This window comes from Bacillus sp. CH140a_4T, from assembly GCF_008923725.1.
In the GTDB taxonomy this organism is placed as follows: domain Bacteria; phylum Bacillota; class Bacilli; order Bacillales; family Bacillaceae_G; genus Bacillus_A.
On the sequence record NZ_WBPF01000013.1, the window covers coordinates 1008529 to 1065108 of the forward strand.

Annotated in this window: 68 protein-coding genes, 1 pseudogene, 1 riboswitch and 1 other annotated feature; of the genes and pseudogenes, 32 read left to right on the plus strand and 37 right to left on the minus strand. The window is 36.3% G+C overall.

Annotation, left to right across the window (positions count from 1 at the left end; translation table 11 throughout):
- On the minus strand, positions 1–724 hold a 724-nt coding region (locus tag F8162_RS14060; protein WP_413226575.1), incomplete at its 3' end, for a hypothetical protein.
- A 161-nt stretch (positions 725–885) separates the two neighbouring features.
- On the opposite strand from F8162_RS14060, the gene F8162_RS14065 reads away from it, so the two are divergent.
- Entirely contained in the window at positions 886–1314 is a 429-nt protein-coding gene (locus F8162_RS14065) for a GNAT family N-acetyltransferase (protein WP_151631626.1), read from the plus strand.
- Positions 1315–1341: 27 nt separating this feature from the next.
- Here F8162_RS14065 and leuS read toward each other — a convergent pair whose 3' ends face one another.
- From leuS to F8162_RS14120, 10 genes are all read right to left on the minus strand, one after another.
- Entirely contained in the window at positions 1342–3750 is a 2409-nt protein-coding gene (gene leuS, locus F8162_RS14070; protein WP_151631627.1) for a leucine--tRNA ligase, read from the minus strand.
- A gap of 65 nt (positions 3751–3815) precedes the next feature.
- Positions 3816–4035: a binding site (T-box leader), on the minus strand.
- A gap of 188 nt (positions 4036–4223) precedes the next feature.
- Complete coding sequence (locus F8162_RS14075) at positions 4224–5417, minus strand: MDR family MFS transporter (RefSeq protein ID WP_151631628.1); 1194 nt, start codon at positions 5415–5417, stop codon at positions 4224–4226.
- Between the two features lie 297 nt (positions 5418–5714).
- Entirely contained in the window at positions 5715–6938 is a 1224-nt protein-coding gene (locus tag F8162_RS14080) for a cation:proton antiporter (RefSeq protein ID WP_151631629.1), read from the minus strand.
- A 3-nt stretch (positions 6939–6941) separates the two neighbouring features.
- Positions 6942–7439 carry a cation:proton antiporter regulatory subunit gene (locus tag F8162_RS14085; RefSeq protein ID WP_048540799.1) on the minus strand — a complete coding sequence of 166 codons (498 nt, stop codon included), beginning with the start codon at positions 7437–7439 and terminating at the stop codon, positions 6942–6944.
- Between the two features lie 33 nt (positions 7440–7472).
- Positions 7473–8039 (minus strand): tyrosine-type recombinase/integrase, encoded by a 567-nt coding sequence (locus F8162_RS14090; RefSeq protein WP_151631630.1) that lies wholly within the window; start codon positions 8037–8039, stop codon positions 7473–7475.
- 345 nt (positions 8040–8384) lie between these two features.
- Positions 8385–10244 (minus strand): FtsX-like permease family protein, encoded by a 1860-nt coding sequence (locus F8162_RS14100; protein WP_151631632.1) that lies wholly within the window; start codon positions 10242–10244, stop codon positions 8385–8387.
- Between the two features lie 16 nt (positions 10245–10260).
- Positions 10261–11022 carry an ABC transporter ATP-binding protein gene (locus F8162_RS14105; protein WP_151631633.1) on the minus strand — a complete coding sequence of 254 codons (762 nt, stop codon included), beginning with the start codon at positions 11020–11022 and terminating at the stop codon, positions 10261–10263.
- Positions 11023–11305: 283 nt separating this feature from the next.
- On the minus strand, positions 11306–12328 hold the full coding sequence (locus F8162_RS14110; RefSeq protein ID WP_151631634.1) for a DUF418 domain-containing protein: 1023 nt from the start codon (positions 12326–12328) through the stop codon (positions 11306–11308).
- 136 nt (positions 12329–12464) lie between these two features.
- Complete coding sequence (locus F8162_RS14115; protein WP_001129345.1) at positions 12465–12614, minus strand: hypothetical protein; 150 nt, start codon at positions 12612–12614, stop codon at positions 12465–12467.
- Between the two features lie 15 nt (positions 12615–12629).
- A complete protein-coding gene (locus F8162_RS14120; RefSeq protein WP_000840870.1) occupies positions 12630–12893 on the minus strand; it encodes a YtzC family protein in 264 nt (87 codons plus the stop codon).
- A gap of 111 nt (positions 12894–13004) precedes the next feature.
- Between F8162_RS14120 and F8162_RS14125 the strand changes: the two genes are divergently transcribed.
- The 6 genes from F8162_RS14125 to F8162_RS14150 all read left to right on the plus strand — a co-directional run bounded on the left by F8162_RS14125 (position 13005) and on the right by F8162_RS14150 (position 18401).
- On the plus strand, positions 13005–13964 hold the full coding sequence (locus F8162_RS14125; protein WP_151631635.1) for a TIGR01212 family radical SAM protein: 960 nt from the start codon (positions 13005–13007) through the stop codon (positions 13962–13964).
- Entirely contained in the window at positions 13961–14533 is a 573-nt protein-coding gene (locus tag F8162_RS14130) for a class I SAM-dependent methyltransferase (protein ID WP_151631636.1), read from the plus strand. The genes F8162_RS14125 and F8162_RS14130 overlap by 4 nt, the downstream gene beginning before the upstream one ends.
- 177 nt (positions 14534–14710) lie before the next feature.
- On the plus strand, positions 14711–15544 hold the full coding sequence (locus F8162_RS14135) for an ABC transporter ATP-binding protein (RefSeq protein ID WP_151631637.1): 834 nt from the start codon (positions 14711–14713) through the stop codon (positions 15542–15544).
- 18 nt (positions 15545–15562) lie between these two features.
- Positions 15563–16243 (plus strand): ABC transporter permease, encoded by a 681-nt coding sequence (locus F8162_RS14140; protein WP_151631638.1) that lies wholly within the window; start codon positions 15563–15565, stop codon positions 16241–16243.
- A 24-nt stretch (positions 16244–16267) separates the two neighbouring features.
- Positions 16268–16942 (plus strand): aspartate/glutamate racemase family protein, encoded by a 675-nt coding sequence (locus tag F8162_RS14145; protein ID WP_151631639.1) that lies wholly within the window; start codon positions 16268–16270, stop codon positions 16940–16942.
- A 157-nt stretch (positions 16943–17099) separates the two neighbouring features.
- A complete protein-coding gene (locus tag F8162_RS14150; protein WP_151631640.1) occupies positions 17100–18401 on the plus strand; it encodes a PepSY-associated TM helix domain-containing protein in 1302 nt (433 codons plus the stop codon).
- Positions 18402–18436: 35 nt separating this feature from the next.
- Here the strand turns inward: F8162_RS14150 and F8162_RS14155 are convergent, their stop codons facing one another.
- The 3 genes from F8162_RS14155 to F8162_RS14165 are packed head-to-tail and all read right to left on the minus strand — an operon-like array spanning position 18437 to position 20618.
- Complete coding sequence (locus F8162_RS14155; protein ID WP_151631641.1) at positions 18437–18652, minus strand: hypothetical protein; 216 nt, start codon at positions 18650–18652, stop codon at positions 18437–18439.
- Positions 18653–18712: 60 nt separating this feature from the next.
- On the minus strand, positions 18713–19777 hold the full coding sequence (locus tag F8162_RS14160) for a tetraprenyl-beta-curcumene synthase family protein (protein WP_001102483.1): 1065 nt from the start codon (positions 19775–19777) through the stop codon (positions 18713–18715).
- 37 nt (positions 19778–19814) lie between these two features.
- On the minus strand, positions 19815–20618 hold the full coding sequence (locus F8162_RS14165; protein WP_151631642.1) for an alpha/beta hydrolase: 804 nt from the start codon (positions 20616–20618) through the stop codon (positions 19815–19817).
- Positions 20619–20692: 74 nt separating this feature from the next.
- Between F8162_RS14165 and F8162_RS14170 the strand changes: the two genes are divergently transcribed.
- The 3 genes from F8162_RS14170 to F8162_RS14180 all read left to right on the plus strand — a co-directional run bounded on the left by F8162_RS14170 (position 20693) and on the right by F8162_RS14180 (position 23038).
- The gene (locus tag F8162_RS14170; protein WP_151631643.1) at positions 20693–21205 is read left to right on the plus strand and encodes a gamma carbonic anhydrase family protein; all 513 of its coding nucleotides are present in this window, start codon (positions 20693–20695) and stop codon (positions 21203–21205) included.
- A gap of 144 nt (positions 21206–21349) precedes the next feature.
- The gene (locus F8162_RS14175) at positions 21350–21883 is read left to right on the plus strand and encodes a phosphatase PAP2 family protein (RefSeq protein WP_098110781.1); all 534 of its coding nucleotides are present in this window, start codon (positions 21350–21352) and stop codon (positions 21881–21883) included.
- Between the two features lie 12 nt (positions 21884–21895).
- Positions 21896–23038, plus strand: a complete 1143-nt coding sequence (locus tag F8162_RS14180; RefSeq protein ID WP_151631644.1) for a glycosyltransferase family 4 protein — start codon at positions 21896–21898, stop codon at positions 23036–23038.
- 283 nt (positions 23039–23321) lie between these two features.
- Here the strand turns inward: F8162_RS14180 and F8162_RS14185 are convergent, their stop codons facing one another.
- The gene (locus F8162_RS14185) at positions 23322–23924 is read right to left on the minus strand and encodes a molybdenum cofactor guanylyltransferase (RefSeq protein ID WP_151631645.1); all 603 of its coding nucleotides are present in this window, start codon (positions 23922–23924) and stop codon (positions 23322–23324) included.
- The gene (locus F8162_RS14190) at positions 23921–24430 is read right to left on the minus strand and encodes a molybdenum cofactor biosynthesis protein B (RefSeq protein ID WP_029440205.1); all 510 of its coding nucleotides are present in this window, start codon (positions 24428–24430) and stop codon (positions 23921–23923) included. Before F8162_RS14190 ends, F8162_RS14185 begins: the two co-directional genes overlap by 4 nt.
- A 100-nt stretch (positions 24431–24530) precedes the next feature.
- Here F8162_RS14190 and F8162_RS14195 point away from each other — a divergent pair, with 100 nt between their 5' ends.
- Genes F8162_RS14195 through F8162_RS14205 form a run of 3 tightly spaced genes read left to right on the plus strand, consistent with a single transcriptional unit; the run spans position 24531 to position 25127 of the window.
- The gene (locus F8162_RS14195; protein ID WP_151631646.1) at positions 24531–24746 is read left to right on the plus strand and encodes a hypothetical protein; all 216 of its coding nucleotides are present in this window, start codon (positions 24531–24533) and stop codon (positions 24744–24746) included.
- Positions 24747–24761: 15 nt separating this feature from the next.
- Positions 24762–24941 carry a hypothetical protein gene (locus tag F8162_RS14200; protein WP_000424805.1) on the plus strand — a complete coding sequence of 60 codons (180 nt, stop codon included), beginning with the start codon at positions 24762–24764 and terminating at the stop codon, positions 24939–24941.
- Positions 24942–24947: 6 nt separating this feature from the next.
- The gene (locus tag F8162_RS14205; protein ID WP_151631647.1) at positions 24948–25127 is read left to right on the plus strand and encodes a hypothetical protein; all 180 of its coding nucleotides are present in this window, start codon (positions 24948–24950) and stop codon (positions 25125–25127) included.
- A gap of 41 nt (positions 25128–25168) precedes the next feature.
- Here the strand turns inward: F8162_RS14205 and metK are convergent, their stop codons facing one another.
- Positions 25169–26368: a methionine adenosyltransferase gene (gene metK, locus F8162_RS14210; protein ID WP_000163113.1), complete on the minus strand. Its 1200-nt coding sequence runs from the start codon at positions 26366–26368 to the stop codon at positions 25169–25171.
- Positions 26369–26537: 169 nt separating this feature from the next.
- Positions 26538–26659, minus strand: a riboswitch (SAM riboswitch).
- A gap of 228 nt (positions 26660–26887) precedes the next feature.
- Between metK and pckA the strand changes: the two genes are divergently transcribed.
- Positions 26888–28474: a phosphoenolpyruvate carboxykinase (ATP) gene (gene pckA, locus F8162_RS14215; RefSeq protein WP_151631648.1), complete on the plus strand. Its 1587-nt coding sequence runs from the start codon at positions 26888–26890 to the stop codon at positions 28472–28474.
- A 274-nt stretch (positions 28475–28748) separates the two neighbouring features.
- Positions 28749–28946 carry a hypothetical protein gene (locus F8162_RS14220; protein WP_151631649.1) on the plus strand — a complete coding sequence of 66 codons (198 nt, stop codon included), beginning with the start codon at positions 28749–28751 and terminating at the stop codon, positions 28944–28946.
- Between the two features lie 257 nt (positions 28947–29203).
- Here the strand turns inward: F8162_RS14220 and F8162_RS14230 are convergent, their stop codons facing one another.
- On the minus strand, positions 29204–29587 hold the full coding sequence (locus F8162_RS14230) for an ATP synthase subunit I (protein ID WP_151631650.1): 384 nt from the start codon (positions 29585–29587) through the stop codon (positions 29204–29206).
- A 280-nt stretch (positions 29588–29867) separates the two neighbouring features.
- On the opposite strand from F8162_RS14230, the gene F8162_RS14235 reads away from it, so the two are divergent.
- Positions 29868–30089: a hypothetical protein gene (locus F8162_RS14235; RefSeq protein WP_000639043.1), complete on the plus strand. Its 222-nt coding sequence runs from the start codon at positions 29868–29870 to the stop codon at positions 30087–30089.
- Between the two features lie 28 nt (positions 30090–30117).
- On the opposite strand, the gene F8162_RS14240 is transcribed toward F8162_RS14235, so the two are convergent.
- Both F8162_RS14240 and F8162_RS14245 read right to left on the minus strand, forming a co-directional pair.
- Positions 30118–31023 carry a DMT family transporter gene (locus F8162_RS14240; RefSeq protein ID WP_151631651.1) on the minus strand — a complete coding sequence of 302 codons (906 nt, stop codon included), beginning with the start codon at positions 31021–31023 and terminating at the stop codon, positions 30118–30120.
- A gap of 264 nt (positions 31024–31287) precedes the next feature.
- The gene (locus tag F8162_RS14245; protein ID WP_151631652.1) at positions 31288–31611 is read right to left on the minus strand and encodes an iron-sulfur cluster biosynthesis family protein; all 324 of its coding nucleotides are present in this window, start codon (positions 31609–31611) and stop codon (positions 31288–31290) included.
- A gap of 123 nt (positions 31612–31734) precedes the next feature.
- Here F8162_RS14245 and F8162_RS28730 point away from each other — a divergent pair, with 123 nt between their 5' ends.
- Both F8162_RS28730 and F8162_RS14250 read left to right on the plus strand, forming a co-directional pair.
- On the plus strand, positions 31735–31908 hold the full coding sequence (locus F8162_RS28730; RefSeq protein WP_192797621.1) for a hypothetical protein: 174 nt from the start codon (positions 31735–31737) through the stop codon (positions 31906–31908).
- Between the two features lie 29 nt (positions 31909–31937).
- A pseudogene (locus tag F8162_RS14250) lies at positions 31938–32222 on the plus strand (hypothetical protein); the annotation flags it as partial.
- Between the two features lie 77 nt (positions 32223–32299).
- On the opposite strand, the gene F8162_RS14255 reads toward F8162_RS14250, so the two are convergent.
- Positions 32300–33520, minus strand: a complete 1221-nt coding sequence (locus F8162_RS14255) for an ATP-binding protein (RefSeq protein WP_151631653.1) — start codon at positions 33518–33520, stop codon at positions 32300–32302.
- Positions 33517–34773 carry an ATP-binding protein gene (locus F8162_RS14260; RefSeq protein ID WP_151631654.1) on the minus strand — a complete coding sequence of 419 codons (1257 nt, stop codon included), beginning with the start codon at positions 34771–34773 and terminating at the stop codon, positions 33517–33519. Before F8162_RS14260 ends, F8162_RS14255 begins: the two co-directional genes overlap by 4 nt.
- Before the next feature lie 184 nt (positions 34774–34957).
- On the opposite strand from F8162_RS14260, the gene F8162_RS14265 reads away from it, so the two are divergent.
- Positions 34958–36988 (plus strand): catalase, encoded by a 2031-nt coding sequence (locus F8162_RS14265; RefSeq protein ID WP_151631655.1) that lies wholly within the window; start codon positions 34958–34960, stop codon positions 36986–36988.
- Between the two features lie 21 nt (positions 36989–37009).
- Complete coding sequence (locus F8162_RS14270) at positions 37010–37819, plus strand: alpha/beta fold hydrolase (RefSeq protein ID WP_151631656.1); 810 nt, start codon at positions 37010–37012, stop codon at positions 37817–37819.
- A gap of 205 nt (positions 37820–38024) precedes the next feature.
- Here F8162_RS14270 and F8162_RS14275 read toward each other — a convergent pair whose 3' ends face one another.
- The 3 genes from F8162_RS14275 to F8162_RS14285 all read right to left on the minus strand — a co-directional run bounded on the left by F8162_RS14275 (position 38025) and on the right by F8162_RS14285 (position 40942).
- Positions 38025–40169: an LTA synthase family protein gene (locus tag F8162_RS14275; RefSeq protein ID WP_151631796.1), complete on the minus strand. Its 2145-nt coding sequence runs from the start codon at positions 40167–40169 to the stop codon at positions 38025–38027.
- Positions 40170–40403: 234 nt separating this feature from the next.
- Positions 40404–40634 carry a hypothetical protein gene (locus F8162_RS14280; protein ID WP_151631657.1) on the minus strand — a complete coding sequence of 77 codons (231 nt, stop codon included), beginning with the start codon at positions 40632–40634 and terminating at the stop codon, positions 40404–40406.
- A gap of 11 nt (positions 40635–40645) precedes the next feature.
- Positions 40646–40942 carry a DUF3986 family protein gene (locus tag F8162_RS14285; protein WP_151631658.1) on the minus strand — a complete coding sequence of 99 codons (297 nt, stop codon included), beginning with the start codon at positions 40940–40942 and terminating at the stop codon, positions 40646–40648.
- Between the two features lie 120 nt (positions 40943–41062).
- On the opposite strand from F8162_RS14285, the gene F8162_RS14290 reads away from it, so the two are divergent.
- From F8162_RS14290 to F8162_RS14300, 3 genes are read left to right on the plus strand one after another with little or no spacing between them, the layout of a single operon-like run.
- Positions 41063–42070, plus strand: coding sequence for an ABC transporter substrate-binding protein (locus F8162_RS14290; RefSeq protein ID WP_151631659.1), 1008 nt, complete (start codon positions 41063–41065; stop codon positions 42068–42070).
- Between the two features lie 11 nt (positions 42071–42081).
- Complete coding sequence (locus F8162_RS14295) at positions 42082–42846, plus strand: ABC transporter ATP-binding protein (protein ID WP_151631660.1); 765 nt, start codon at positions 42082–42084, stop codon at positions 42844–42846.
- Positions 42839–43645 (plus strand): ABC transporter permease, encoded by an 807-nt coding sequence (locus F8162_RS14300; protein WP_151631661.1) that lies wholly within the window; start codon positions 42839–42841, stop codon positions 43643–43645. Before F8162_RS14295 ends, F8162_RS14300 begins: the two co-directional genes overlap by 8 nt.
- Positions 43646–43678: 33 nt before the next feature.
- Here F8162_RS14300 and F8162_RS14305 read toward each other — a convergent pair whose 3' ends face one another.
- Positions 43679–43906, minus strand: coding sequence for a hypothetical protein (locus F8162_RS14305; protein ID WP_000849118.1), 228 nt, complete (start codon positions 43904–43906; stop codon positions 43679–43681).
- A 213-nt stretch (positions 43907–44119) separates the two neighbouring features.
- The gene (locus F8162_RS14310; protein WP_151631662.1) at positions 44120–45232 is read right to left on the minus strand and encodes a recombinase family protein; all 1113 of its coding nucleotides are present in this window, start codon (positions 45230–45232) and stop codon (positions 44120–44122) included.
- A 93-nt stretch (positions 45233–45325) separates the two neighbouring features.
- On the opposite strand from F8162_RS14310, the gene F8162_RS14315 reads away from it, so the two are divergent.
- Complete coding sequence (locus F8162_RS14315; RefSeq protein WP_151631663.1) at positions 45326–46006, plus strand: HAD family hydrolase; 681 nt, start codon at positions 45326–45328, stop codon at positions 46004–46006.
- Between the two features lie 90 nt (positions 46007–46096).
- Here F8162_RS14315 and F8162_RS14320 read toward each other — a convergent pair whose 3' ends face one another.
- From F8162_RS14320 to F8162_RS14330, 3 genes are all read right to left on the minus strand, one after another.
- Complete coding sequence (locus F8162_RS14320) at positions 46097–46636, minus strand: DUF3267 domain-containing protein (RefSeq protein ID WP_151631664.1); 540 nt, start codon at positions 46634–46636, stop codon at positions 46097–46099.
- 112 nt (positions 46637–46748) lie between these two features.
- Positions 46749–47228, minus strand: a complete 480-nt coding sequence (mutTA, locus tag F8162_RS14325; RefSeq protein ID WP_000276386.1) for an antimutator 8-oxo-(dGTP/GTP)ase — start codon at positions 47226–47228, stop codon at positions 46749–46751.
- Between the two features lie 84 nt (positions 47229–47312).
- On the minus strand, positions 47313–47630 hold the full coding sequence (locus tag F8162_RS14330) for a hydrolase (RefSeq protein ID WP_151631665.1): 318 nt from the start codon (positions 47628–47630) through the stop codon (positions 47313–47315).
- Between the two features lie 83 nt (positions 47631–47713).
- Between F8162_RS14330 and ytzI the strand changes: the two genes are divergently transcribed.
- The 5 genes from ytzI (at position 47714) to F8162_RS14360 (ending at position 49328) form a co-directional block, all read left to right on the plus strand.
- Positions 47714–47863 carry a YtzI protein gene (ytzI, locus tag F8162_RS14335; protein WP_151631666.1) on the plus strand — a complete coding sequence of 50 codons (150 nt, stop codon included), beginning with the start codon at positions 47714–47716 and terminating at the stop codon, positions 47861–47863.
- A gap of 1 nt (position 47864) precedes the next feature.
- On the plus strand, positions 47865–48095 hold the full coding sequence (locus F8162_RS14340) for a DUF3953 domain-containing protein (protein WP_151631667.1): 231 nt from the start codon (positions 47865–47867) through the stop codon (positions 48093–48095).
- A gap of 167 nt (positions 48096–48262) precedes the next feature.
- A complete protein-coding gene (locus F8162_RS14345; protein ID WP_151631668.1) occupies positions 48263–48496 on the plus strand; it encodes a YczI family protein in 234 nt (77 codons plus the stop codon).
- A 347-nt stretch (positions 48497–48843) separates the two neighbouring features.
- Positions 48844–49083, plus strand: a complete 240-nt coding sequence (locus tag F8162_RS29325) for a hypothetical protein (protein ID WP_151631798.1) — start codon at positions 48844–48846, stop codon at positions 49081–49083.
- A gap of 11 nt (positions 49084–49094) precedes the next feature.
- Positions 49095–49328: a YczI family protein gene (locus F8162_RS14360; RefSeq protein ID WP_151631670.1), complete on the plus strand. Its 234-nt coding sequence runs from the start codon at positions 49095–49097 to the stop codon at positions 49326–49328.
- A 27-nt stretch (positions 49329–49355) separates the two neighbouring features.
- Here the strand turns inward: F8162_RS14360 and F8162_RS14365 are convergent, their stop codons facing one another.
- The 4 genes from F8162_RS14365 to luxS form a co-directional block, all read right to left on the minus strand.
- Positions 49356–49670, minus strand: a complete 315-nt coding sequence (locus F8162_RS14365; protein WP_151631671.1) for a DMT family transporter — start codon at positions 49668–49670, stop codon at positions 49356–49358.
- A 1-nt stretch (position 49671) separates the two neighbouring features.
- A complete protein-coding gene (locus F8162_RS29330; RefSeq protein WP_151631672.1) occupies positions 49672–50367 on the minus strand; it encodes a DMT family transporter in 696 nt (231 codons plus the stop codon).
- Positions 50364–51128 carry a MerR family transcriptional regulator gene (locus F8162_RS14375; protein WP_151631673.1) on the minus strand — a complete coding sequence of 255 codons (765 nt, stop codon included), beginning with the start codon at positions 51126–51128 and terminating at the stop codon, positions 50364–50366. Before F8162_RS14375 ends, F8162_RS29330 begins: the two co-directional genes overlap by 4 nt.
- Positions 51129–51250: 122 nt before the next feature.
- Positions 51251–51724, minus strand: coding sequence for an S-ribosylhomocysteine lyase LuxS (gene luxS, locus F8162_RS14380; protein ID WP_001141371.1), 474 nt, complete (start codon positions 51722–51724; stop codon positions 51251–51253).
- A 128-nt stretch (positions 51725–51852) separates the two neighbouring features.
- Between luxS and yidD the strand changes: the two genes are divergently transcribed.
- Positions 51853–52089: a membrane protein insertion efficiency factor YidD gene (gene yidD / locus F8162_RS14385; protein WP_151631674.1), complete on the plus strand. Its 237-nt coding sequence runs from the start codon at positions 51853–51855 to the stop codon at positions 52087–52089.
- Here yidD and F8162_RS14390 read toward each other — a convergent pair.
- Complete coding sequence (locus F8162_RS14390) at positions 52086–52649, minus strand: beta-class carbonic anhydrase (protein ID WP_151631675.1); 564 nt, start codon at positions 52647–52649, stop codon at positions 52086–52088. The genes yidD and F8162_RS14390 overlap by 4 nt on opposite strands.
- A 224-nt stretch (positions 52650–52873) precedes the next feature.
- Here F8162_RS14390 and cydA point away from each other — a divergent pair, with 224 nt between their 5' ends.
- Both cydA and cydB read left to right on the plus strand, forming a co-directional pair.
- Positions 52874–54223: a cytochrome ubiquinol oxidase subunit I gene (cydA, locus tag F8162_RS14395; protein ID WP_151631676.1), complete on the plus strand. Its 1350-nt coding sequence runs from the start codon at positions 52874–52876 to the stop codon at positions 54221–54223.
- The gene (gene cydB / locus F8162_RS14400) at positions 54213–55241 is read left to right on the plus strand and encodes a cytochrome d ubiquinol oxidase subunit II (protein WP_151631677.1); all 1029 of its coding nucleotides are present in this window, start codon (positions 54213–54215) and stop codon (positions 55239–55241) included. The genes cydA and cydB overlap by 11 nt, the downstream gene beginning before the upstream one ends.
- Positions 55242–55407: 166 nt before the next feature.
- On the opposite strand, the gene F8162_RS14405 is transcribed toward cydB, so the two are convergent.
- Together F8162_RS14405 and F8162_RS14410 are read right to left on the minus strand one after the other, a co-directional pair.
- Positions 55408–55641: a spore germination protein gene (locus F8162_RS14405; protein WP_151631678.1), complete on the minus strand. Its 234-nt coding sequence runs from the start codon at positions 55639–55641 to the stop codon at positions 55408–55410.
- Positions 55642–55723: 82 nt separating this feature from the next.
- Positions 55724–56560, minus strand: a complete 837-nt coding sequence (locus F8162_RS14410; RefSeq protein ID WP_151631679.1) for an S-layer homology domain-containing protein — start codon at positions 56558–56560, stop codon at positions 55724–55726.
- Positions 56561–56580 lie beyond the last annotated feature (20 nt).

Below are 56580 nucleotides of genomic sequence, written 5' to 3' on the forward strand. Positions count from 1 at the left end.
GCTGACCTTGATGACCGTGCTGACCGTGTTGGCCGTGCTGACCTTGATGACCGTGCTGACCGTGTTGGCCTTGGTGACCGTGTTGGCCTTGGTGATGGTGATGGCCTTGGTGCGTTTGATAAAGAACAGCTTGCGGATGAATGTGATGGTGTCCATGGTGATGTACTTGTTGGTGATGACCATGATGGCCGTGTTGACCTTGGTGATGGTGATGACCATGATGGCCGTGTTGGCCTTGGTGATGGTGATGACCATGATGGCCGTGTTGGCCTTGGTGATGGTGATGACCATGATGGCCGTGTTGGCCTTGGTGATGGTGATGACCATGATGGCCGTGTTGACCTTGATGATGATGTCCATGATGGCCATGAAGACCATCAATAACTTGCGGATACCCTCCTATTCCCCCAGCTACAACACCTACTCCCGGTACCGGAAATCCTGTCTGCACTCCTCCAACAAAAGAAGGAAATGTAGTTGGTGCTCCTACTGGAATTCCTGTCTGTACGCCAGCTACTGATGTCGGAAACCCTCCCATTAATGCGGGCATTCCAGTTTGCATGCCAGCTACCGATGTTGGAAATCCTCCTGTTGCTCCCCCCATCCAGCTCGGAATTCCACCGTATCCTTGTTGGCCAGCTCCTCCCATTAACATCATTTGTTCATAACTACCCGATCCACCTCCGAAGAAGCCATGTGGTGCATTATTGTCCATCCCTTTCATTCCTTTCACCTCTTCTACTCAATTTAACCTACCTTTTTTATCATATTTCCTAGTCAAGAATAGGTGTTTGTCTGTATAAGAATTCCTTATCTTTTTCCTTATCCATGGTAGAATTGATGCACTGATTATTCTTTCTTCAATATTAAATAGGAGGTATTTCATTGAAAAATGTTACGAAAGCTTTAATCGATGATTTAGATGCAATCATACATATAGATATCGATGTAATCGGAGACGATAGTAGAAGAAGTTATATCCAGCACACTATCAATGAGGGCAGATGCGTCATTGTAAAAGAAGACAATTCTATCTCTGGTTTTCTAACATACGATACAAATTTCTTTGGTTGTACTTTCCTCTCATTAATCATTGTTTCGCCAACTAAAAGAAGGCGAGGCTATGCAAGTTCGTTAATCTCATATATGTTAAGTCATTCTCCTACTCAAAAAATATTTTCTTCAACGAACGAATCGAATGAAAGTATGCAGAAAGTATTTAACGCGAACGGTTTTATACGCAGTGGAATGATTGAAAACTTAGATGAAGGTGATCCAGAGATGATTTTCTACACAAAAAAGCTCAGAGTATAAATACTCTGAGCTTTTATTTAGAATGAATTAGTTTGCAACAACGTTAACAAGTTTTCCAGGAACAACAATTACTTTACGAACTGTTTTCCCTTCAATTTGGTCTTGAATTGCTTCAAGTGCAAGTTGTTCCATTTCTTCTTTTGATGCGTCTTTACTCATTGTTAGTTTCGCGCGAACTTTGCCCATAATTTGAACAACGATTTCAACTTCATCTTCTACAAGTTTAGACTCATCAAATGTTGGCCAGCTTGCATATGTGATTGTTTCATTGTATCCAAGCTTGCTCCATAGCTCTTCCCCGATATGAGGTGCAACTGGTGCAATCATTTTTACGAAACCTTCTACATATTCTTTCGGAAGTGTTTCAGCTTTGTATGCATCGTTGATGAATACCATCATTTGAGAAATCGCTGTGTTGAAGCGAAGCTCTGCATAGTCTTCTGTTACTTTCTTCACTGTTTGGTGGTAAGCTTTTTCAAGCTCTTTATTTGGTGCATCAGTAATTTTCTCACTTAATTCACCGTTCTCTTGAACGAATAGGCGCCATACACGGTCTAAGAAACGACGAGCTCCGTCAAGACCATTTTCAGACCAAGCGATGGAAGCATCTAACGGTCCCATGAACATTTCGTATAGACGAAGTGTATCTGCACCGTGGCTTGCTACGATATCATCAGGGTTTACAACGTTACCTTTTGATTTACTCATTTTCTCGTTGTTTTCACCTAGAATCATACCTTGGTTGAATAATTGTTGGAACGGCTCTTTCGTTGGAACTACACCGATATCATATAATACTTTATGCCAGAAACGAGCATATAGTAAGTGAAGTACAGCGTGCTCTGCTCCGCCAATATAAATATCAACTGGAAGCCATTGTTTTACTTTTTCAGGATCTACAAGTGCTTCGCTATTGTTTGGATCGATGTAACGTAGGTAATACCAGCAGCTACCAGCCCATTGTGGCATTGTATTCGTTTCACGACGACCTTTTTTACCAGTTTCAGGATCAACAACGTTTACCCACTCGTCAATGTTAGCAAGTGGTGATTCACCTGTACCTGAAGGACGAATGTTTTCTGTTTTCGGAAGAACTAATGGTAATTCTTCTTCTTTCACAGCTGTCATTGTGCCATCTTCCCAGTGAATTACTGGAATTGGCTCACCCCAGTAACGTTGACGGCTGAATAACCAATCACGTAGACGGTACGTTACTTTTTGATTTCCTGCGCTCGTTACTTCAAGCCATTCAATCATTTTTGCAATTGCTTCTTCTTTATTTAAACCATCAAGGAATGCTGAGTTTACGTGCGCACCATCACCTGTGTATGCTTCTTTCGTAATGTCTCCACCTTTTACAACTTCCTTCATTGGAAGATTGAATGTTGATGCGAATTCATAGTCACGCTCATCGTGAGCTGGGACTGCCATTACAGCACCTGTTCCGTAAGTTGCAAGAACGTAGTCAGCAATCCAGATTGGTAATTTCTCACCATTTACTGGGTTAACCGCGTAAGCACCAGTGAATACACCAGTTTTCTCTTTCGCAAGTTCTGTACGCTCTAGGTCACTCTTCATTTTAACAGAGTTAATGTAAGCTTCTACAGCTTCTTTTTGCTCTGCTGTTGTAATGTCAGCAACAAGCGCATGCTCTGGAGCAAGTACACAGTAGCTCGCACCAAATAGTGTATCAGGACGCGTTGTGAAAACTGTGAATTTCTCGTCTGTACCATCAATATTGAAGTGTACTTCTGCACCCTCAGAACGACCGATCCAGTTACGTTGCATATCTTTTAAGCTTTCTGGCCAATCAAGCTCATCTAAATCTTCTAATAGACGATCTCCGTAAGCTGTAATTTTTAACATCCACTGTCTCATCGGACGACGCTCAACTGGATGTCCACCGCGCTCACTCTTACCGTCAATGATTTCTTCGTTCGCAAGTACTGTACCAAGTGCTGGGCACCAGTTTACAGGTACTTCATCAACGTAAGCTAAACCTTTTTCAAATAGTTTTAGGAAGATCCATTGTGTCCACTTGTAGTAGTTTGGATCTGTTGTATTTACTTCACGATCCCAATCGTAAGAGAAGCCTAATGCTTTAATTTGATTACGGAACGTATTAATATTAAGCTCTGTAAATTCTGCTGGGCTGTTTCCAGTATCAAGTGCATATTGCTCTGCTGGAAGACCGAATGCATCCCATCCCATTGGATGAAGAACGTTATATCCTTGCATACGCTTCATACGAGATAAAATATCTGTCGCTGTATAACCTTCTGGATGTCCTACGTGTAGGCCTGCACCTGATGGATATGGGAACATATCTAGTGCATAAAATTTTGGTTTTTCTGTCTCATCTGGCGTACGGAATGTTTTATTCTCTTCCCAGTACCCTTGCCACTTCTTCTCAATATTTTGATGATTAAAGCTCATGAGATACCCTCCTTGAAATTCTATTTATTTTCACCGCCCAAAATACAAAAAACCTCTCATCCCTAGAAAGGGACGAGAGGTTATAGATTCCCGCGGTACCACCCTAAATTAATGTAAAAATATACATTCGCTTAGATCCGTAACGTGGATTAACGGCAATTGCTACTACTAGTTTCACAACTGCAACTCAAAGGCGAGTTCATAACGAAACGTGGATTGACTTGCACCGACCGTCAACTCTCTAAACCAGCTTCTATTACTACTACTCCTTCTCACTGTTATTACAAATATAAGTTAATGTGAACTACCCACCACTTCGTATCTCTTAAGAGCTTACTTAAAGCGAAGGCTTCTCGGTTAATCGTTATTCTTACTAACTAACGAATTCGTCTTAGGACAGCCGAGCTATCTCCCTTGTTCCAAAGGTTGTTTTATTTAAATATATTCTAAAACATGTTACATGTTCCGTCAAACTAAACTGCAATTTTTTCTTCAACTGTTTCTTCTACTTTTACTCGCTTATCGTACATGCTCGTTGCAATAATCGCTACTACAAGCATTACCATGATCGCTATAAACAATACTTCCATATTATATAAATCAACAATTGCTCCGCCAACGACTGGTCCGAACATTTTCCCTACAGTCGCCGCGCTATTTACAACGCCTTGATAAAACCCTAACTTATCTTTTGGCGCAAGTATATTTGCAATGGTCGGAACTGCTGGCCATACAAATAACTCACCAATTGTTAATGTTACCATCGCAACGAGGAACATCGTAAATTGCTGCGCTTGGCTTAACACAATAAATGACGCCGCAAAAATGACGATTCCAATCATAATTTGTTGTTTTAAAGAACGCTTCATCCAGCGAATTAGCATACTAACTAGTGGCTGCGCACAAACAATCATCGCTCCGTTTATCGTCCATAATAAGCTGTAGTGACGAAGGCTAATGTTTAATTCTTGCATATGTGTTGCAATTGCCCCTTGCCACTGTACGTATGTAACCCAGCATAAAGCGTATGCTACACATACGATAAGAAGTGCTTTGAATCCAGGTGTAAGCGTCCAGCCTTTTTTCGTTTCGACTTCTTTTTGCACGCCTGGCTCTTTTTTGTCTTCCATACCACGGAATCCGATAAAAGCAATCAAGAAGAAAACAAAGTATAAAATAAAGTTTGCTAAGAAAATATAATCAAAGCGATACGATGCAACTAATCCACCACACGCTGTTCCGATCGCAATACCAACGTTTTGTCCAACATACATCGCATTAAATGCTCGTCTTCCGCCCTCTGGCCAAACCGTACCGACCATCGCATACATCGATGGGAAGACCATTCCAGAACCAAAGCCGATTAATGCTAGCCACACAACATATAACGGCCAACCATGGAAGAACACAAGACCTAAAATCGATACGAGTGTAATAACAATCCCTACTAAAGTTGATTTATAGCCGCCCCATTTATCAAATAAAACACCGCCGAGCAAGTTTCCGATTACACCAGTAAGCGAGTTGATCATTAATACCATTCCGGCCACAGATAAAGATTTTCCTAGGTGATCATGCAAATAAATTGTATTAAAAGGCCATAAAAAAGAAGCACCCGTGACATTAATAATCATCCCAGCTACTAATAGCCATACTTTCCTTGGCATAGTCTCCCCTCCTATTCTATTTTTTCGTTCATCTATAACAGTAAAATTGTAGTCGTTTTTAAATAGGAAGGCAACTGATTAATAGTTGATGAAATTCAGATAACGGTTTTTCGGTAAATGAAATTATATTGATTGCCGCTTAAAAATATATGAGCGATTATTAAAATATATCGGCGATTTCCAAAATATATCAGCGATTATTGAAATATATCGACTTACCGACAAAAAACGACATTAGTAACAATGTATAAATAAGGGGAGACCGCCTGAACTTCACGCAGTCTCCCCTTATTTATACTATCCAACTTCTTTTTCTCGCTTCGCACGTTCTTTCGCACTCCATTTAAATATCTTATCTAATAGAGAGTATATTCTCCCAGACTCTTTCGTTAATAACGGTCCTAACGATGCTAATATTAAAACGTACAGCGCTGAGAACGGTTTAATCGTTGCCATTAAACCGCCCGCAATCCCGATATTCGCGACTATAATAGAAAATTCTCCGCGTGATACGAGGGTTAATCCAATATTTGTGGAAGCCTTATGCGATAAGCCAGCTTTACGTCCGGCAAGCATTCCCGCTGTAAAATTACCGATGAGCGTAATCAAAACTGCTCCTAAAGCCAACCACACTGCTCCTCCAAGTGAAAACGGATCTATACTTAAACCGAAGCTGAAAAAGAATATGGCTCCGAAGAAATCACGAAACGGAACGACGAGATGCTCAATCCGATCGCTATGCTCTGTTTCAGAGAAGACGAGTCCTAGCAATAACGCTCCAATCGCCTCAGCAACATGAATTGTTTCTGAAAATCCTGCTACAAAGAATAAAATAGCGAATATTACGATAATAAAAATTTCATTTGACGAAATATCAAATATTTTATTTAAGAACGGCGTAGCTTTTCTAGCGATTACAAAGAATAGGAGCATATACCCGACTGCGATTAACACCGATGTAAGAGCACCTACAAATGATGTTGCACCACCGAGTACTAATCCTGAAACGACTGATAAATATACAGCTAAAAAGATATCATCAAACATAATGATTCCTAATATTAATTCAGTCTCTTTATTACCAGATCTTCTTAAATCAACAATTACTTTTGCAACAATTGCACTCGATGAAATTGTAATGATTCCAGCAATAATTAACGTTTCTAATAAGGGGAAGCCCATAATATATCCATAAAGTAAACCTAATATGAAATTAAGCGATATATGAACACTACCCCCAAAAGCAATCGACTTTCCTGATTTAATTAATTTTTTTATTGAGAATTCTAAGCCTAAGTAGAATAAGAGGAATATGACGCCAACACGGCCGAGGAAGGAAATAACTTCTCCGCTTTCAATAAATCTTAAATCGATAAGTCCTAAATCTGGGGCATGAGGCCCCACTAACATACCGAGTATAATGAGAAACGGAATAATCGAGAACTTTAACTTCGCAGCGAGGATAGCTGCAAAAGCTACTAATACTAACGCAGTTCCAACTTCAAAGATTAAAGTATCCATCGATTAGGAATCACCTCCTGCTGAAAGCAATTCATTAATAATTCTTTTCACTTCATGTCTTTCACCCGACAACACGAGCATATCGCCAGCTTCAATAATAGAGTCTGGACCTGGATTAAAGAATTTCTTCATATTCTTTTTCAAAATAGCAATAATCGTTACGTTATATGTTTTTCTGACATGTAAGCTACCAATTGTTTGTTGTACTACTGGTGCATGATTCTCCACCTTAAACCATTCAATTGATAGTCCTTCAAAAGCCATCTCAATTGTGTCTAACGCTTGCGGTCTATATACCATTCCGCCTAATATAGCGGCAATTTGTCTCGCTTCAGAATCACGAAGAGAAATGCTTGAAATACTCTCATCATGATCCGCATCAAAATGATACATTTCTCTTCGGCCATCATCATGAATAACGATAACCATTTTCTCATTACCTTTTGTTATCACTTCAAATTTACATCCAATGCCCGGTAGTTCACTCTCTCTAATATTCATATTTCCGCCTCCTAAAGTTTTTAGTTACGGCTTTTACAAATCGACATCAATCTCAGTTTTAAACTTCTCATCTTTTGAGATTCCTAAATACTTGAGCGTCTCTGATGGAGTTGCGTGATGGAAATGCTTTTGCAATAGCGCGATCGCTATTCCTCTTTTGTACGCATGAAATCCAAATGTTTTTCGCATTGAGTTCGTTCCAATCTTTCCAACAATTCCAACCGCTTCAGCTGCACTATGGATCACGCGATACGCTTGTTGGCGTGAGATTGAATTTGTCGTTTTATTAGATTGAAATACGTAGTTTTCTCTTTGAGCATCGATAGATTGTACGTACTCTAAAAGTGCTTCTTTTACTTTTGTATTTAAATAAATATCTTGTTTAAATTTTTCATCTTTTACAGGAAGAGAATAAAACTCTTTAACAGTCTTATCTTCATTTAATACCTCTTCAAATTTCATACTAAGTAACTCGGTAATTTTTAATCCTGTGTTAATTCCAATAACAAATAAAAGATAATCTCGCTGCGAGTGCTCTTTTAAATACTTTTTCATAGCCTCAATTTGTTTTATATCTTTTAATGCCTCTACAACTTCCATACATGTATCTCCTCATCTTATGAACGGTAATTTTCTCATTATCTTGTCCATTTTACCTTATCATGCTATGAGATTTCCATGTATTATCCATTATTTTCACAATATACTCTTACGACAATTTTTCATTTGGAAATTTATGATTGTACAAATACGGTGTGGGTAGAAATAATAGGGGGAGTACAAGTTCAGCTTCTTTCTACAGATCAGATTCCTCCTTTCATTTTTCGGTTGCTGATACTTACATACTATGTTACTTATTTACATTATATTATATATTTCAGTAACATTAAAGTGTTTTTTCTGAAAATACAAAAAGCCGAGCACTTTCACTCGGCTTTTTACGTATTAATCTTCTTTCGGGAGAACAATTCCTTTATACAATTGAACTGTAATGAAGTAATATATCGCATAAATAACTACGAAAATTACGATTGGCACCCAAATACGGAAGTACGGATCGACTAAAATAAATCCGAAAATATTCATACCAACTAATACGTGAGCGATACCCAAAATTGCTGGGAATAAGAATACTAAGAATAACTCTTTATAAATCGATTTCGTTAATAATTCACGACGCACACCGATTTTACGAAGCATTTGATAACGCGTAATATCTTTTGATGCACCAGAAAGAATTTTAAACATTAAACAACTTGCCATCATTGCTAAGAACGCAATTCCAAGGAAGAATCCCATAAACACTGTTCCGCTCGCAATGCCATAGAACCCATTGTAAGCTTGATATTTACTATCCATTCTTTCAGCTTTTACATTTTTATATTTAACTAGCTGCAACTCGTCAAGTTTTTTCCACTCTTTTGTATATGTTAAGAAGTCATCTGTTTTTCCGATAAATGCTATACCTTCTTTACCATTTATCCCATCGTACATTTTTTGATCTACAATTTTAATTGCATGATCTTCGTATAAATAATATGGATGGATTGTACTAAAAGCATCAACCCATTCTGCTGAAAGTTCTTTAGTATTCGCATCTTTTTCATTCATTTCTCTAGAAACTGCACCTACTTGTAGTTCCTCTGAAACGTTCTTCGTATTCACTAAATCTTTCATTGACTCCATATTTGCCATATCTCTTACTAAAGGACGATTTTTCTCTAAATCTTCTTTTACATAGTAAACGTATTTATCATCTAATTTGTAACGATATTCACTTTTCTCTTTAAATGTAATACCGTCCAAAATTTTCTTTTCTTCAGCTGTTGGATTATGGACTACTGAATCATATATTACTAAACCATCAACCATTTTTATAACGTTATTTTTAAACGCCATACCACCTGAAATTGCACCAGCTCCAAGAGCAACTAACATCGCTACGGTCGCAAGCACCTTTGTTAAGCTATTGATTCGGAAATTTAATTGAGCAAATGTAAAAGCGTTAAGTCCTTTTTCACTACGTTTTTTATTACTCTTTAACTTTTTAATAATAACCGGAAGAAGTGATCCAAATAGCATGTAAGTACCAGCTGTTGTTGTAACTAACGCAATAAGGATTCCCATTTCTCTTAGTTTTTCCATATAAATCATTGATGCATAGCCAATTCCTAATAAAATCACTGCAAGGAATGCAACTAAACCTGTCATTTTCCCTTTTACTGCAACGCGTTCTGTTTGTGCATCTGCATGTACAAGTTGTAATACAGAAATACGTGATAACTTAATACTGTTCATAATTGCTGATAATACAAATAGTGCAAAGAAGAAGATGCACGTAACAGTCATAGATGGAAGGTAAAATGCTTTATATCCTTCACCAGCAAATTCGAGTTGTTTCATTAATAACTGTCCAATACCTTCTGCAAGTCCTACACCAACTGCAATACCAATCGCAAGAGACGCAGCACCTAATACGATTGTTTCAATAAACATAAGTAATGTAACTTTATGTTTTTTCGCACCTAACATCATATACATACCGAACTCTTTTTGACGAAGAGATAATAAGAAAGAGTTTGCATATAAAATGTAGAAGAACGTTATAATTGCTAATAAAAATGAACCAGCTTGGAATACGAATCCAATAGATTTAATAACTGAATTAGATTCTAAAAATGCTTTATTCAGTGCTAACGTTTGGAACATGTAAAAAATTGAAATCGACATGACAAGACCAACAAGTAAGACGATGTAATCTTTCAGCTTACTTTTCAGCCCCGACATGGAAAGTTTAAATAACATACTGGAACCTCCCTTCTTACGCTTTTTGTGTACCTAAGTCTGCAAGTACATCTAAAATTTCTTTGTAGAACTCTTCACGCGTACCACCGCGATGAATTTCTTTATACAGCTCACCATCTTGGATGAATAAAATACGCTGACAGTAACTTGCGCTATATGGATCATGCGTAACCATCATAATCGATACGCCTTGATCTTTATTTAAGTTCGTCATCGCATCAAGTAAACTTGCTGCATTTTTAGAATCAAGAGCTCCTGTTGGCTCGTCCCCTAAAATAATTGCTGGCTCGTGCACAAGTGCGCGTGCTGCCGCTGAACGTTGTTTTTGTCCACCAGATACTTCAGATGGATACTTTTGAAGTATTTCTGTAATCCCTAACATACCTGCTACTTTTTCTACTTTCGGTCCAATATTTCGTGATGGAACACCTTGAAGAGAAAGCGGAAGTGCAATGTTTTCATAAACAGATAAGTTCTCTAATAAGTTAAAGTCTTGGAAAATGAACCCTAATTTTTGTGAGCGGAAATCAGAAAGCTCACCTTGTTTCATTTTCGTAATGTCCGTACCCGCAATTTCAACAACGCCGCCCGTCGCTTTATCAAGCGTTGAAATTACATTTAATAATGTCGTTTTACCAGAACCAGATGGCCCCATAATCCCAACAAACTCACCCTCTTGAATTGAGAATGAAACACCTTTTAACGCGTGTGATTGGTTCTCACCTTTTTTACCGTACACTTTTTGAACGTTTTTCACGTCTACAACTGGTTTCGTCATATATATCCTCCTACGCTTGTTTTTCCATTACCTATTTTGCGCCTTTTTGGGGTGAACTGCTATTTGTTAACATTACAGTTTCCTTACACTTTTGTAAGATAAAAAAGGGCACGTGTAAGGTTAGCTTTTAACACTAGTTCGCTTTTCGACACATCAAAACGGTAAATGAAATTTTATAAGCGGTTTTTCAAATATATCAGCGATTACCAAAATATATCGACTTACCGATAAAAGAGGACAATAAAAATAGGCTGTTCCACAAAGGAACAGCCCACTTCTCACTTTATTTCTTTAAAGGTGTTACCGTCCAGTACGTAATAACACGCCAAATCCATTCTAGTGGACCCATTTTACAGATTTTCATCCAAATTACACTAAACACAATTTGAATTGCATAAATTGCGATACACACATATAACGTCTGTATGTACGTTAAGTTTCCTGCAAAGTTAAATACACTACCTGCAATTAAGATCATTGCAGTTTGTCCAATATAATTCGTTAACGCCATACGACCATAATATTTCAATGGTGCTAACAATGTTTGAACTGGTTTTAGCTGAAGTAATAAAATTAATGCTCCAACATAGAAGGCTGAAATAATTGGTCCAACTGTAACACCAATCTTTAAAAATTGACCTGCAGCATCTATCGTTCCATCTTCATTCATGATTATCATATTTACAAATGGCTCAGCAGGAACGTGCCCATATTGATACCATAAAGCTACCGCACTTAAAACAAACATAACGCCTGTAAAAATAGCGACTTGCTTTATTTTCGCTGATAGATTTTCAAATACTTTGTACTGCCCTGCAGCAAGACCTAATAAAATTAGTCCTAGTGGTAATAATTCTTTAAAAGCTATAATACTAAAAGCTATTGTAAGAATAAGACCAATTACTACATTCACTTCTTTTTTCGCTTTATAAAACGGTAAAACGATTAATCCACAAATTGCGTATAACGCCAGTGCTTCTCCAGGCTGAAACATTTGATGAATTAAACCAAAAATAAATAGTGCAACTAAGCGGCGTAAAAATAGGACATATCCATTCTTCCCTTTCGCAATTGCTCTTGTAATGAAGATATAGAATCCTACTCCAAATAAGAATGAGAAAATCGAGAAGAAACGACCTTCTACAAATAAGTATAGAAACCTTTGATAGCTAGCGTCTACTGTATTAGGATCTGGAATTTTAATATGAAGTAGTGCTAGAATATTTACTAAAATAATCCCCAGTAATGCGAAGCCACGAATGTAATCTAACTCATCAATTCGTTTGTTTGTAATGTTGTTCCCCATAAAGCAACTCCTTGTCCAAAATTTAATCCTCCCTTACTCTACTGGAAAAGTAAGCTTACAACTATCGGTAAACCTTACAGAAATCTTACATTATTGTCATATAGCAAAATAAAACCAGGTCATATTGCGACCTGGTCTACTCTGATTGCTTCGATCTTTGAGGTTGTCCCTTTTTACTATTACGCTGTTTCACTTGAACAACTGGATCAAGCTCATTTGAAAACTCAGCGTTATGTCCATTTTGTGTTTTTTGCTCGGGATTATTTTGATCTGAACGTTTCGCCATTACATTCACTCCTTATTAGCGCGGTGTAATAATCATTTGATGTTGCAATTGGCGAATTGCCATACGTGCTCTATTTAACTGCTCACGTTGCTCATCATTCGCATGTTGTTGCATCGTTTGTAAATCGTTATATGCTTGCTCTAATTGTAACTGCGCATCCGAATACTCCATCGTATTATAATGCTCTTGTCTCATACCTTGGTCTAATTGTTCTTTTGCATATTCCACCGCTTGTTCCGCTTGTGTAATATACGATTCAAGTGATTGACGCTCTGCCATAATTGTCCCTCCTTGCTTCAATTCCCCTTTAGTGTGTCCCTTCCATCTCTACCTTATGAGTATGTTATAATGGATTTTGTTTCATTTTGACTCGGCTTAGGAGGGAAAGTAATGAAGGTTCAAAACCCTTTTCCATATACAAACGACAATAAACGTTATCATACATGGAATTACCATTTACGAAATGAATTTGGTGAAAAAATCTTTAAAGTTTCATTAGATGCTGGCTTCGATTGCCCGAACCGTGACGGTACAGTTGCTTATGGCGGTTGTACATTTTGTAGTGCTGCTGGATCTGGTGACTTCGCTGGTGATCGCCGCGATGATGTTATAACGCAATATCATGAAATGAAAGAAAAAATGCGCTCAAAGTGGAAAGACGGAAAATGTATCGCTTATTTCCAAGCGTACACAAATACACATGCACCACTTGAAGTGTTAAAAGAAAAATTCGAACCGCTTCTAGCAGAAAAAGACGTTGTTGGTCTTTCTATCGCCACTCGTCCAGATTGCTTACCAGACGATGTTGTTGAATATTTAGCGGACTTAAATAAACGCACATACCTTTGGGTTGAACTCGGATTACAAACTGTTCATGAACGAACTGCAAACCTTATTAATCGCGCTCACGATTACCCTTCTTACGTTGAAGGCGTAAATAAATTACGTAAGCACGGCATTAGAGTTTGCTCTCATATTATTAACGGTCTTCCCCTTGAAGATTATGACATGATGATGGAAACAGCCCGTGAAGTAGCGAAGCTTGACGTACAAGGAATTAAAATTCATTTACTTCATTTATTAAAAGGAACGCCAATGGTGAAGCAATATGAAAAAGGACAACTACAGTTCCTTTCTCTTGAGGATTACGTAAGTCTCGTTGTTGACCAGCTTGAAATGATTCCAGAAGACGTAATTGTGCACCGCATCACAGGTGACGGTCCACCTGATTTAATGATTGGTCCAATGTGGAGCTTAAATAAATGGGAAGTATTAAATTCCATCGATGCAGAATTTGTACGCCGCGGAAGCTGGCAAGGAAAATATGCAAATGAGGAGAAACAACAATGAAATTAGAACGTGTATTACCGTTTGCTCGCTCGCTTCTGCAAACGGCTGTTAAAGAAGGCGATTACGCTGTAGATGCAACACTTGGAAATGGTCATGACACTTGCTTCCTAGCCGAAATTGTTGGCGATAACGGAAAAGTATTTGGATTTGATATTCAAAAAGAAGCAATTGAAAGCTCTACTATCCGTTTAAAAGAAAAAGAGCTTTTCGAACGTACTGTTTTAGTTCACGATAGTCACGACACGCTTCTATCCGTACTACCAGAAGACGCAAAAGGAAAAGTAACAGGCGCTATCTTCAACTTAGGTTACCTTCCTGGCGGTGACAAGCATATCGTTACAAAACCGAACTCAACAATTTCGGCAATTGAACAATTACTAGACGTAATGGCACCTGAAGGAATCATCGTCCTTGTCATTTACCACGGACACCCAGAAGGACAAGTAGAACGCGACGCTGTTCTCAAATTTGCAGAAGAGCTAGACCAAAAACAAGCTCACGTATTGCGATACGGCTTCATTAACCAACAAAATAACCCGCCATTTATTGTGGCGATTGAGAAACGATAATATATCGACGATTTTTCAATTATATCTATCGTAACTCCGGATATATCAACGATTCGACACACTATATCGACTTATCGACAAAACATAACAAAAAAAGACGTGCACTCATTGCACGTCTTTTTCTTATTCTCCTATATAATGGATGTATACAATATTTGAAGAAAGAAGGATAGAACTTTGCTAGTAGAACTAAGGGGAATTCAAAAGAAGTATGGCAAATCACTTATACTAGACAACATCGATTTATCCATTCCAGAAGGAGAGGCACTCGCTATCATTGGCGGGAACGGGACTGGAAAAAGTACTCTACTCAAAATAATTGCAGGATTTATTTCACCTACAGCAGGGACACTTCAAAGAAAAGAACATATACAAATCGGCTATGTACCTGAACATTTTCCTGAAGGGATTCGTTTTACATTAGAAGATTATTTATATCATCTCGGCCATATTCACGGTTTATCAACAAAATATTTAAAAGATAAAATTCCGATGCTTCTTGAATCTTTTCATTTACATCATGCAAGACATTCCGTTGTACGAAACTTTTCAAAAGGCATGAAACAAAAAACAGGCATTATGCAAGCATTACTTACAGACGTCCATTTACTAATTTTAGATGAACCACTTTCTGGGCTAGATCCTAACTCCCAACAAGAACTAGAACATATTTTACTGTCATTAAAACAACACGGCATATCTATACTCTTCACATGTCACGAAAAACAACTACTCGAAAACTTCGCCGATAGAATTGTGTCGTTAGCAAATCATACAATCACGGAAGATATCTCTGTGCAAAAAGGGGCAGAACAAGTCTATATTGAAGCAATCGTTCACGACACATTTTCAGCGATAGAACTACGAAAGCAATTAGGATTTATACACGTTGCACACAATTCAAATCAAAACCTTATTCAATTACAAATCGAAAAAGAATATACAAACGAAATGCTTCAGTTTTTATTACATAAAAAAGCATCTATCACACTGCTACAACCTAATTTTTAAATCGAAAGAAGGTTTATTATGTTTGCGCTTATTCGTTACCATTTTCTCGACTATACAAAATCGTATAAATACGTCCCTCCTATTGCGATGTACTTTGTGAGCTTACTTTTTGTATATACATATAAACCAACTCCTATTGTACCGACATACTTGGAAACGGCACTCGCACTTTATTTATTATCTGCTTGGATTACGGTCACAATTTTTCATACTGAAGACCCTGTACAAGAACAAATTACTATTTCTCACACAAATAATATTTCCGCACTATATGTTGGTAAATATATTACGGCTCTTCTCATTTGTTCTGTTTTATCTTTTATATCCGTAATCTACCCAATTATTTTACAAATGTTTAATGAAGAAATGACAGTTTCTTTATTTTTAGTTGGATTTCTCGCTCACATGTCTTTCTCTATACTAGGAATTTCAATTGCAACTTTATTTACTAGAAATATCATTCAAAAAGCAAGCACCGCTTGGCTTAGCCTTACATTTATATTACTTATAACAATCGCCTCCATCCGGTTTAAAAAAGAGTTACTATGGTTTTTACCACCTGTCGAAAGCTTTCTAATGCTTGGACAATACAAATTTAATATACTGACTCACACACTATGGCTCACAGCTTGGGCTATCGTATATTCATTTTTATTACTTACTTTATTTCTTTTTATCGTTCGCAAAAAACGTTTTTAATTACATGTTAAAGGAGACGAAACAATGATCGGAATACTAGCAGGAATGGGGCCAAAATCAACTGGACCATTCGTCGATACAGTTGTAGCAAAGTGTCAAACAATATACGGAGCAAAGCATGATATGGACTTTCCTCATATGATGATTTATTCTTGTCCAACACCGTTTTATATGGATCGCCCTATTGATCACGAAGCAATGAAAAAAGCGATTATTGAAGGAGCACAAAAACTCGAAAGTACTGGCGTAGACTTTATCGCTATGCCGTGCAATACAGCACATCTTTATTTCGAGGAATTACAGCATTCTCTATCCATTCCGATTTTAAATATCGTCGATGAGACGTTACAAGCAATTCCCGAAAATACAAAAAGAGTCGCTCTTCTCGCAACAGAAGCGACAATTCAAGCTGGTATTTACCAAGATGGGATTATAAAACGTAATATAGAGTACATTCATCATGAAAAATGGCAGGAAATGATTAATCAAATTATTACTTATATTAAAAACGGAGAAGTTGAAGAAGCTCGCAAATTATGGAGTACGCTCGTCTTACAATTAAAAGATGAAGTAGATACCGCTATTATCGCATGTACTGATTTGAATGTTGTGGCGAGTGAAGATTTTGTTGATTCCGCTCAATGTCTTGCTGAAGCGGTTGTTGGGATGTATCTATCAAATACAAAGAAATCTTCATAAACATAGAAAACATCCCTTTTGAAATGTGTTTGTTGTTTAATAAAAATCCCAAAAACTTTTAACATTTTTCACAATTCCTTCAAAATATCCACACTTAATCTCGCTATATTAAAATGAGGAATCTATTCATATAGGGAAGGTTAGGGGAACTGAAAGTATGAAAGTAAATCGTTCGCTTCATTACATTTTTTGGCGTTGGCATTTTTACGCTGGGCTTTTTATTACGCCGCTTCTTATTACGTTGTCACTGAGCGGAATTGGGTATTTATTTCGGGAAGAGGTTGAAGATTTCATCTATAAAGATTTATATTTTGGGAAGAGCGCCCAAACGGAATCTATTTCGATGTCTGATTCTATTTCCTTAACAGAGAAAAAATATCCACATTATAGTGTGGCGAAAATTAGTGAGTTTAATGGGGATTATAATACGAGAATTACAATTGCAAATGAATATACAGGGCAACAAAAATATGTGTATTTAGATAGTAATAATCAAATTGTTGGAGATCAAAACGCAAGTGAAACGTTTGCTAATATAATGCGAGAATTGCATAGTTCTCTTTTAGTCGGTGGCACTGTCGTCAACTATATTGTAGAGCTTGCGGCATGCTGGACAATCTTTTTAATTGTGACCGGGTTGTATATGAGTATACGCCAGTTCAAAAATACACCAGCATCCAATAAGCGAGAAAAAGCAAAACGACGTCATTCTATTATCGGTATTATATTTACAATTCCACTCGTTTTGCTAGTCGCATCTGGATTGCCTTGGTCAGGGTTTATGGGTAACCAAATTTATAAAATTGCATCGTCGAATGAATCGATTGGATATCCGAAATTGTATATGGCACCGCCTGAATCCAAAGTAAAGGAATTACCGTGGGCAACAAGAAAAGAAGCTCCTCCTGAATCGAATTCAAATGAGCCAAAAGCCATTTCAATTGATGAATTACAAAAAGAAATTGAAATAAAGAAGCCATACGTTATCTCACTACCCGCTGACCCAAAAGGTGTATTCACTGTTTCGAAATCGAGCGGTTCTGGTATTACGGGTATGCACGTCGCACCAAATGAGGAAATAACAGCTTACTTTGATCAATATAGCGGAAAACTCATTTCAAAAACGGACTATCGTGATTATGGCTTATTTGCACAATGGTTCACTTACGGTATCCCGCTTCACGAAGGACATTTATTCGGATGGCCAAATAAAATATTATGCTTACTAACGACATTATCTTTATTACTTCTTATTTATTATGGAATAAAAATGTGGTTAGCAAGAAAGCCGAAAGGAAAATTAGCAGCACCGCCAAAGCAAAGAGATAAAAAAAGCATAATCGTTTTCTTTATCATGATGGTTATACTAGGCGTTGTCATGCCTTTATTCGGACTATCTGTTTTAGTTATTTTCGCAATTGAGCTTCTCATATATGTATTTTCAAAAATACGATCATAATAAAAAGCATTTGTACTCTCTTGTACAAATGCTTTTTATTTACTATTCGTTTGTTTCTTTCTATTACTTATTAAAAAAACAATATCTACAATAATAATTGCGCCAATTAACACTTGTGGCACATAATCCATCATAGTAGGACCACTTGGCCTATTCATCATCATATACATTCCCATCACAAATGAAATGGAAAGTAGCACGAGTAATGTTACTTCAATATGGTCATATAGCTTTTGGAACAATCGCTTCATTTTCATCACCCCTTTACCATATTATAACAAAAAACCACTCTACATGAGTGGTTTTCTTCATCACTGCGCCATTTTCTTTCGGTACATCTTCCCGTTCCAATAGAAGAATCGTGAAGTGAGGCCTCCATATTTTACAATGCGCCGTGCCATTTTGTGCATATTCTTTTGTGCTGATACTTTTTGGTCTGATAAATAAATACCAAGTAACCCTCGGCTTATGAGACGATGAAACTTCGCATGAGGCAAATCACCAATGCTCTTCTCTGCTTCTTCTACAAAATGTTTCATCCGATCTAATATCGCTTGCTCATTTTCATAATAACTACAGAAATTCAAATCCCCACCTATACGGTCTTCTTCTTGATCGATGAAATAATCAAGTAAAATGTGAAGTCCTTGTACGTAAGGGAAGTACCCTTGTCTAATTTTCGCAATATCTTCATCATGTAATTCATCATGAAATGCATATGCGACAAGACAGAAAATTCCAAGCGTAGAACCTGCACATGCTGAAAATTCAAACCAGCTCATTTCAGGTAAGTTTTCTTTATGTGCTTCAAACCATGTTTGTAAGCGCGGTTCTCTTTCTTCTAATTTCACGTGTTTATGAATTTGCAAATCACAATAATAACAAGCAAGTTCATGAAGAACAGGAGCAATTTTGTCATAGTGTTTCGTTTTCTTTAAAACGTCTTGGCATGTTTCAACAAGTTCATCTAAATAACCACCATCGTCTTGATCATCACGATAGCGATAATAATTACCGCCACCTTCTACTTCAGGTGATAATGCCATTAACATCGATTCATGCAGTGCGGCAAAATCATTTGGGTCAAGTGATGTACTGCGGTCACATAAATTATCTAAATAATCGCTGATTGTTTGATACGCTACGATAAAACGAATGCATTCCTCTCGGTGCTCATTTGCTAGCAGTGCTAAAATACCACCGCCCTCACAATGGAACGTTTTATTCTCAATACTTGCGATTGCCTGACTATGAAGCTCATCATTCGGAATATGGTAGGCACGCTCTTTCCACACCGCTAGCTCATGGTGTACAACCGGAAACACATCACGGTATACTTTCGCCATGAGCGTTATGGGATTACTCGGTACGTTCACTTCTTCCTTCATCTCCTCTATTCAATGTACAAATAATTTACTTATTTGTTTCTATTATGTTATTGATGCGTATTTCAGTAAATGACTGAATATAATTCAAAATTTCATCACGCTCATACTCATTTAATAACTCGTGATAACAATTCGGCCATTCTTTAAAAGCCTTATCACTCATTTTAACATTATCAAACCACATGCGGACACGTGTTTTATCTACAAGTTTATCCTCACACGCCTGCATTAGCAAGAGCGGAACATCTGGAAAATCATCTATTTTTTTATGAGCAATTTCGATAGACTTAATCAATTCACTATACCAACGTACTGATACTTTACGCAAGAACAATGAATCATTCTCCATCGCGTCCCGAACTTCATGATTACGAGTTGACATTTCCACTGTAAGATTCGTTGCAAATTGCAATTTCGGAGCGATAACATTTAATATTTTTGAGGCAACTTGAAGCGGTGCAGAAGGTCCAGTCACTACTCCTAGGCAAGGTGAACTTAAAATAATGCCGTCTACATCTTCTCTCTTCGTTTCTTGCATCATACGAATAACAATAAGACCACCCATACTATGACCAAATATAAAAATAGGTAGCCGATACTTTCTTGCCTCTTTCACCCACAATTTAACTTCCTCTATGTATTCATCAAATGAATCAATATGTCCTCTATTTCTCGAAGTCGTTCCATGTGATGGAAGGTCCCCCATTACGACGTGGTAGCCGCTATGATTCCACATTTCCGCAACGGCTTCGTAACGTCCGTGATATTCCATTGCGCCGTGCACGATAACAACGACAGCTTTCGCTTCCTCTGCTTCATAATTCCACATACGGCTCTCCTCCATTTCACTCTTTCTCATAATTTGATACACTGAAACTAGTCTCTAGGAAAGGAAGGCTTTACATGATATACCCTTACAAAGAAAAAAATCCAAAAATTGCGAGTAGTGCTTTTATCGCTGACTACGTTACGATTACAGGCGATGTTTCCGTTGGCGAGGAATCAAGTATTTGGTTTAATACAGTCATACGCGGCGATGTGTCACCAACAATTATTGGAGACCGAGTAAATGTACAAGACCAATGTACACTTCATCAAAGCCCGCAATATCCTCTTATTTTAGAAGACGATGTTACAGTTGGGCATCAAGTTATTTTACATAGCTGCCATATTAAAAAAGATGCTTTAATTGGAATGGGATCTATTATATTAGATGGTGCTGAAATTGGCGAAGGAGCCTTTATCGGTGCTGGGAGTCTCGTTTCACAAGGAAAGACAATCCCGCCAAATACGTTAGCGTTCGGTCGTCCGGCGAAAGTCATTCGTGAATTAACAGAGGAAGACCGTAAAGACATGGAGCGAATTCGCACACAATACGTCGAAAAAGGTCAGTACTATAAATCATTACAGAAATAATTTTATCGCTGCCATAAGATTGGCAGCTCTTTTGTATGAAAAACTAACTTTTTCTTTACAAAACATTATTACTCCCTCAATAAAATCTTATTAAAATAAAAGCTAATATCTCCATATATATGTAAGCGAGGGAGGAGAATTTCCATGAAGGTCAGTGGACTGTATAAAATAGAATGTTACATTTTCAAAGGAATTAACCGATACTTTGATCAAAAAACATTAAATATCTTTTTCAGCAATATTACTCATATCGGCGGTGCTACTTTTTCAATCGCACTCACACTTTTCTTTTTAATTTTCGCAAAAGGAACTTTGCATCAAGCTGCAATCGCAACTGCTATTTCTTTAGCAATTAGCCATATTCCTGTACAAATATTAAAAAGATGGTATCCGCGAAAACGTCCTTATTTAACAATTCAGGATGCGAAATATCCAGTCCATCCATTAAAAGACCACTCTTTCCCGTCTGGTCATACAACAGCCGTTTTCTCTGTCCTTATTCCATTTATTTGCTATAATCCAAGCTTATTTGCTTTTCTATTACCGTTAGCATTATGCGTTGGTATTTCTCGCATTTATTTAGGACTTCACTATCCGTCTGATGTATTCGTCGGTATGTGCCTCGGCACTTGCTCTGGCATCATCTCTTTTTATCAATTCATCCCACTTTTCACATAAAGGAGTGATATGATGAGAGTCGCCATTTTTACCGATACTTTTACGCCACAAGTTAACGGGGTTGCGAAAACATTAGAACGATTAACACGTTACTTTCAGAAAGAAAAGATCGCCTATTCTGTTTTCGCCCCTCAGCATACAGCTGAAGATAATTTCGTAGCTAATGTGAATAAGATGAGAAGTATCCCATTAACAATATTATATCCAGAATGCCGCTTTTCTTTTCCTACTCCGCGCATTAAACGAGAACTTCTTTCCTTTAAACCTGACATTATTCACATTGCTACACCTTTCAACATGGGACTTTGTGGATTGTATTATGCAAAAAAGTTAAACATCCCAGTTGTCGGTTCTTATCATACTGATTTCGATGCTTATTTACGCTATTACAAAATTGAATTTCTCTCTAATATGCTTTGGAACTATTTAAAATGGTTTCATAGTCATATGCAAAAAAATTTCGTTCCTTCTTTTGCAACGTTACACCAACTAAAAAATAAAGGATTTCAGGCCCTCTCCATATGGGGACGTGGTGTAGATTGCACACTCTTTCATCCATCTTACAATACAGACCTATTCCGAAAAAAATATAATATTACAGCGAAGTATGTCCTTTCCTATGTTGGACGGATTGCCCCTGAAAAAGATATTGATACGTTGCAACACCTTATCTTGAAAACGACTCATACTCGAAACGACATTCATTGGCTCATCGCGGGAGACGGTCCGCTAGCAACAAATTTGCGTGAAGCTGTTCCGCGTACAAATATCACTTTTACTGGATATTTACAAGGGAAGGATTTAGCTGAAGCATATGCTTGTTCTAATATCATGGTATTTCCATCCGCTACTGAAACATTCGGAAATGTCGTACTCGAATCACTTGCATGCGGTACACCTGTCATCGGTGCAAATAGTGGCGGGGTTAAAAATATTATTACAGATGGAAAAACGGGAGTTCTTTGCCCGCCCAAACATGCGGATTCATTTCTATCATCCATCCATTCTTTATTGCAAAATGAAGAGCAACTTTTGCAAATGGGCATAGCGGCTTCGTCTTATGCTAAATCAAAAAGCTGGGATGAGATCTTTCGTGGCTTACTTAATCAATATGAAGAAGTCCTTCAGCACACCGCATCAGAATTACTCGCTTAAACAGAAAACCCCTCTTCATAACACGAAGAGGGGTTATTACATAATTGGAAATTTTAGCTTAATAAATGATACACAAGGTGAAGCATCATATTATTCTCATATTTATTATAACAAAAAGACACACAACTAAATATACTTGTAATAAAAACCCATAAAAATTAATATATGGTTATACAGTATTTTTTTACTGTATAGTGATTTTAAGAGATTCCCCTTAAAATCAACTTACTCACATACCTTTATACAGTAATTGTTCCCCAATTTCTGTATATCAAAAAACCTTTCATTCATTTGAAAGGTTTTTTTGAGCTTGTACATATTCTTCTTTCGTATTCACATTTATAAACCAATCTGCATTCGTCTGTACCTCTTCACCAGTAATATACTTCACATTACATTGTGATAAAAGTTGGCCTATACTTCTTTTTTCTTCTTGAAGCAAAGCATAAATTTTTTCTTTCACACGGTTATGGTACGCCGCAAGTAACGGCTGTTTTCTTCCATTAATAATAGGGACAATAGCATCATATTCATTGCTCGTTTGCTCTAGTAAAATGGTAAGCCATTCATGTGAAACATTTGGCGCATCGCAAGGCATAATAGCGTACCAATCTGCTTCTATATATTCCATTCCTGATACAATTCCAGCAAGTGGGCCATTTCCTTTATAATGTGGAATATCTTCTATAACAGGAACTTGTACGAGTTGCTCTACTCGCTCCTTTATATCAGTATGACTAATGACTACAACTTCTTGCAAAGTACTTGTCATCACTTTCGCAATACGCTCAACGAAAGTAGTCCCCTTCCAAATTGCTAATGCTTTCGGCTCACCAAATCTACTCGACATACCGCCTGCTAATACAATTCCAGCCCACTTACTCATTGGCGATGCAGCTCAAATGTAATATGACCTAATTCCGGTAAAATTAATTTATTCATCGCAAGACGAACTGCTCCGCTTGATCCTGGCATTGAAAAGACAACTTTGCGGCCAATTGTACCGCCAATCGCTCTACTTAACATTGCGCTGCTTCCGATATCTTCTAAATAACTAATCATACGGAACAACTCACCAAACCCGACAATTTCTTTATCTAATAGCGCTGATACCGCTTCAATCGTCACATCACGTTTCGTAATACCAGTACCGCCATTTGTTAACACGACATCAACATCTTCTCTATGATAACCAGCTAACACTGCTTGCTGAATACTCTCTTTATCATCTTTTACAATTTCATAAGAGGTCACTGTATGGCCTGCTTCTTTTAACAATTCATGTAATAGTTGTCCGCTCTTATCTGTCTCTTCCGTACGTGTATCGGAAATCGTCACGATCTTACAACGCACTTCTTTTGGTGCTTGTTTTTTATGTTCATTGACACTCATTTTTCATCTTCCCTTTCATTTTCTTGTAAAATTATGTATGAAGCAAAGAATTCAACATGATACAATATAAGTATATTTATCCATATACAGGAGTTTTTTTATGTTTTATAACATAAAACGATACGTAGCCATTATACCATTCCTAATTATATTATCCCTTTTTCAATGCATCGCTTACGGGTTCGATATTAACTTTTTAAAATTGTATGTACTTTTGCCTGATGGTGGTATTCGTTACTATGTGACTAGCACATTAATTCCTCTCGTACTTGCCTATATAATAGATTTTATTTTTAAACGTTCTATCTCTAAATAAGGAGGTCTACATATTATGGAACTTTATAAAAAATTAACAACAACATTCATCCTCTTATTCGTCGCTTCCATTACTGTTGGCTTTTCTCTAAAAGGCGCAATTCCATACGCTACATTAGTAAGCATTATATTCGCAACCCTATTTTTACTAAGCAGTGCCTTTTGCGCGGGTAAAGCACGTCAAATGAAAGGTTGATTACATATGTTCAAGAAGAAACCAGTCCTTTGTAAATCATGTGAAAAGGAAATACAAACATATGAAAAAGCATGGATTCATATGCCATTTCCGGCAAGTGGTATGACAAATGTGAGAAAGTACATTGAGCTAGATGGAGAAGTTTATTGTGGTTCTTGCATCCAAGTGGTAAATAAAACAAAATAAAAAAAGCTTTGCGCTCACGGCGCAAAGCTTTTTTTCATATATTATAGACCAGCTTGCTCTTTTAAAGCTGCAGCTTTGTCTGTACGTTCCCATGTTAGATCTACATCAGTACGTCCGAAGTGGCCGTAAGCTGCTGTTTGTTTGTAAATTGGGCGACGTAAGTCTAGCATTTTAATAATACCAGCTGGGCGAAGATCGAAGTTGTTACGAACTAGTTCTACTAGTACGTCTTCAGATACTTTACCAGTGCCGAATGTATCAACTGAAATTGATACTGGTTGTGCTACACCGATTGCGTATGCAAGTTGTACTTCTGCTTTGTCAGCAAGACCAGCTGCTACGATGTTTTTCGCAACATAACGAGCTGCATATGCTGCAGAACGGTCAACTTTCGTTGCATCTTTACCAGAGAATGCACCGCCACCGTGGCGAGCGTATCCACCGTAAGTATCAACGATGATTTTACGTCCTGTTAAACCAGCATCACCTTGTGGTCCACCAATTACGAAGCGGCCAGTTGGATTAATGAAGAATTTCGTTTCTCCATCCATTAATTCTGCTGGAACTACAGCTTTAATTACATGCTCTTTTAAATCGCGATCGATTTCTTCCCATGTAACATCTGGATGATGCTGTGTAGAAATTACGATTGTATCTACACGTACAGGTTTACCATTTTCATCATACTCAACTGTAACTTGCGTTTTTCCATCCGGACGTAAGTATGATAATGTGTCATCTTTACGTACTTCAGTTAAACGGCGAGCTAATTTGTGAGCAAGTGAGATTGGAAGTGGCATTAATTCTTGTGTTTCATTACATGCGAAGCCAAACATTAAACCTTGGTCTCCCGCACCAATTGCCTCAATCTCAGCGTCAGTCATTAGACCTTCGCGTGCTTCTAGCGCTTGGTCAACACCCATAGCGATGTCAGCAGATTGCTCATCGATAGATGTTAAAACTGCACAAGTTTCTGCATCGAATCCGTATTTTGCGCGTGTGTAACCAATGCCTTGAATTGTTTCACGAACGATTTTTGGAATATCTACGTAAGTAGAAGTCGTAATTTCCCCCGCTACCAATACTAAACCAGTTGTTACAGTTGTTTCACAAGCTACACGTGCATTCGCGTCCTTTGATAAGATCGCATCTAAAATTGAATCAGAAATTTGGTCACAAATTTTATCTGGATGTCCTTCAGTTACAGACTCAGATGTGAACAGATGACGTTTTTTTGTCATGTGGTAAACCTCCCTACAGTAATTGTATATATTGTACGGAACTCATCCTTAATTTGCCACAAACTGCGACATACATTTATTCTCCCACACAAGCATACAGAAAAACCTTTCCTACTTTACATAGAGGAAAGGTTTAATTTGCTACTTGCATACTGCTTTTTGCCCTTTGCTCTTATCGTTCGAGACCGTTAGCCTCGCACAGGTTTTAGCACCTATTCACCTGTATTTACCACTACAAATGAGGTTGCTGGGCTTCATCGGGCCTGTCCCTCCGCCAGCTCGGGATAAGAGAGTATCCGTCCCAACCTATACTAAAGAAATGATATTCATTTGTCAATTAATATTCACATTTTCCTGAAAGTTTTTCTCAATACGCCTGGAATGAAATATTAATAAGGAAATAATACATTCACACAAACAAAAAGAAATAAATAGTATACATTATTTATATAATTGTGTTATACTCTTGTTGGGGATTACGAGAAATATTTCATTAAATGAAAAGGATGGTATATAAATATGAGTACTGTGAATGTCCAAATTGGTTTACACGAATTATTGAACGGAAGCAATGCACAGATTCAACTAAGTGTTCCGCAATTAGTGGAAAAAGTATTAATGCGAAATGAAGGGAAATTAACTTCTACTGGTGCAGTTTCTGCTTCAACAGGAAAATATACAGGACGTTCTCCTAAAGATAAATTTATTGTGAAAGAAGCATCGGTTGCTGACAAAATTGCTTGGGGAGCAGTGAATCAACCGATTTCTGAAGAACATTTTAATAAATTATATACTAAAGTTTTAGAATACTTAAAAGAAAAAGAAGAGTTATTCATCTTCAATGGATTTGCAGGCGCTGACCGCAATTACCGCCTACCAATTCAAGTTATTAACGAATATGCATGGCACAATTTATTTGTACATCAATTATTCATTCGTCCAACTGAAGAAGAATTAACAACTCATGAATCAGAGTTCACAATTGTTTCTGCACCGAATTTCAAAGCTGATCCAGCTGTTGACGGTACAAACTCTGAAGCATTCATTATGGTTTCATTCGAAAAACGTATCGTACTAATTGGTGGTACAGAATACGCTGGAGAAATGAAAAAATCAATCTTCTCTATTATGAACTTCTTACTACCTGAACAAGATATTCTTTCTATGCATTGCTCTGCAAACGTAGGTGAAGAAGGCGACGTATCACTATTCTTCGGTTTATCTGGAACAGGTAAAACAACATTATCTGCTGATCCAAACCGTAAATTAATCGGTGATGATGAGCATGGTTGGTCTGATAACGGTGTATTCAATATTGAAGGCGGTTGCTACGCAAAATGTGTAAACCTTTCTCACGAGAAAGAACCACAAATTTTCGATGCAATCAAATTTGGATCTGTTTTAGAAAACGTTATCATTAATAACCAAACGCGTATCGCAGACTATAACGATACTACTTTAACAGAAAATACTCGTGCTGCATACCCTATGCATGCGATCGACAATATCGTACTGCCAAGTGTTGCTGGACACCCAAATACAATCATTTTCTTAACTGCTGATGCATCTGGCGTATTGCCTCCAATCAGTAAGTTATCAAAAGAACAAGCTATGTATCATTTCTTAAGTGGTTACACTAGTAAACTAGCAGGAACAGAGCGCGGCGTTACATCCCCGCAAGCAACATTCTCAACTTGCTTCGGTTCACCATTCTTACCACTTGATGCGTCTCGTTATGCTGAAATGCTTGGTGAAAAAATCGAGAAACACGATGCGAAAGTATTCTTAGTAAACACTGGCTGGACTGGTGGCGAATACGGCATTGGTAAACGTATGAACTTAGGCTACACTCGTGCAATGATTCAAGCAGCATTAAGCGGCGAACTTGCAAAAACTGAAACAGCTAAACATGACATCTTCGGTCTTGAAGTTCCACTTCACGTACCAGGTGTACCTGACGAAGTGTTAATGCCTGAACAGACTTGGGCTGATAAAGCTGCTTATAAAGCGAAAGCAATCGAGCTTGCGAACGAGTTCAAAGCGAACTTCAAAAAGTTCGACAGCGTTTCTGAAGATATTATTAACTTAGGCGGTCCAATCGCTTAAGTACAAACTTTCTGTTGGAATAACCCTTTTACTCATATGAATAAGTGTCGTGTAACCGTAAAGTTCCGCGTACTCACCGACAAAACCCAATGCGGCTTAACGGTTATACACACTTACATAAAAAAGAAGCTTACGTTTTTTACGTAAGCTTCTTTCTATATCTTATCTCTTCATCTATAGCTTAGTTCATAAAATTACAGAAAATTCATTTTATAATCATTCATTTTTTAATTTCCCATGATATAATTTACATATACAGGAAAGGGTGAGACCTATGAAAAATTTTTCTCGTACAGGAAAAATTTTATTCAGTTACGGAGTGATCCAAATGTTTTGGGGACTTGTGATGCTTAACGTTAATTTATTTGAGCATACTAGTGAAACGATAAAATACATTATTCTAATTACCGGAATAGTTTGTTGTATTATCTCCAACTTTTTTAAAGAACATAAGAGTCATACTAATAAGTGATTTCATGTTAACTTATTGGAAGCAGAAACCTATATTTTATAAAAAGTTACGCTTCCTGTTGTACTATCCATCACTAGATTCCTCATTTTCACACATACAAATCACGGCTTCGAACATATAAATTATATCTCTACTCACTACATCACTCTGGTTTCACACCGCATGGGGCTAAAAAAGTTTCTGACCGCTTCTATCCTTCGCTGGATCCTCTATTCCATCTAAAAAGAGGCTTTTTATCTTTTTATCTTTTTATCTTTTTAGTTCTTCGTTAATTCTTCCTCATCTTTCATACTATAGTAGCCTAAATTCACAACGATTAAGAAATAGCCACCCAGAATCCCTACTGCAAATGCCCACATAACCATATGGTGCTCAATTTCGTACATAATAATAGCACCCAAAATAGCAGCGGCAAAACGGTTAAACATACCGAGCGTCGGTGCTTTCGTTTTCTTTACGATACTATCTCCAAGCTTCTCAATTCGTCTCCCTAAAAGCCAAACACAATACATACTTACAATAAGTCCAATTCCTGCACCTAGAAAATGTGCTGAAAACGGTGTTACCATCCAGCCTAGTAAAAGAAAACCTAGTAAATAATACGATTGAATTTTAAACGATCTTAATGACATACTAATCATGCTGTTCTCCTCTTCAGTAATTTTTATCTATCCAACAAAAAAATTTCTTTCCAGTTTATACTGCTTACATCCATTTCACTCAAATTAAAAACAACATAAACAGTACGTTTATGTTGTTTAAATATTTTTAGGAAATAATATTATACAAGATTTCAAACATCATATCCTCATAATTTGTGACGTTTTTTCAAACGTTTTTCGTCCATTTATAAAAAAAATGATATCAATCTATGAACATACGGATATGATGTAATAAGCACACAAATAAAGGGGGCGTCTAATGATTTATTTTTTAATGGCTCTCATTCACCTTATTATCCCTGCACTTATTGGACTTTCATTGTATTGGTACACGAAAAATCATAGTATTTTCTACGCTGTCCTCGGTGTCCTTCTTCCAGGTATTATTCTTATCACACTCTTCCGTATTCCATTTTTAAACTTAATTCCACTTATTACTGCTATCTTATTTCTCGTCTTCTTACCAAAAATAAAAAAATAGGAAAGCAGATCATAGGTGATCTGTTTTCCTATTTTGATATAGGTTCCTCCGCAATAGAATGCACTTTTATTTTCTCCGATTTCACAAACCATAGACCGAAGAAAATAATAATTCCACCGATTATTTGTTGAAAAGATACATATTCATTTGCCCAAATAGCTGCAAATAAAACAGCTACAAGCGGCGTTATATACATGTATACCATCGTATGTGACGCTCCAATTTTTTGAATACCAACATACCACATCACTAAACCAAATACTGTTACAAAGAAAATCGAATATAGTAAAGCAAATAGTGTCATTCCGTGTGTAATATGAAATGGCATTATAAGTACACGTGGTCCACTTAACAATAAGAGCGGAATTGCGCCAACTAACGCTGACCATGCTGTAACACGTAATGCTGAATACTTTTTAATTAATGGTCCCGCTAAAACAGGATAAAGCCCCCAGCATATCGATGTAATGAGCCCAATTCCATTTCCGTAAAAAGAACTAGCAAGTGAATGCCCTGCTACTAAAACTAACGCTGCACCACCAAAGGCAATGATAGAACCGATGAGCTTTCGAGAAGAAAACTTTTCTTGTTTCAAGAAAATCGCAAATACAGTTGTAAAAATAGGTGAAATAGAAATGAGTAAAGAGGCATTTGTAGCGGATGTATATTTGACAGTTTCCATAAATAATGTTTGATACAGTACAATACCTACAACGCTAACGATGATTAATCTAGGTATATCCCTTCGCTCCATATAAACCGACTTTTCAATAAAAAATGTAAGGAGTAACATAAGTGGTGCCGCCGACATCATTCGAAGCGCAGTAAACTCAATGGCTGTAAATTCTAAAAGTCCATATTTCGCAATCGTAAAATTAATCCCCCAAATAATAACGACACTTAAAATTAATAACTCCATCCCCCATTTTCTCATGCGTATCCCCTCCGCAATAAGATTATACAGAAAATTCAATCATATGTACATTTCATTATGTGAAAAAATCTTCGTACTGTATGGAGAGGTTCTCTTTTTTGGTGCATGAAATTATATCGACAATTTTTCAAGTATATCAGTGCAACTTGAATTATATCAGCGATTTTCCTAATATATCGACTTATCAACAAAAAACGATACTAATTGCACCTTATATAATAAAAAAGATGGTCCAAAATATATTTTGGAACCACCTTTCCTTTACTACACTCGAACATGTAATTTCATATTCGGATTATAAAATTGGCTCGGGCTCTTCAGCTGAAAAGTTCCTCCACTTTCATGCCAATCAACTGTTAACTTATCATCCATAAATACAAGCTTTGTGCGATCTGCGATAAAGTTCATTGTGCTAGATTCGATATCCACATCGCGCTCATCTTTTTCTGCTACAGCTACTAAATCGATAATTCCGCTCATTACACAACCGCAACCTTCATTATCGTAAAATAACTTTATATATTTCGCTTCATTTGGAATCGTATCCATAATCTTTTTATATGCTGCTTCTGTTACAGTAACGTACATATGTTAATGTTCATCCTCTCTTCTCGTATCCTTCATATATTGTACCACCATTTTTCTTAAAAAATATATACAGAAAATTAAGACTAATATACAATATATGTTATAAAGGAGGTCATATCACTCATGTTTAAATTACTGAGATACCCCATCTTCTTAGGTCTACTCGGTAGCTTTTTTATTTCTAGTGGAATGGTATTACAACATATGCTTCCCTATTCTCCTTCTATTGGTTGGATTTTAGGCTTTATTTGTTTCCTATCTGCTTCCTATTTTGCTATAAAAAATAAGAAAAACTAACAAGGTAAGAATTGTTTTAAGCGGGAGAAACAAACCTCACTGCCCCTACCTCTAGTTACATCCTATCTACTATCACCTTAACTACCACAGACAAAATTACTGGAACTATGGTATTTTCAATTAAACCGACAGATACTGGATCGGGACAAATTCAAGTATTTAATCCTACTCCAGCAATAGGTCCTGCTACTGTAACTTGGACTAGTATTACAACTGGAAATCCCGTTTCAAGAGGCGATGCTATATCCCTTCATATTACCCCTGGAATTACTGCGAGTGCTGTATATTCTATTTTTCTAATCACTGATCTATAACCCACACTTAAAGCAATTCATTCCACAAAAAAGGAGCTCACTCCCAAATAAGTGATCTCCTTTTTAAAAATAATTTTTCATGATATCGGCAATATAACCTTCACCGTAGTTCCAACCCCAACTTCACTTTCAAAACTCATTTTACCATTGTGGTCTTTAATAATTTTTTCTGTGACTACTAAACCTAAACCTGTTCCCGTTTCTTTCGTTGTGTAAAAAGCTTCATTTAGCTTCGGAATTTTGTCTTTTGGGATACCGCATCCTTCATCCTTAACTTGAACAATGATTGCATCTTCTACAGTCACTTTAATCGTAATCGTTCCGCCAACTGACATTGCTTCAATCGCATTTTTAATTAAATTAAAAAATACTTGTTTTAATCGTTTTTCATCACATGTAATCGATGGTATATCTTTACTATAAATACCTTGTATGTGCACTCCTTGCTTTAAAGCAGGCTTCCCCATAACTCGGATAACATAAGCGATAATTTCTTCTATACTATGAACTTCTGATTCTATTGATTTAGATTTCTCAAATCCACTAAGTTCTGTAGCGATTGTATGAATTCGTTCTACTTCTTGTTTCATAATATCACTATATATTTTATCCTCTGGATATTTAATCGCTTGCTTATTAACAAATTTATCTAAATTAACTAGAGGTCTTCTAATTTTGTAACCAATAACTGTAGCCATTTTCCCAACAGTTGCTAGCTTTTCTGTTTGTTGTATTTCTTTATCCATCATCTCAAGCGTACGAACGTAAGATTGAAACCTTAAAAACATAATCCAACATATGATAGTAAATACGCTATATAATGCCATCGGGATTAAAACGAGTGACGAGTGAATAATGATTCCTATAAGAGCGTATTTCCCAACAAGTATGCTCGGAACTAACCAAAAATATCTTTTATTCACAAAGAGTGGGGCAAATAAAATAAAAAATCCTTCTACTATATTTCCACCATCAAACTCAGCATCACTACCGTAGTAAATCATAAAATTATGGATAAAATCTAATAGGTTATATCCAATTAGAATAATATATTTCACTGCAAATGGATTCTTCCATTTCATGAAGTATACTCCAATACAAAACAAAATTACCATTAGAAAATAGAGCCATAAACCTAAACCATCTTCAAATTGTCCTACTCCTTCTTGCTCTCCTCCTATTAAAGGTACAATGAATTCGTAGGCAAGATCGTATACAAAAAATATAACAAAAAATAAACTTAAAAATATTTTCAATGCCTTTATTTCTTCATTTTTAAATATATCATCTTTATTCATATGGTAACTCCTAGCGTTTCTCCCACTTGTATTGCATTATTTCTACGTTGCTTCGGGAGCACGATATCTATTTTAGTTCCAATATCTCTTTCACTTGAAATATGTAATTCACCAAGATGCTGCTCAGTAACAAGCCGATTCGCTACCGTAAGTCCTAGGCCAATTTTATCTTGTTTCGTTGTATAAAAGGCCTCTTTAACACGAGCTAAATTTTCTTTCTTAATACCGTAACCATTATCAATTACACTTAGCATTACATAATCTTGTCCTTTGTTTTCTAACCGTAACTCTAATGTGCCACCTTGCTCCATTGCCTCCAGAGCATTTTTTATGACATATAGAAAGACTCCTCTTATTTTCCGCTCATCACATTCAACTTCTATCTTCTTTTCTTCCACATTAGAAATAAACTGGACGCTAGATTCATTCATTTTTTCGCGAACAATTGTTACTGCTTGTAATGCAATTTCACCTATATTATGTTTCTTATAAACAGAAGGTTTACATGTAGCAACTTCCATTAACTCACTTATCATATTATTCATATTTTCTATTTCAAAAATCATCTGTTTGTAAATAGGGTCCTCCCCATGCTTCTCTCGTTGTAATTGCGTAAACCCTTTTAATGAAGCAAGTGGATTTTTAATTTCATGTCCCACTGTCGCTGCCATTTTTCCGATTACTGCTAATTTTTGTGATTCACTAGCAATCTTAATACTTTCCTTTACCGCTGAAAGGTATTGTATAAATCGATTTAAAATGATGTATGCCGCTATTAATACGAGTGTATACATAATGAGGAACATAAACCCTTTTACTTCCTTTAATACAAATAAATAAATAACATATTTCCCTACAATGGTCGAAAGTAAAAAAACAAAATATTTTTTATTTAAAAATATAGGTACAAAGAAGATGAAAATAATTTCTATTATATTTACTCCATCAAACGCCGCCTCATTATAAAGCATATACGAAAGTATATTAACGATTTCTATTCCTATGTATGCAAATACACATGTATATTTAACAAGGCTCGCTTTCTCTTTTTTTATTAAATATACATTCACACCGAGTATTGCAGTTCCGCAAATAAATTGCCATAGTATACTATGTCCCTTATCCGTTAGCGATTTATTCTCTAATACGATTGCGTAGAAAATTTGGTATGAAACAACAATGACATATAGCACCCATAAAAAAATCTTTGCATTCCTTTCTTCTTCTTTATATGATAGAAAACTTCCTTTCACTTCAACACCCCTTCAAAATAATATCTCGAAGAATACCATTTATTATAATAAATGATTTTCATAGACAAACAAAGATAAATCGAACATTTGAGGAAAATCATCCCAATAAAGCAAAGCATCTTCAGACTATATATAAGCATAAAAGCTATAAACAATAATACGTATATTATGGGAGGTGTTTTATATGGACGGCAAAAAAAATAAAAAAACAGAACAACTGGAATCCTTCACCCGTGAGAATGAAGGAAAGAAAATGACGACAAATACAGGTGTCACAATTTCAAATGATGAAAACTCTTTAACCGTTGGCGATCGTGGTCCTACCCTTCTAGAAGATTTCCTAATGCGAGAAAAGCTTGCTCATTTTGATCGTGAACGAATTCCTGAAAGAGTCGTTCACGCACGTGGATACGGTGCACATGGTATATTCGAGCTATATGAATCTTTAGAGGAGCTAACAATGGCCCACTTTTTACAAGACCCTTCAAAAAAAACACCCCTTTTTGTTCGATTCTCCGAAGTGGCTGGATCAAAAGGGGCGAATGAAACCAATAGAGATGTACGGGGGTTCGCTGTTAAATTTTATACAGAAGAAGGAAATTTTGATTTAGTAGGAAACAATATTCCCATTTTCTTCATTCAAGATGGCATTAAATTCCCTGATCTTATTCACGCCCTTAAACCTGAACCGCATAATGAGATTCCACAGGGACAAACAGCACATGATACATTTTGGGACTTCATCGCCAATAACCAAGAATCCGCTGCGATGATGATGTGGATTATGTCTGATCGTACCATTCCAAAAAGTTTTCGAATGATGCAAGGGTTTGGTGTTCATACATTCCGCTTAGTGAATAAAAATGGAAAGTCGCGATTCGTAAAATTTCACTGGAAACCGAAGCTCGGCATTCACTCATTAATTTGGGATGAAGCTCAAAAATTAGGTGGTGCTGACCCAGATTACCATCGCCGTGATTTATGGGAAAATATTAATGCTGGAAACTATCCTGAATACGAACTTGGCATTCAAATTTTAGAAGAAGAGGATGAATTTAAATACGATTTCGATATATTAGATGCGACAAAAATTTGGCCTGAAGAAGATTTCCCCGTTAAAATCATCGGAAAAATGACATTAAATCGCAACGTCGAGAATGTATTCGCTGAAACAGAGCAAGTCGCACTTCATCCTGGAAGTATCATCCGCGGTATTGATTTCACCAATGATCCGCTCTTACAAGGTAGGCTCTTTTCTTATACAGACACCCAATTGGCACGCGTCGGTACAAATTATCAAGAATTACCGATTAACCGTCCGGTATGTCCATTTCACAACAATCAAAGAGATGGTGCGTCTAAATATATAATTGATAAAGGAAAAATCGCTTACCATAATAATTCCTTAGCAAATAACACGCCTTACACTGTCCCCGGTACAAAAGGTGGATTCGTTACATATCCTTCTACTGTATCAGGGCATAAAACGAGAGAAACAGCCGCCAGTTTCAAAGATCATTTCTCTCAAGCACGTTTATTTTGGAATAGTATGAGTAACGTCGAAAAAGTTCATATTATGCAAGCCTTCTCCTTTGAATTAGGAAAAGTAAAAAGTAAATCCGTCCGTCAACAAGTCGTAAATATGATTGGACATATTAGTACTGAATTAGCTACGTTAGTCGCTGAAGCGGTCGGAGCAAAAGTCCCAAATATCCAAGAATCGAGCGTTACGAAATCATCCCCAGCACTCAGTATGGCAAATACGACATTTAGTCCTAATACATTACGAGTAGGTGTCATTGTTGCAAATGGATATGACGGACAAAACGCGCAATATATACTAAATCAATTCAAACAAGTTGGGTTGCAACCAGTGATCGTTTCCGAACGATTAGGTATTGTACAAGGAACGCAAAATGTACGTTGGGACGTGAATGATACTTTTTTAACAGGATCCTCACTTCTTTATGACGGGCTACTTCTTATTGGAGGAAACCTCGATGAACAGTTTCTTAATAAAGCGAGTTCATTTGTCGTAGAATCATATAATCATTTTAAGCCAATTGGTGCCTTCCAAAATGGATCTACTGTTATTCAATCTTTAAATATTGAAGGAAAGCCTGGTGTCTTACTAGAACAAAATCCTACGCTCCTGGCGAATGAATTTATTAAAGCTATGACGAAACAACGCTTTTGGGATAGAGCATATGAATAGAATAGGATAGGAGGATAATTGATGTTTGTTACTACCGAGAAAGATGTGCATATTTTTGTGCAAGACGTTAATCCCGGACCCGGTAGCAAAACCGTGTTCTTCGTCCATGGCTGGCCTTTAAATCATCAAATGTACCAATATCAACTCAATGTGTTACCACAACACGGTTTCCGCTGCATCGCTATGGATATACGCGGAAACGGGCAATCTGATAAACCTTGGACTGGTTACACATACGATCGTTTAGCAGACGATATCGCCATTGTTCTAGAAGCACTTCAAGTCGAAAATGCTACATTAGTCGGGTTTTCAGTAGGTGGTGCTCTTTCTATTCGGTACATGTCTCGCTATAATGGTCACCGTATTTCTAAACTTGTATTAGTCGATGCCGTTTCCCCCTCTTTCGTTAAAAATGAAGAATCTCCCTATGGTGTCCCAAAAGAACAAGCAGATACCCTTATTAATCAAATGTATGCCAATCTGCCTAAATTTTTAAATGATGTATCTTTATCATTTTTCAATAGAAATTTAGGGTCTGCTACGTTAGAATGGTTTTCTTATCTCGGTATGCAGTCTGCTTCCTACGCTCTCATCAAAATATTGCAAGCAGCCGCAAATGAAGACGTAACGAAAGATTTAAGTAAAATTAACGTCCCAACAAAAATATTCCACGGTGTTCACGATCAACTTATCCCATACAAAAGCGCTGAACTCACGCAAAAGCGGATTAAAAATTCTCAGTTACACCCTCTTACAAATAGCGGTCATGGCTCTCCAATCGATCAAGCGGATGAATTAAATGAAGAACTTATAAAGTTTTTGAATTCATAAAAAGTCTATGCCAAATCGTATGATAGGAATGCAGTTTTTGAAAAGACTAAAATTCACATATTTCTCACAAATCAATCAATAAAACGGTTACATTATCATTTATACTAAATGTACAGGTAATACTCCCTAACCCCAGCTTGTCTGGTTACCCCGTTAAATACTATAAAAAAGAACTTGTATCGTTATACAAGTTCTTTTTGTTTTTCTATTTAAAAAGTATATCTTTACTATACTGCTTTCCAGCAAGTAAATCATATTGGATCATTTTATATTGCTCTAACATTTCTTTTTGTTTCTTTGTTAAATCTGTTATCTCTTCTCCATCTTTATTAACCTTTAACTCATCTCTAAGAACCGGTATTTCTTTATGCATTTCCGATAAAAATTGATAAAACGGTGATTGATTTAGTCCTGCATAATCCAAAACAAGATTAGAAAAATAAATTGGGCTTACTAAACCTAGGTTGTCATTTGGCAAATCGAAATTTGCATACATTAACAATGGCGTTTCTGACATAAGTAATCTTTCTCTTACTGTCTCTTCATTTTCTATATATCCTGCTTCTTTATAAATAGACTTATTCGTTCCTAACATAGGCAAATGGTCTCCAAAGAATACTAATAAAGTAGGCCTGTCTAAATCATCCAGCTGCTCGATTAAATATTGCAACGCTTCATCAGACAATCTTACCCCTTCTGTATATGCTTCTAACTCTGCCTTTGATTCCTCTTCTGTTAATCCACTAATCTCTATTTTATTTTCTCCAAACATATTTGGCGTATATGGAAAATGATTTTGCATCGTCACTGCATGAATAAATGTGGGTTGTTTTCTCTTATTTAATTCATCTATGATTTCTTTACTCATAGATAAATCACCAATGTTGTCTCCCACTACTTCTTTATTTTTCATCGTATCTTCTGCATTAAAATTATCAAATCCCAACGTTTTATATACATCTTCACGTTTATAAAACGATCGATTAAAAGCATGAATCGCACTTGCATAATACCCTTGTTTTTTCAATTCACTTGCAATAGATGGCACTTCTTTCTGGCTTGGAATAGCTTGTTGATATGGTATAGACCCAGGCATTAAAAGACTCATCGAGTAACTCGTTAACGCTTCAAATTCTGTATTCGCTGTATTTCCTCCAAATGTAGGAGCTATCGTTTGGCCTCCTGGAAAATTCTCCATATAATGATGTAAATTTGGCACTGGATCTTCGCTAAATGACAGATTTGTTAATTTTGTCGGATCCCAGAATGCTTCACTCATAATAAATATAATGTTCGGCTTCTCTGCTTTTTTTTGCGCTTTTACTTTACCGCCATATTGTTTTTCTATATCTTTTGCAATTTGCTGCATATTTTCCTTTGAATACTTCTCTGGCTCTTTAATAACTGTCGTATCTAAGTTACTTAAAAATCCAATAACAAAACCATTCACCTTATAATTTGTAGCTTGATTCCACGCACGGATGTCTACCCCAGCTTTTGTAAATATATTATTCATAAAGGTAGTAGGATAGTTACTATATGCATACAACATAAACGCAGAGCCACATATGAAAATAACCCTCATAATAATATGTGATTTTATAACTGGAATATACTTTCGTATATACATAACTACAAACACAATCAAAACAATGCTAATTATTGTAAAAGATATAGTCCTAAAACTGAAATAATCCATAACCATTGGTATAACGGAATCCATATGACCAACCTGTGTGAAATCAGACGGATAAAATGGTTCTCCTCTAAAAATGAGCTTAAAATGATTCACCATCACAAAAATAATTAAAACTAAGCTAGTTATCGTTGTACTTAAGAAAACTCTTCCAAGCAAATTATATGCAAAAACGTATACCATATAAATAAATAGCAGGCTTAATATATACTGGCCATATTGTAAATACACCCATGCATTTACTGCTATAAGACTCATATCTTCCTGCACGATGATATACATCCAATTCATTGTATGAGCAATTAAAAATAATACGACATAAACTCGAATAGCCGGCCTAAGCTTATGACCAATACCTTTATTTAAATGAATGATGTACAGTAGTACACCCCACAAAATAATAATGAGTATACTTAGCTGTATTGTTCCATTGAAAAATTCTTTAGTTCTCTCAAATTCGAAAGACCTTAACATAACAAACAATAGCGTTTCTAAACAGATCGCCCACATTCCACTAAGAATGATAGAAATTAATAGATTATTTCTCGGTTGCTGAGCCGAAAAACTAAAATGAAATTCATCTCTTCTTCGTCGCTGTGTAAAAACATTAAAACGCAATTTATTCCCTCTTTCCTTTACCCCTTCGTCTCGCATCCACAAACATATTGTCATATACAAAATAACATATTTGTATACAGCTAGTCTCCCTATGTGCTTGTAATATACACATGTATCCTTAATTTCCCCTTAAAAAATACAACTTTTTCATCTCTTCTATATTCTAGTAGCATAATAAATGAACTATAATTCATGAAAATATTACCATAAGAAAAGAACCTACCAACACTGACAGGTTCTCCTTCATTCTAACAGACGTGGGCATACGTATTATATAAGAGAATACATCCATACTTTCCATATAATACATACAAGTACGATAACTACAAAATCAAAAAGATCTAATCTCGGGCCCTTTTTCATATTCATCTCTAGCCACATATGAATCCATTTTATTTCTGTATATTTTTGAATGTTTTTCTTTGCAAATCGGTAAACGAGTACTTGCATTATAAAAAATCCGACTACGAAAATGAACAATAAAATGAGAAAATCGACCACAAAATTCCTCCCTATTTTTGCAGCGATTTTTCTACTATTTGATTTCTCAAAACCCACTCTTCAAATTGAGCACTTCCAAATTCCCAGCTAAGATCGCGAGCATGTACAGAAAAAACGTAATGACCAGCATATTCGTCCATAAATCTACCTGTCTCGATTTCATCTTTCTGAAGACCATATGCACCAAAATTAAAATACACATCCCATACGTCTTCATTCTTCCTTTTATAAGCAATCGATTCCATATCACATTCTGCTCCGAAATAATCAAGATGTAAATGTACGCTATCATCATATTCGTACTCCATTTTATCACCCCTTATATTTGTACTTCTTTATCACCCAAAAAATTCCTGCTATCTATACTCACATATGGGCACTTACCTACATATCATGCTTGTAGAGTGACTTCTAGGAGGTGTCATATAGTGAAAAAATTAATAGCTGTTTTTTGTATCATGTTACTAGCTGTTTTCACATTTGCTGCTTGCAGCAGTAAAAAAGAAGGTACGAAAGAACAAACGCAAAACATTCGCATCGGCGAAGTTACCCATTCTCTCTTCTATACCCCGTTATATGTCGGGATTGAAAAAGGATTTTTTAAAGATGAAGGATTAAATATCGACCTACAAACAACAGCTGGCGGAGATAAAACGATGACCGCCCTATTATCTGGCGGCATTGATATTGCTCTCGTCGGTTCAGAAACGTCCATTTACGTTCATCAACAAGGTGCAAAGGACCCTGTCATTAACTTTGCACAACTTACACAAACAGATGGAACCTTTTTAGTTTCGCGTAAAAAATTAGACTCTTTTAATTGGAATGACGTAAAAGGTGTTACGTTTTTAGGACAGCGTAAAGGCGGCATGCCGCAAATGGTTGGGGAATACGTTTTAAAGAAAAATGGTATTAATCCTCATAAAGATACGAACTTAGTTCAAAACATCGAATTTGCTAACATTGCAAATGCCTTTGCATCTGGTACTGGGGAATTTGTACAGCTCTTTGAACCAACTGCAAGTATATTCGAAAAAGAAGGAAAAGGATATATCGTCGCTTCGTTCGGAAATGAATCTGGTACTGTTCCGTATACAACATTCATGGCAAAAGAAAGTTTCTTAAAGAAAGATAAAGCTGCTGCTGAAAAATTCACACGTGCTCTCTATAAAGCACAACAATGGGTTGATACACATAGTCCAGAAGAGATTGCTAATGCCGTTTCTCCATTATTTAAAGACACTTCAAAAGACATTACAGTAAAAGTAATTGAACGGTATAAAAAACAACATTCTTATGCGACAAATCCGCTATTAGATGCTGAGGAATGGAAACAGCTCCAAACGATTATGAAAGAAGCTGGCGAATTACAAAAAGAAGTTCCACATGAAGCGCTCGTCAATACAAAAATTGCCGAAAGCGTTATTAAGAAATAGAGGCGAAGTGTATGAGCTTTTTACAAATACGTAACGTTTCTCACTGCTTTTTCGCAAAAGAGAATGCCAAACTGATTCTCGAAGATATGAGCTTACAAGTGGAAGAAGGCGAATTTATTTCTATACTCGGTCCAAGTGGTTGCGGCAAAACGACACTCCTCTCCATTATTGCTGGGCTACTTGATCCAATTGAAGGTATCGTCTTTTTAGATGGTGAGCCCATTACAACAAAAACCTCATCTATGGGGTACATGTTGCAGCAAGATTACTTGTTCCCTTGGAAGACAATTGAAGAAAATATTATGCTTGGACTTCACACCCGAAAAATTTACAATGAACAGACGAAAGAACATACTTTACAGCTTTTAAAGCAAGTCGGTCTACATGATGTAGAAAATCAATATCCTCGTGAACTGTCCGGCGGTATGCGTCAACGTGCCGCTCTCGTTCGAACGTTAGCGACCGATCCGAAAATTTTATTGCTAGATGAACCTTTTTCGGCTCTCGATTATCAAACAAAGTTGAAACTAGAAGATCTCGTCTTCACATTATTACGTAACTTTAAAAAAACGTCACTACTTGTAACACACGATATTGAAGAAGCCATTGCAATGAGTGATCGTATTTATTTACTACAAGCGAACCCTGGAAAAATCGCAAAAACATTTATCGTCCCAGAAAGCATCCGTTCCTTATCACCGTTAGAATCACGCCACCACCATGATTTCCCAAACCTCTTCCAAGATATATGGAAGGAGCTGGAGCGCCTTGGATAATATAAAGCAACTACATGAACAGTTTCGGAAGGAAGAGCGTAGGCGCGCATGGTTAGCACGCTCACTGCAGCTTTTACTGCTCATTCTTTTCTTTGCACTATGGGAAATAGCTAGCAAAAAAGAGTGGATTGATCCTTTACTCTTTAGCTCTCCTTCAAGTATTTGGACTCTCTTCCTTAGTAAATGGCTTGACGGTTCGCTTTGGGTCCATATATGGACGACATTACTTGAAACAGGAGTAGGTTTCATTCTTGGAACAGTGCTCGGGGCTATTATCGCTACTTTCCTTTGGTGGATGCCACTTCTCGCCCGTGTACTTGATCCATATCTCGTCGTCCTAAACGCCATGCCAAAAGTGGCACTTGGACCTATTATCATCGTAATCTTCGGCCCAAATATTTCTTCGTCGATTGCAATGGGCGTAATTATTTCCATCATCATTACCATTCTCGTTATTTACAGCGCATTTCAAGAAGTCGATTCTAACTATATAAAAGTGATGGACACATTTGGCGCAAATAAATGGCAATGTTATAAGCAAGTCGTTCTCCCTGCATCCTTCCCAGCAATTATTTCAACGTTAAAAGTAAACGTTGGGTTATCATGGGTCGGTGTTATATTTGGCGAACTTCTCGTCTCTAAACAAGGTCTTGGTTACTTAATTAGCTACGGATTCCAAGTTTTCAACTTCACGCTCGTTTTACTGAGCGTACTACTCACCTGTGTCCTCGCAACACTTATGTATGTGTTTGTTGAGGCATTTGAAAAACTTCTAATTGGAAAACGAAAAAGAAGCTGACTTAGGACGATAAACTATAGTCAGCTTCTTTCTTTACCTTTTATCACACATCTTTGTTTCATTTGTAACGTTGCCATCCGCAACTGTAACTGTATGGAAACAATCTTTCACACGTACTGTAACGACATTTTCTTTTCGATCTATTACATGATAATCATCATACTTTTTATTTAATGCACTACGAATTTGCTCTCCTTCAAAAATCGGAAAACCGTGAGACATTACCCAAATGAGACCAGCAACCGCAAGAATCGTTTTCATACGTTTCATTACCTCCTTGAGAGTAAACTTATAGTCCCTACAATATGCGCATTATAATTGTGTCTAATTTGTGACATTTTTATACTAATTCTATTTTATAGCTCTAGTTCCTTCTTCTTTTTAACAAAAAGACAGAATTTTCAATTTTATCAACAAAAAAACGCAAAGAACTAAAATTCTTTACGTTTTCTTAGTTAAATTATATAACTCGCATTAGTGTCCACTTTGCTGTTCTATCGTTTTCGAAACATCATATAATCCCGACAACACTTCCGCTCTCATTTTTACAAGCTCAGGGAACTGATAGAAAAACGCAATTTTTTTATACTTTAACTCCGATCCTTCTTTCACCTTTTTTGAATCTTGCAAAATAAATGCTGTAAACGTATCTGCAATATCTTCCGCTACATTTGTCGTGCCATACTGTGATACAAACTCCTCATGCTTTTCTTTAAAAAATTCAATTTGAGTTTCTTCGCTTTCTTCCACTTTCTTTTCTGTCCACTCCTGCTCAATGTCCTTCCAGAAAGAGTTATAAAATTGATTAATATAAGATTTCTCCTTCGCACATCCCTCTTGTAAGAAGAGAGTTTCACAGTTATTTCGGTACATTGAAATATCTTTATCTTCTTCAAAAGCCTTTACATAGTTTTCATCGACTGGTATTTGCTTATGCCCGAGCGTCAACACGTGAGCCGTCTCATGAATTAATGTTTTCATCACTTCATCGATATTTACCGCCGAATCAAGCGTATCTAAGCTAAGAACCCAATCTTTCGGATCTTCCATACTAGGCATAACATGGGCAACAACACCGTCATAACCGTCCGTTATTAAATCAAATTCTGTTATATTCCCGCGATATTTAGCTGGAATGAGGGTGTGGTACATATCCCATAAGTCTTCATGATACCCTCTATCTTGACGTTGTTGTAGCACCTCTTCTTTCGCTTCTTTATCCTCAGCGAATACTTTATTTAAACGTTTCCGTTCTATTTTTTCAAAATAAGGATCTACAATTTCATCACCATCAATATAATAAGAAGCTAAAAAGAAATAATTTTCATCATCTTCTTTTTTCTGTTCTGCTTCTTTCATATCCGCACTTTCATGCTCTTCTATATCATAATCTTCTACTGCTTCAAGCTCAGATAATCCATCTATTTTTTCATATACTTTTTGCAGTTTATTATCTCCTATTTCCACGCATTCTTCTTCTGTCTTACAAATTTCTTTTTCTTTCACGCTCTTCATAGAACTATCGCATCCTGCTATTAAACCCATTGCGACGATAACTCCTACTAACTTACCATACAGTCTCTTCATACAAGCCTCCATTATTCCATTCTACAAAAATATCATAATCATTTTTTGACGAATATGCGATAATTAATTATGAAAACTGTAAGGAGGTTTCTCATGATTCGAGCAGTCTTATTCGATTTAGATGGAACACTATTAGATCGGCGCCAATCTCTAGAACAATTTATTTACGATCAATATAATCGCTTCGCCTCTCACTTAATGAACATAGAAAAATTCGAGTATTGTTCTCGATTTCTTGAACTTGATAATAATGGATACACCTGGAAGGATAAAGTATATGCTACTCTCCTTTGCGAATACAATATTACCACTTTAACGCCAGAGCAACTGCTGCACGACTACATTACAAATTTTCAACATCATTGTATTCCTTTCCAAAACATGCATGAATTACTTCAACTTTTAACACAACAAAATATTAAAATTGGCATTATTACAAATGGCTTTACTGACTTTCAAATGAACAATCTCCGCGCACTAAACATACATACGTATGCAAATACAGTTCTCGTTTCCGAAGCGGAAGGAATTAAAAAACCACATCCTGAAATTTTCGAACGAGCTTTGCAAAAGCTAGACGTTAAGGCCGCAGAGTGTCTTTACGTTGGAGATCATCCAGAAAACGATGTGCTTGGTTCTGAACGAGTAGGAATTCTTGGTGTGTGGAAGAGAGATTTGTTTTGGGGTGACTTTGAACATTCGCGTGTGGTAGACGATCTATTAGAAGTTCTTTCATTTTTAGCTGTGGAAGTAAAACATTACAATAGTAAATAGATTATATCAGCGATTTTTACAATATATCGACTTACCGACAAAAAATGACAATGACAAAAGGAGATCACTACTCTAGCGCCTCCTCTTCCTTTATGATTCATATACTGTAAACTGTGGTTTGCTTGGGTGATCTTGAACTAGCGCATCATCTGGAAACTTTGAAACCTTTTGATATAGGGCAATATCACCTATACAACCTGCTGTTAGTAAAATTCCTAAAAATGAGAGTGGCTCCAGATTCATAGCTAATCCCAATACAATTGGCAAAATTCCAGTTGGTAAAAACGGCAGCATTAACACTTTCTTCATTTGCTTTACTGTAATCGCCTGTTTAGAATGCGCATATGCAACACCTAATTTCCAATTAACGCCCCATTTTAGCTCACTCCATGGAATGCCTCCGATATAGCGAAACCCTATTAAATGTATCGCTTCATGAATACAAATGAGAACAAGCATTGTAATAATAAAAAGAAATATAGTTGGTAACGTAAATTCCAATTGAACCCCGTCTGAAAGAAATGCATGCAAAAAACTAATTCCAAATGCTAAAACAAATATGATAAGAAATGCATAGATATTTAATTTAACCATCGAAATAGTAACAGTCGTTTCTTTTCTTTTATCCATCTTTCCCCTCCTGAAATGTAAATATATCTTTACAAAATTGCATAATATTCCAAAAATAATATAAAGATATATTTACATTTATTGTTACACACAAAAAAAGAAACCGGCCACTTTACTTCGTAAAACAGCCGATTTCTTCTATATGTTTCATCGTGCGCGCCAATACATCGTCGCGCATTATAAAGCTAAATTTTCTATCCGTTTTAATGTTGTCAGGAATGTCTGTTAATAAAACAGAGCCTTTCGTTTCTTCGTAATGCGTATGTTCTTCTACCGCACTAATTGTTGCAAAATAAATGTTTTTAATGATTATTTTGTCTTTTCCAGATACTTTATATTGTCCTAAGTAAGTTAAATCAGAAACTATGCCGCCGGTTTCTTCATGAACCTCTCGAACTGCCGCTTCTTCCGGTGTTTCCCCGAGTTCCACTTTACCACCTGGAAATTCAAGACCGCGACGTAAATGATGTGTTAATAACCATTGATCCCCATACCGGCATACAACCCAAACATGCTTTGGCTCAGGAGAAAATGGATAACGTTCAAACGATAATTGTACAGTGTTGTGGTAATAATCTTTAAATTTGTACATGCCATTACTCCCCTATTGATGGTTACAAGTTTTTCCTACCACAAATTGTAGCATATTCTCGCTTTTCTGCATAATATTATCCAATTATAATCCATTGATTATTCCCATTTGCGCGACTAATTCTTTCGTCTCATGATTTCCTAAATCGTAAATCATTTTATATGCTTTTTGTAGTTGTTCATCATATCGGTCATTATTTGAATCGTGATGATACTCAACAAATGGAACGTGAGAACGTACAAATGAACCTAAATCCTCTACATATGCTTGATCAAAGTACTCTCTTAACTCCGTAATTTCCTCATCACTTGCGGAAATCTCAAAATTATACGTATCCGCCGTCTTCACTTGTGAAATTTGACCATTTCCTATTGATATATAATATGTTTTTTTCTGCGCCATGTAACACCCTTCTTTCATCCTTTTAATTTCTATTGTTTTCATCAATTACAAAATTATGTAAAATAAAGAAAAGGAGGGATTTCATGTTCAAAATATTAATTATCGGTATTATCATCGTCCTAGTCATACTAGTGCTCTCCGTCATGACGATTAATAAAGGCTATGCATATAAACATTCTATTGATAAACCAGAAGATAACCCTTATGCAAAAAATAATAAGGAGAGTTCATAATATGCTTCGTGTATTTCGTATTCTAATCGCACTCACTGTAATAATTATGTCCGCAATTGGACTCTATACAGGTCAAAATAACTTTCTACCAATTTCACAATTTCTATTAGGAGCTTTACTATGTCTCATTGCAATTGAACAAATAAAGAAAAAAGATTCAGGAACAGGCTTTATTTGTATTACTGCTGGAGCTTTCTCTTGGATTGTCCTCATTATTACCTACATAAAGTGAAACTTTAATCAGTGGAGATTTTGTTCATCCCCCACTGATTATTAGTTGAACCAATCGGGCTTTAACGGGCAGCCCGACCCCCACCTAACTTCTTTGCTTTCGCTGAATTTTGAGGTGGGGGTCTTACTGCCCGTTAAATGCGGGATAAAATAGAAGGAGGAGACTTTATGTTAAAAGGAGCTCGAATTACTTTTTCACTTATCGCCTTATCTATCGCAATCTATGGTTTTATTAGCGGTAACAGAGAAATTATTATGCCTTACATGTTCATTTTCTTAGGGGCTATGGCTTTCACTATAGGGATGGAAGAAATAAAAAAGCATAGACAATCCAGCAGCATACTCGCTTTTATGTCTGGAGCTGGTGCTTTACTTCTTGGCTTCTCAGAACTATTTCGGTAAATTATTTATTTAAAAGGAGGGCTACAATGCTAACTGGGTTACGGATTTCTTTAGCACTTCTCATGCTTCTCGGACTCGCTCTGTGCACTTATGCTTTTTTTACCGATAATTTCACACTTCTCCCCTACATGCAATTCGTCCTTAGTTGTAGCTTTATTCTTCTAGGAATGAATGAATTAAAATCCGGACGGAAATCAATGAGTATTCCGTTTTTTTTTGTTTCTGGCCTTATATTCTTTGTTTTAATATCGAACTACTTTCGCTATATGTAGAGTGAAACTGTAAGCAATTTAACAATTATACTTGTTTTCTCTCGGTAACTATTTTTTCTACTAAGGAGGGCTAAAATACATATTAGACAAATACAACTCATCATCGTTTTTATTACTTTGATCTTATGTTTATACAGCACATTTACAATGAACTTTCAAATCTTTTCACCTATCATTTTGCTCCTCTTTAGTTTATATGGCATTTTAGTAGGAATTGAGACGATTCAAAAACAGCAAAAACAAATTGGAGCTATTAGCACCGGTTTAAGTCTTTTTACGATTATTTTTGTTATTCCATTTATACTGTTCTTTTAAAGGAGGATTACATGTTAAAAAATATTCGAATTATAATAGCCACTATCGCTCTTTCTCTTGCCCTATTTAGCTTCTTTGCAAACTTCACCATCCTTTTACCTTACGTCTTTATCCTTTTAAGTATTATGTTTATCCTTTTTGGAATTGATGAAATAAAAGAGCGGCAAAAAGCAAAAGCATTTGTTTATTTTGTTGGTTCCGCCTTTGTTTTATATGTTGGGGTGTCTACTAGTATACTTTCATAAAAAAAGAAGAGCATGTTTCGCTCTTCTTTAACTCACCATTTTCAACCCAATAATCGTCCCCATAATTCCAACGATACAAATAATCCGAAAAGCATTTTTCGGTTCTTGAAAAAATAAAATACCGACAACCGCTGCCCCGAGCGTCCCAATTCCAGTCCAAACTGCATATGCGATTGATAATTGAATTTCTTGCAGTGCCATCGTTAAAAATTGAAAACTAATAATAAAGCCACCTATTAAAATAATATTATTCGTCCAATTATTATTTTTTGCTACTTTCTTTATCCCAATTACACCGACGATTTCAAAAAGCCCAGCTATAATTAAATACATCCACGCCATTTTATTTCACCTCTTCCTTGTCGCCACTAAATTTCAATCCGATAATAAATAATGCTAATAAACAAACAAGGAAAATTTTAATAAACGAAAATGGCTCTTTAAAATACACAATATCTACTACTATCGTTCCCACTGTCCCAATTCCAGTAAATACTGCATATGCCGTTCCAATTGGAATTCTTTTAGTTGCTTCAATTAATAGATGAAAACTAGCTAAGATTGCAATAAGTGTCAAAATACTCATCGAATTTGTTTTTAATCCCGTTGCCCAATATATTTCGATTAAGCCTCCAAATACTAAATACAGCCACGCCCTATTTGTACTAATCTCTTTTTTCTTTTTCACTTCTTCTTTTACCTCTTGTCGTATTTCTTGTTTTGAAGAGCTACGTTTCTTTTTCGGAAAAAGAATGTAAGACATCGCCCATATAAAATGAATCATAAGTACCGATGTCCAAACACTGACAATGGTATTAACAGTTTCATTTTGATAAAAGCCGATTTGTTTGTTCAAAATCCATTCTTTCATATGAAGAAAATAAGAACCGCTTGGCAAATCTTGAGCTGGTACAAGCCCTACTACAAAAATAAATAAAAGCTGTGCAAGAATGAAAATGCCCACATGTTTATAAAAGTATTGCCGCTCTAATCGTGCGTGTTCCTTTCCATATAGCTTCTCTTTTTGCATAGCTGTCATTTATCTTCCTCCTTTTTCAAATAATACTCCACCATTTCATCTATATACTTCATTGTTTCCGAATCAAGTCCATACACTTTTGCCATCTCTCCCTCTTCAGGTCTAATTAATTCCCAATATTTATTTATTAATTGTTCATCTTCTTGAAATACATGCATGGAGAAATTCACTACTTTTTCCGCCAATTGTTGAACTTCTGGTGAATCTATTGGTTCATTTATACGCTCGTGAATTTCTCTTAATACTTGCAGCCACTCTTTCGTTCTTTTATCGTTTTCTTCAAATGTTGGTAAGCCTTGAATAATCTGCTGCTCTTCCTCATTAAAATACCTTTTCCAAAATTTCTCCCTCTGATCAATTCCTTGTACTGATTTTATAAACAACATTAAATCTTCTGTTCTAAGCTCTCCTGTCAATTCAATGGAATGAAATGTTGTATATAGTAGCTTTTCTAAACCCTGTAACCTTTTTACTTCCCCTTGTATTGTTTGAATTTCATTTTGAATCGCACGTTTCCATCTGTCCTCTTCTGAAATCCCCTTTTCTTCTTTTAATACTTCTTTTATTTCTGAAAGCTTAAAACCAAGCTTTTTAAAAGTTGTGATTTGTTGCAATGTAATTACGTCATCTTTTGAATAGTAACGATATCCTGAATCAGCAACATAAGACGGTTTTAACAATCCAATTTCCTCATAATATCTAAGTGTTCTCGTCGTTACACTCGTTTCTTTTGAAATTTCACCAATACTATACTTATCCATCATTTCCTCCCTTTACTTTATTTATCTCTACTATAAACTTTGACGTATACGTTAGAGTCAATACACTTCATAACATACATTTCTACAAATAAAAAAACTGCCCTTTCACAGGCAGTTTTTCTTTATCCAAACACTTTCTCAAGTTCATCTTTATCTTGGCTTAACCAGAAGTTCATTAAGCGTTGTGCTCCTTCTAAATCGTGAAGCTTCGCTTGGCCACATTGTGTTTCATTTGCAGCCGGAATTTCTGTAATTTGAACCGCATCTTTTAATGTTAGTTCTAATAAATCAATGATTTCTCGAACTGTCGGTGTTCCGCTTACTACAAGATAGTATCCTGTTTGGCAGCCCATCGGTGAAATATCGATAATATCAAAATGCGGATAACGATCAATATATTTACGTAAATTAAATGCTAATAAATGTTCTAACGTATGAATAACATCTGGTTTCATTGCTTGTTTATTCGGTTGGCAAAAACGAATATCGAATTTATTTACAATACCGTCACTACCTACGTTGTGAACTCCGCAATGTCTTACATAAGGCGCCTTTACAATCGTATGATCTAATTCAAAGCTTTCTACTGATGGCATACAACATCTCTCCCGCTTTTAATTTAATTCCTTTATAACCAATATGATATAACGGAATTAGACATTAGTAAAGTATTATGTACAGTCGTGCTATAATACTTTAAGACTATGCTGAGAAGGAGACCATTATGAAACAGATTTTTATTGGGATTATACGCTTTTATCAAAAGTTCATTTCTCCAATGACACCACCAACGTGCCGCTTTTATCCAACTTGCTCTCATTACGGAGTAGAAGCGTTTCAAAAACATGGTGCACTAAAAGGTTTTTGGCTTACATGTAAGCGTATATTAAAATGTCACCCTTTCCACCCAGGAGGATTTGATCCTGTCCCAGATAAAAAGGATGACAAAGTAAATTCTTAATTGTCGTAACCATTCACAACTAAATCTAATTTTCCTGTGTCAGGATCGATAACAAGACCGTGAACAGGTACTTCTTCAGGAAGTAACGGATGGTTACGAAGTACTGATACGCTATGTTCTACACTTTCTTCTACACTAGAGAACCCTTGTAGGAATCTTTCTAAATCGATTCCAGAATAACGAAGTGTATCTAATTTCTCTTCTGTGATACCGCGCTCTTTCATCTTCTCGATTGTACTACTCGCTTGAATTTTAGCCATACCGCAATCATGGTGGCCAACTACACATACTTCATCAGCACCAAGCTCGTATACAGCAACTAAAATACTACGCATAATACTTCCGAACGGATGGGAAATAACAGCTCCTGCTACTTTAATAATTTTCACATCACCGTTACGCATATTCATTGCTTTCGGTAATAGTTCAACAAGACGAGTATCCATACAAGAGATAATTACCATTTTTTTATTTGGGAATTTTCCTGTTTCATACTCTTCGTATTTTTTCTCTTCAACGAATTTCTCATTGTATTGTAAAATCTCTTCTAATGACTTCATAGTAAAGAACCCTCTTTTCTCTCATTTACATTACGTATATAGTGTACCAAAATTTAAAAAACTCAAAAAGGATATTGCTTTATAGTAAAAATAAGATATTTTCAGATAACCGCCATAATTCTTTCAAAATATACACACAGCTTTGTAACAAGTCCCACATGATTTACCACTATTTTCTCTATAAACTAACTGTAGATAATGTTAAAAAGGAGTGAATATTTATTATGTCCGACGTTCTGTTACTGAGCCGTTTTCAATTTGCAATTACTATTTTTTATCACTTTTTATTTGTACCTTTGACAATCGGACTAGTTATTTTAGTGGCATGTATGGAAACTCAATACGCCCGCACATTGAATCCAACATACCGCAAAATGGCAAATTTCTGGGGGAAATTATTTACAATTAACTTCGTAATGGGGATTATAACTGGGATTACAATGGAGTTCCAATTTGGAACAAACTGGTCTGAGTACTCCAAATATATGGGAGATATTTTCGGATCACCTCTCGCAATCGAAGCACTCGTTGCCTTCTTCTTAGAATCTACTTTCATGGGAATATGGTTATTCGGTAAAGACAAAATTTCACCAAAGTTCCGTGCCTTCTGTATGTGGATGGTTGCACTTGGAACAAATATTTCCGCACTTTGGATTATTACAGCAAACGGTTTTATGCAAAATCCGGTTGGCTACGTCGTACGTAACGGCCGCGCTGAATTAAATGATTTCTGGGCACTTGTAACAAATCCATATGCTTGGAACATGTTCTTCCATACTGTAATTGGTTGTTATATCGTTGGTGCTTTCTTCGTTATGGCGATTAGTGCCTATCACTTATTACGTAAAAATGAAGTTGAATTCTTCAAAAAATCATTTAAGTTTGGTTTAATGTTAGGATTATTCGCCGCAACAATTACACCGTTTATGGGACATCAATCTGGTGTATCAGCAGCTAAATATCAACCAGCTAAAGGTGCTGCGATGGAAGCTGTTTGGGAAACTGGAAAAGGACAAGGCTTCTCGATTGTTCAAATTCCTGATGTAAAAAACGAAAAGAACTTTGAATTCCTTACGATTCCGAAACTAGGAAGTTTCTTCTATACAAATTCATTTGATGGAGAAATTGTTGGGTTAAAAGATATCCCGAAAGATGAACGTCCAAATGTTAACCTCGTGTACTATAGCTTCCGCTTAATGGTTGCACTTGGTATGTTCTTTATGGCATTAACTTGGTACGGTTTCTACTTAAACCGAAAAGGAAAACTAGAAAACTCAAAACGTTATTTAAAAATTACAATATGGTCTGTTTTACTACCATATGTCGCAATTAACGCTGGTTGGATTGTTGCTGAAGTAGGGCGTCAACCATGGACAGTTTATAAACTAATGCGTACAGCAGAATCTGTATCACCCATATCCGTTCCACAAATTTGGTTCTCATTAATTAGTTTAATCTTGTTCTACACTTTACTTTTAATCGCAGACGTATACTTAATGCTGAAGTTCGCGAAAAAAGGACCAGCAGCATTAGAAGAGCCTGCTACTGAAGGAGGTACAGCTCATGTCTCATGATATGCTCGCAATTATCTGGTTCGGTTTATGGGGTGTAATTTGGACAGTTTACTTCATTCTTGATGGCTACGCACTTGGTAACGGAATGATTTTCCCATTCGTTGCGAAAGACCGACAAGAACGAAATCAATTACAAGAAGCAATTGGCCCGTTCTGGGGTGGTAATGAAGTATGGTTAATTACAGCTGGCGGCGCAACATTTGCTGCCTTCCCAATCACATATGCAAATATGTTTAGTTACCTATATACACCACTATTTTTAGTATTACTTGCACTGTTCGCTCGTGCTGCTGGACTTGAATTCATGCATAAAGACGATTCACCAATTTGGCAAAAAACTTGTAAATGGGCATTTACAATTGGTAGTTTCCTAATCGCCTTCTTATTCGGGGTTACGTTCGCTAACCTGTATTACGGACTACAAATCGGAAAAAATGGCTATGAAGGAAATTTACTTAGCTTACTAAATCATTACGGTATTTTAGGAGGTCTGTTCTTCACTGCTATATTCGTCGTATCTGGTGCCCTTTGGATTATGATTAAAACGACTGGTGAAGTATCTGATCGTGCTTATAAAATCGCAAGACCATTTTCAATGGCAGCTGCTATCATTTTAGCTATTTTCTACGTAGCAACTGCTAACCGTACAAACCTATTCCAAAACTTCACAGAATATCCTGTACTATTCATTCTTCCAGTACTTGCAATGTTAATGAGTGTACTCGCACTTATTATGGTGTACAAACATAAAATTGGCCTTGCATTCACATTCGTTTGCTTAACAATCGCAATGTTTATGACAACTGGCTTTGCAGGTATGTTCCCAAGAATGTTACCATCTCGTATTAACGACGCTTATAGTACAACGTTATACAACGCAGCTGGTAGTCAATTAAACTTAAAAATTATGTTCTTCGTAGCAATGGTCATGGTACCAATTGTCATTGGATATCAACTTTGGAGCTACAGTATCTTTAAAAATAAAATTCATAAAAACTCTGCTAAAGGGTATCACTAAAATGAAAAAAGACACTTCTTTTGAAGTGTCTTTTTTATACGTATGATTTTTGATAGGATGTTATATTTCTAATCTAACAACTACAATACAGAAGAATCATTAACAGCTCACAGCTAGATTGTAGCACAGGACAAGTTCATCATTTTATGCAATTTTACATATTTATCTACAAAGTAAATTGTATTCCTTGATCATTCGCATCGCTATCTCCTACATCTGCTGTACTAATCCCACTAAATGTTTGTACTTTTTTTCCTGTATTCGATGATCCCGATCCATTATAAGCTTTCGTTTTTTCAATTGGCTGCACGTTATATTTATCACCTAAGTTAATTGTTCCGTTACAATTTTCAATAATAACACCTTCCACAACTGACGGCATTTTGTCACCTACTTTCATTTCCTTACTTTTAGTTTATGAAAACCGCCTACAAAAATAGCATGTTTCCATAAGAAAAAGCACTCATCCTGAGTGCTTTTTCTTATTTACCTTTTTTCTTTTTTTCACAAGCAATTCCATCGCCATCACGATCTAAATGCTTACCATAATACGGGCTGTCTCTTGTAATATCATAATATCCAGCATCGTTTGCTTCTTTACAATTAGCAAAACGTTTCGGATCAGGCTTTACTTCTGGCTTTACTTCTGGTTTTACTTCTGGTTTTACTTCTGGTTTCGGCTGTGGTTGTTTTGCTCCTGGTCTTTCTTCAAGTGGTAACGTTGCATTATATAAGAACTGAACGTATTGCTCACGACTTACATGCATTCTAGGTGCGAATGTACCATCACCAGTTCCAGCTGTAATATAATTTGATTTAATTGCAGTAATCGCAGGGTTCGCCCATCCATTTCTATCTACATCCGGGAAATTATGATTCCCTCTTATTTGCAATTGGAATCCCTTTGTCAAAATTTGTGCCATTTCATCGCGAGTTAACGAATCTTTCGGTCTAAAGTTTCCTGTGCCATCTCCAGTAAATACACCCATCTCTGTTAAAGCAAGAATCTCTTTTTTAAACCTAGTTGAACGATCCGTAACATCCTTATATGGATTATTATACTGTTCTTTTACTGTCGGTTTTAATTGACGGAACATAAGAGCAGCAACTTGCTCACGTGTTACATCATCACCAAATCCAAAAAGCCCATTTCCGTATCCAGCAACAACGTTTTTATTTGCTAAATCCATAATCGCTTTATAAGACCAATGATTGTTTGGAACATCTTTAAAATCTGCACTTGCCTGCGCTGTTCCAATTGAAGTAAATGCTGTAGTTGCAACAAGTGCACCTGTTAAAATTAATTTTTTAAATCCCATATTTAAGTCTCCTTCTCTTT

Coding starts and splice junctions, on each gene's coding strand:
- leuS (WP_151631627.1), bottom strand. CDS start 3,750: ATGAGCTTTAATCATCAAAATATTGAGAAGAAGTGGCAAGGGTACTGG.
- F8162_RS14075 (WP_151631628.1), bottom strand. CDS start 5,417: ATGCCAAGGAAAGTATGGCTATTAGTAGCTGGGATGATTATTAATGTC.
- F8162_RS14080 (WP_151631629.1), bottom strand. CDS start 6,938: ATGGATACTTTAATCTTTGAAGTTGGAACTGCGTTAGTATTAGTAGCT.
- F8162_RS14085 (WP_048540799.1), bottom strand. CDS start 7,439: ATGAATATTAGAGAGAGTGAACTACCGGGCATTGGATGTAAATTTGAA.
- F8162_RS14090 (WP_151631630.1), bottom strand. CDS start 8,039: ATGGAAGTTGTAGAGGCATTAAAAGATATAAAACAAATTGAGGCTATG.
- F8162_RS14100 (WP_151631632.1), bottom strand. CDS start 10,244: ATGTTATTTAAACTTTCCATGTCGGGGCTGAAAAGTAAGCTGAAAGAT.
- F8162_RS14105 (WP_151631633.1), bottom strand. CDS start 11,022: ATGACGAAACCAGTTGTAGACGTGAAAAACGTTCAAAAAGTGTACGGT.
- F8162_RS14110 (WP_151631634.1), bottom strand. CDS start 12,328: ATGGGGAACAACATTACAAACAAACGAATTGATGAGTTAGATTACATT.
- F8162_RS14115 (WP_001129345.1), bottom strand. CDS start 12,614: ATGGCGAAACGTTCAGATCAAAATAATCCCGAGCAAAAAACACAAAAT.
- F8162_RS14120 (WP_000840870.1), bottom strand. CDS start 12,893: ATGGCAGAGCGTCAATCACTTGAATCGTATATTACACAAGCGGAACAA.
- F8162_RS14125 (WP_151631635.1), top strand. CDS start 13,005: ATGAAGGTTCAAAACCCTTTTCCATATACAAACGACAATAAACGTTAT.
- F8162_RS14130 (WP_151631636.1), top strand. CDS start 13,961: ATGAAATTAGAACGTGTATTACCGTTTGCTCGCTCGCTTCTGCAAACG.
- F8162_RS14140 (WP_151631638.1), top strand. CDS start 15,563: ATGTTTGCGCTTATTCGTTACCATTTTCTCGACTATACAAAATCGTAT.
- F8162_RS14145 (WP_151631639.1), top strand. CDS start 16,268: ATGATCGGAATACTAGCAGGAATGGGGCCAAAATCAACTGGACCATTC.
- F8162_RS14150 (WP_151631640.1), top strand. CDS start 17,100: ATGAAAGTAAATCGTTCGCTTCATTACATTTTTTGGCGTTGGCATTTT.
- F8162_RS14155 (WP_151631641.1), bottom strand. CDS start 18,652: ATGAAGCGATTGTTCCAAAAGCTATATGACCATATTGAAGTAACATTA.
- F8162_RS14165 (WP_151631642.1), bottom strand. CDS start 20,618: ATGTGGAATTATGAAGCAGAGGAAGCGAAAGCTGTCGTTGTTATCGTG.
- F8162_RS14170 (WP_151631643.1), top strand. CDS start 20,693: ATGATATACCCTTACAAAGAAAAAAATCCAAAAATTGCGAGTAGTGCT.
- F8162_RS14175 (WP_098110781.1), top strand. CDS start 21,350: ATGAAGGTCAGTGGACTGTATAAAATAGAATGTTACATTTTCAAAGGA.
- F8162_RS14180 (WP_151631644.1), top strand. CDS start 21,896: ATGAGAGTCGCCATTTTTACCGATACTTTTACGCCACAAGTTAACGGG.
- F8162_RS14185 (WP_151631645.1), bottom strand. CDS start 23,924: ATGAGTAAGTGGGCTGGAATTGTATTAGCAGGCGGTATGTCGAGTAGA.
- F8162_RS14190 (WP_029440205.1), bottom strand. CDS start 24,430: ATGAGTGTCAATGAACATAAAAAACAAGCACCAAAAGAAGTGCGTTGT.
- F8162_RS14195 (WP_151631646.1), top strand. CDS start 24,531: ATGTTTTATAACATAAAACGATACGTAGCCATTATACCATTCCTAATT.
- F8162_RS14200 (WP_000424805.1), top strand. CDS start 24,762: ATGGAACTTTATAAAAAATTAACAACAACATTCATCCTCTTATTCGTC.
- F8162_RS14205 (WP_151631647.1), top strand. CDS start 24,948: ATGTTCAAGAAGAAACCAGTCCTTTGTAAATCATGTGAAAAGGAAATA.
- metK (WP_000163113.1), bottom strand. CDS start 26,368: ATGACAAAAAAACGTCATCTGTTCACATCTGAGTCTGTAACTGAAGGA.
- pckA (WP_151631648.1), top strand. CDS start 26,888: ATGAGTACTGTGAATGTCCAAATTGGTTTACACGAATTATTGAACGGA.
- F8162_RS14220 (WP_151631649.1), top strand. CDS start 28,749: ATGAAAAATTTTTCTCGTACAGGAAAAATTTTATTCAGTTACGGAGTG.
- F8162_RS14230 (WP_151631650.1), bottom strand. CDS start 29,587: ATGATTAGTATGTCATTAAGATCGTTTAAAATTCAATCGTATTATTTA.
- F8162_RS14235 (WP_000639043.1), top strand. CDS start 29,868: ATGATTTATTTTTTAATGGCTCTCATTCACCTTATTATCCCTGCACTT.
- F8162_RS14240 (WP_151631651.1), bottom strand. CDS start 31,023: ATGAGAAAATGGGGGATGGAGTTATTAATTTTAAGTGTCGTTATTATT.
- F8162_RS14245 (WP_151631652.1), bottom strand. CDS start 31,611: ATGTACGTTACTGTAACAGAAGCAGCATATAAAAAGATTATGGATACG.
- F8162_RS28730 (WP_192797621.1), top strand. CDS start 31,735: ATGTTTAAATTACTGAGATACCCCATCTTCTTAGGTCTACTCGGTAGC.
- F8162_RS14255 (WP_151631653.1), bottom strand. CDS start 33,520: ATGAATAAAGATGATATATTTAAAAATGAAGAAATAAAGGCATTGAAA.
- F8162_RS14265 (WP_151631655.1), top strand. CDS start 34,958: ATGGACGGCAAAAAAAATAAAAAAACAGAACAACTGGAATCCTTCACC.
- F8162_RS14270 (WP_151631656.1), top strand. CDS start 37,010: ATGTTTGTTACTACCGAGAAAGATGTGCATATTTTTGTGCAAGACGTT.
- F8162_RS14275 (WP_151631796.1), bottom strand. CDS start 40,169: ATGCGAGACGAAGGGGTAAAGGAAAGAGGGAATAAATTGCGTTTTAAT.
- F8162_RS14285 (WP_151631658.1), bottom strand. CDS start 40,942: ATGGAGTACGAATATGATGATAGCGTACATTTACATCTTGATTATTTC.
- F8162_RS14295 (WP_151631660.1), top strand. CDS start 42,082: ATGAGCTTTTTACAAATACGTAACGTTTCTCACTGCTTTTTCGCAAAA.
- F8162_RS14305 (WP_000849118.1), bottom strand. CDS start 43,906: ATGAAAACGATTCTTGCGGTTGCTGGTCTCATTTGGGTAATGTCTCAC.
- F8162_RS14310 (WP_151631662.1), bottom strand. CDS start 45,232: ATGAAGAGACTGTATGGTAAGTTAGTAGGAGTTATCGTCGCAATGGGT.
- F8162_RS14315 (WP_151631663.1), top strand. CDS start 45,326: ATGATTCGAGCAGTCTTATTCGATTTAGATGGAACACTATTAGATCGG.
- F8162_RS14320 (WP_151631664.1), bottom strand. CDS start 46,636: ATGGATAAAAGAAAAGAAACGACTGTTACTATTTCGATGGTTAAATTA.
- mutTA (WP_000276386.1), bottom strand. CDS start 47,228: ATGTACAAATTTAAAGATTATTACCACAACACTGTACAATTATCGTTT.
- F8162_RS14330 (WP_151631665.1), bottom strand. CDS start 47,630: ATGGCGCAGAAAAAAACATATTATATATCAATAGGAAATGGTCAAATT.
- ytzI (WP_151631666.1), top strand. CDS start 47,714: ATGTTCAAAATATTAATTATCGGTATTATCATCGTCCTAGTCATACTA.
- F8162_RS14340 (WP_151631667.1), top strand. CDS start 47,865: ATGCTTCGTGTATTTCGTATTCTAATCGCACTCACTGTAATAATTATG.
- F8162_RS14345 (WP_151631668.1), top strand. CDS start 48,263: ATGTTAAAAGGAGCTCGAATTACTTTTTCACTTATCGCCTTATCTATC.
- F8162_RS14360 (WP_151631670.1), top strand. CDS start 49,095: ATGTTAAAAAATATTCGAATTATAATAGCCACTATCGCTCTTTCTCTT.
- F8162_RS14365 (WP_151631671.1), bottom strand. CDS start 49,670: ATGGCGTGGATGTATTTAATTATAGCTGGGCTTTTTGAAATCGTCGGT.
- F8162_RS29330 (WP_151631672.1), bottom strand. CDS start 50,367: ATGACAGCTATGCAAAAAGAGAAGCTATATGGAAAGGAACACGCACGA.
- F8162_RS14375 (WP_151631673.1), bottom strand. CDS start 51,128: ATGGATAAGTATAGTATTGGTGAAATTTCAAAAGAAACGAGTGTAACG.
- luxS (WP_001141371.1), bottom strand. CDS start 51,724: ATGCCATCAGTAGAAAGCTTTGAATTAGATCATACGATTGTAAAGGCG.
- yidD (WP_151631674.1), top strand. CDS start 51,853: ATGAAACAGATTTTTATTGGGATTATACGCTTTTATCAAAAGTTCATT.
- F8162_RS14390 (WP_151631675.1), bottom strand. CDS start 52,649: ATGAAGTCATTAGAAGAGATTTTACAATACAATGAGAAATTCGTTGAA.
- cydA (WP_151631676.1), top strand. CDS start 52,874: ATGTCCGACGTTCTGTTACTGAGCCGTTTTCAATTTGCAATTACTATT.
- cydB (WP_151631677.1), top strand. CDS start 54,213: ATGTCTCATGATATGCTCGCAATTATCTGGTTCGGTTTATGGGGTGTA.
- F8162_RS14405 (WP_151631678.1), bottom strand. CDS start 55,641: ATGAAAGTAGGTGACAAAATGCCGTCAGTTGTGGAAGGTGTTATTATT.
- F8162_RS14410 (WP_151631679.1), bottom strand. CDS start 56,560: ATGGGATTTAAAAAATTAATTTTAACAGGTGCACTTGTTGCAACTACA.